Source organism: Halalkalicoccus paucihalophilus (genome assembly GCF_001593955.1).
Classification (GTDB): Archaea; Halobacteriota; Halobacteria; order Halobacteriales; family Halalkalicoccaceae; genus Halalkalicoccus; species Halalkalicoccus paucihalophilus.
Genome location: NZ_LTAZ01000013.1, coordinates 288358 through 346028, shown reverse-complemented (window position 1 = coordinate 346028; position 57671 = coordinate 288358). Strand labels below are relative to the sequence as shown.

Sequence of the window (57671 nt, the reverse complement as noted above, 5' to 3'; positions counted from 1 at the left end):
AATCTGGATCAAATCCCGGATTGAGTATTGAGACGGATTCTCTCTCTCTAATTAGACGAACCATTTCAGGGAGAACAGTCCGCTCCAGCCGACCAAGGGGGACTTTCCTCCAACGGCCGTCTGACATCAGACGCTTCAAACCGAGATCCGCTTTGTCGGACGCCACGAAGGCGGACGGGTAGTCAATTCTCGTAGCTTTCGCGTGATTGGCTCCGAACTTCTGCCTCTCCGCCTCATTAACTTGAGCGATGGCGATCTCTCCTGAACGTGCCTCGGGGATCTTAATCTGGTATCCTCCCGTGACTAACTTCGGATCTCCCTTAAACTGGCCATTTCTCACAATACCGACAACGTAGTCTCCCTTCCCCAGATTCGGACTGTCCATTGAGAGTCTCGCTTGGGTTTTTGAAGTCGATATTGTATCATGTGGTGGGTCTCTCTCGGGGCGATACCGGGGATCAACTACCCTCCCTTCGTTTTGATCCCACATTTCAACTAGCAACTCTTTGCCCGCAGCTTCTGGAGGTAGAAGTCCAAGATGTAGGTCTTCACCGTTTTCTCGTTTATGGACAGATTCTCCGTTATTGAAGATCCGATCAATTGAAACACGTGAGGTGGGGAGCCCTTTTTGAGTCATGTTCGCCCACCGTTAACCCGGATATCGGTAGAGCAATTGTCGGCCAAGCTTATCTCTTGGAGAAAGAGCGCCTGGCTGATGTTCTGCACCAAATGCAGCCGTATCAAGGGATCCACGATAGACGCTACCATCTATCAAAGACATTATCTGCTTAACAGACAAATTCTTACCGGCTAGGTTGTCTCAGTAGTTCAGTTGTTAGCAGGCGTTTTACTAGTGGCGAGTTCGGCATCCATGTGAGATAGAATCGATTCGCCGACAACCTCTGCCAAACGGGGCGGTACGGCGTTCCCGATCAACTGTCCAAGATTCTTTACACCGACATCATCCCAGTTTTGGTAGAAGTCGTAATCTTCCGGAAACGTTTGGAGAAGTGCTCCTTCAAGTATTGAGAGTGCCCTGTTCTGGTCAGTATCGTAGTGCCCGAAGCGCCCGCTGCCGTAATTGTAGAACTGCGTCGTGATTGTTGGTGCTGGCTCATCTGGTTTCATCCTACTGTACGGCGCTTTGTAGGATCGTCCGCTATCTCGCTTGTGGCAATCGGCGAGTAGGTGGTCTAATCCACATTCTTCCCAGATGCGCCAGTCCTCTCCTGGTTCCATGTTTCGAATCCGCTCCAGGTTCTTCTTGGAGAGCTTTCGGGAGCGGTGTAATCCGTGGGCATCATGAACTTCGCCCGCCACAATTGGGGGTAAGTGTCCGATGGTTTCTCTCACCGCCGGATACTCCTTTTCATCCGTGTAGAACGGATCTGGGAGGCGAATTGGGCCTTTCTGGGATGCCAAGAGCACCCACCGTTTTCGCTTCTGGGGAATACCGTATTCCGGACAGTATACGTTCTTGTTTTCGTCACTGTTAACGAAGTACCCCATCTCTTCTAGCGTCTCAACAAAGTCCTTGTAAACTTCGTCATGCCTGACTTGCAATACGTTCTCGGTCATGACGACGTCAGGTTCTACGTACTCTACAATTTTCCGTAGATCGTCTAACAACCCCCACTTTTCGTGGTCAGTTGTATTTTTTGATTTCGAGTGTCCCATCGTAGAATACGGTTGACATGGGGCACAGGCTGTGATAACGTTAAGATCACTGTTCCAAGGAAACAATCGAGCGATACGTTCGGGATTCTGAGACAGAGGTCGAATATCTGTTCGCCTGAACGAACTATTTGTGTTCTGTTCGTACGGATATTTGCTTTTCGGATTAATGTCGATACCCGTGCTGACGGAGATTCCCGCTTTTTCCAAACCATGAGTGAGACCGCCGGCACCACAGAATAAATCAACGGCAGTGACGTCCATGCTGGTCGTCTTTATTCTAACGATATATATAACGTGGTCTGATTCGACACCTATTACCAGATCATATACAAGATCGCAAAACACCTCTACGGAAACACTGATATAATTCGATCGGTGTTCTATACTTATCGTCTATATGCTCGACGTGATGGCGAACTCATGACCTGTGGTCCAGAGAGTCGGTAACCGAGAACTGCCGATTTGAATGCCACTATCGCCGTCTGTATAGTAGAAATCAGAACATACCAAAATGGAAGAAAGAAGACTAACCGAACAATGAATACAATAGTGGATCCTGAATGACGCAGGAACTGAGTAGCAGAACAAGAGGCGCACAGTGGTACTTTTTCAGCGGAGGTCCAGGAACTCCACGGTACGGTGATGACCCTACGAAACACGCCGTGGATCACGATACTGAGACGTTCGTTCGGGAAGTTCTTCAGAACTCTAATGATCAGAATATTGATGGTGACGACCCGGTAGAAGTCACCTTTCGGTTCGTGACATTAAGCGGAGAGGACCGTCGTGAGTTCCTTAACGCACTCCAGTGGGAGAGTGGACTCTCAGCGCGTATAGCTACCATCTCTAATTACGATCACAGTAGAGGGTACCAGCGGTTCTGTAAGAGGCTAGAAGATCCTGGCGCCGAACTACGGTTGCTCATTGTAGAAGATCGGAACACAACCGGGTTAACTGGTGAATGGGATGAAGATTCGAACTTCGCTGCACTTGTTCGGGACGAGTTGTACAGCAGTAAACAGGAAGATACAGCCGGAGGGTCTTACGGACTCGGAAAATCGGTTCTATGGACGTTTTCAAGCACATCTACCGTCGTTTTCAACTCACAACCCGTTGATACCAAAGACAACCAGCAACTAGGACCGAGGTTGATTGGCCGAACCAAACTCCCCACACATGAACAGGACGGAAGTACCTATCAAGGTGCAGGATGGCTATGTCAGACTGAAGAAACGGAGGAAGGTATCCGTCCAGAGTCGCTCTGGGGAGTGGAGGCCGAACACCTCGCAGAACGGTTGCATGTAGATCGTCCTGCAACCAGCGGAACCAGTGCAATGGTGATCGGATACCAGGATCCTACCCGCGACACTAGACCAAAACTGGAAGACCTGGCCAATGAGTTCCTTGAAGCGGCGGTGAAGTACTTCTGGCCCGCGATAACTCGAGGCGACCTACGTGTTTTTGTGGAGACCCCTGAGGAAGAGCAAGAAGCGGACGTCCATACCGTCTCAGCTATTCGTCCCTTTGTCGAATGTTATGAAGAACGACACATTGAAAATGGATCGCTTAACTCTCCAGGCGACGTGGCTGGTTTAGATGTCCCGATGAAGATACCCAGTAGGTCCGATGACCGAGAGACTCCAGATGGCTCCGTCAGGCTTGCAGCCCGGCTCGCCTCGCCGCTTGACGAAGATACCTACCTCAACCACGTCGCTCTGTTCAGAGGGGCCGGGATGGTGGTGAAGTACTACGACCAAAGCAGGGTAGCGTTCGGTGACCGGAACTTCTTCGGTGTCCTTGCGTGCGGTGAAGCGCGAGCAGACCGAACAATCAAGAGCGACGCAGAGATTGACCGTTTTCTCCGGTTCGCAGAGCCCCCCGAACATGACGAGTGGGAATCAACGGAAAACCTCCGTGATGAGTACCAACGTGGATTCAGGAAAGCTATTGACGAAATGTTCGATACCCTACGTGACGGACTCCGTCACCTCGTCGCTCGTAGTGGCCATACGAACAATACCCTGTCCAATAGAGTTCTAAAGCGGTTTCCAATCCACGGGAACGTCCAAAGACAGAATAGAGTGGACTCCCCTTCCAGAGTGTTTGAGATCAAGAGTTCCTCTTCATTCCAGGGAGACCATTGGGCCTTCACTGGGTATGTATCCCCGGAAGAGGAGTTCGAAAAGTGGACCGCAGAGGTCTCACTCACGGGGATCGGTGAAGACGGATCTAAACAAGACGAGGTACCGATTTCGTCGCTGACTGCGGATTCTGAGGCTGTCACAGTTCACGTGGATGATAGTGTTGCACGTATCGTCGCCGATGGAGACGCGCACAAAGTCAAATTCCATGGAAAGTCTTACGAGATCGGTAGTGGGGCGTTCTTCAGCGGTAACGTAGGAGAGACACAGCTTGAAATCAAGGCGGAGATGGAAACCCCTGCTGGTGACTGAAAATGGTCCAACTCTCTCAACGACATCGGAGGACAGCACTTCCGTTCCCGTACTCCAACGACGGTCTCGAATTTGACCTTGACACCTACACTCTTGACGATCAGGAGACGGGCTCCCTCAACCTTAAGGCAGGCCAGACGCGCGTTGACTTAACGGCTGACGGACCGATCGGTTTGTCGGAAGGCCACCAACCGTGGAATAAAGCGACGTTGTCTGGCCGTCTCGTAGTTCCTGACGACGTCGTTTTTACTGTCTTTCCGGAGGAAGAACGAGATGAACCCCCAGCTAAGTTGTACGTCGCGGTCCGGTGCCACAAAACCATATACCGAGGACGCTCTATGGTTTCAGAGGATCCAACTACGCCTGGAACCTACGACGTTGAGATTAACTTAGAGTGGTCAAATCTGCGAGGGAAAGTTGAGTTACGACCGTATCTAGTCCGTGCCGAACGCGGAAGTAGTGACGGTGACTACGCGACGAGATCAAACGTTAGGCTCGCAGACGGTAAGATATACACCATCCTCATTGACAGTTCCGAGCGAGAAGAGCGAGCGTTCATTGACGGTGAGGAAATGAGTTTTTCTCAGTCTGCTCACTTACCAGACGGAGAGAAGCTGTACTACCTGGACTTCCGTAACGAATCTCGCCCGAAGCTGTGGATCAACTCGGACAACCCTCGAATCACGGACGTTTTACAGCGTGACGGCTCCGTAGGAGCTGGGCCGAGAATGCGAGACGTCATACTGGACCAGATCAGCTACGGTATCTGGACGCAGCTTATTGTCCGGGCAGCTTGCGCAATAGATTACGAAGGTGAGGTAGACTACGAGTGGCAACGAACGGTGATCCAATCGTTCGGACGACAATTGTACGAAGTGGAGGACGTGACAGAAGCCGCGCTCCGATTGCGAGACGAGATTAAGGACAGTAAAAAGTTACCACACTTAATACAGCGTATCGACAATGAGTTGCAGGAATTCATTAATCCGCGATCTCAGCTGATCAACCTAATGGAGGAGGGCCTCCAAATCTAACATGAGCACGGAGTCATACGAACTGAAGAGGCTCACCGAGGACGGTCGAAGATTAATCGGCGACTCGTTCCTCCGAGGGGAGGACTTACTTAACGAAGACGACCTGTCCGAGTACGTTGAGCCTCTCCCAGGGAACCCAACTGCCGACCTGAGTGCGTTAGATACCGTCGTAGGCCGTGTAGTTCTCAAGCACTCTAAATACGATACGAGTATGGATGCAGCATTAGCGAGTAATGTCCACCAACACTTGGACATAACCCGTCGTGTCGCTGCCGATCCAGGGCTGTGGCACTGGTTAGCCGTTGTTCGGCACCCCGACTTCGTCCGCCATCGGTGGGAGTACCACTCAGAAGAAGCGATGCGAGAGAAGTTCCTTGGAGCAGGTACAGACCTCTACTCCAACGCTATCCACCGTCTCTGGTGGATAGCGGAACTCACTCACGAAAATGACGACTACAACCGGACCGACGCGGTGTTCTCCAACCAGACGATAGTCAACAAGGTATTCGATCGCTGGTTCGCCCGCTACCGACCCGCCGTCGTCGCATTGTGTGACGAGTTAGCCGACGAACCATCATGGGTCATTGACGAAACTACTCGACGTTTCAACCACGCGTTGACCAACGTTCAACTTGAAGGACTAAGCCAGTCTGATGCCCGAGAACTGGTCCAACAGATCCTCTCTGAAATCTACGAATCAAAGGAATAAATTCCTCGTCGTCACGTATTGACTCCCTTCTCGTGGTAGAAACAGTAGTTTGATGCGAAACAGGTCTCACAATTGTATTCACTTTTATCACATATCAGCGTTCCAAAATCCACAAGAGCTAAATTGTAGGCTCGGGCAATAGAGTTGTCTTTCGGAAGCATCCTTCTAATGAACTCCATACGATTAGCTTCATTTCCGAGGAATTGTCTCCGAATACACGTTGATACACGCGCTCAACATTGCGATCAAGGATCGATAGAGCCCGCTCACAGGCGGTACATAGCGTCGCGTTGGCTATGTAAGGTCCTAACACGCATCAGATCCACCATCTCTTGCGGCTCTTTCGGTAAATAGTCGTACTCCGCCGCTATCGGAGATAGGGCTTCGGCTCGCATACGCTGAAGATCAAGGATTTCAATTTTTTCTCGAAATATTCAATATTTGTCCATAAATAGAGCGAAGAGTAGAAATTCAATTAAGAAAGACTAGGTACACTCTTGCAACATCGTCCACAAGTATCTATGTCAGAAATAATTCATCAATAAATACCTCGTAAAGAATCTTCTTCTTATCCCTCCAGGAATATTCCCGTAAGTTGGCTTCCGCCCGGGATGAGAGACCTGAACGGAATCGGTCAGCTGTTTCCGGTAGTTTTTGGACCATAGCGAATAGTGGTTCCGCTCTTCGTTAAAATCGTACTACTGTTCTCATCCGTACACAGCACTATAGGAATATATCGCATTATCACTGAGTGTAATGTTCTGTTCGCAGATCAGAGCGAAGCCGTCCGGAATACATAACCGTGTGGTTCTGTTGAAACCCACTTCACGTCCTGCAGTTTCGTAGAGTGGCTAGTTTCCATTGCTTTGACCGAAAGTGGCACGTAGAGCGTCTCTTCCGACTGTCAGTAACAAATGATTTCAACAGAGACAGCCGTGTGATTGTGCGTTACAAACTTGAGTAATTACAGGAGTAGGGGGAATGGGTGATACCCCCCTTGTTAGACGGACGCATGGTCACTCATTTTCATACGAGTCAAGAGTTTCGTCTGATCCGGGAGTGCCCTCTACGTAATCGTAGATTGACTGGTTAGCTTCGGTACGTCGACGCTTGTTCATCTGCTCGTCATAATCAGAGTAATCCGGCCGTTCAGCATCTGCACCGTTCTCTGCTTCGTAAACTTTCAACCACTCACGACAAAGATAGTGAACGTAGGGAGCGGGGATGGCGTTCTTCGCTAGGTGCTCCTTTGGATAGCGGTCGGCACGATATCCCTTCACCGAAGCCCACCACTCCTTTGAACGCTCGGAGAAGAAGAACGGGGACGTCTCAACTTTATCTTCACTCCCCAACTGTTTCTGACGGGGCGGTTGTGGGACTCGGAACGTCATCTCAAACCCTCGTTCGTATGCTATTGGTAAGCCGAACATCTGTCCGCTGAGGACAACGGGGTCTTGAAGTGGTGCTTGGGGCTTATTCTCAATCACGTAGTGTTTACAGTACTTTTCGCCAATCTCACGCGCTTTTGGTATCTGGTCAGGGTGGTCTTCTGGATCTCCCGAAATGCTAGTCAGTGAGGCCCATCGCTTACACACAGGATGAAAGAACCCCAGGTCAAACACAGTATCTTCATTGAACGGAAGATGGTATGCGTCGGCTTGAATTGGTTCACTTTCGTTCGTGTCACGTGCGTTAATTCCTACTCTTACGACGTCTCCGTAGGTCACAAGAGCTTCACTCTCAACACCATAGTCTGCAAAGCAGTGAAGAATACGGATTTGATCTTGTTCTGAGTCGGACATAGCTTTACCTGCCCCCCTCCTGTAAGCTCAGAATAGAAAGGTCACATTTCCTTTCGGAAAGTACGAGAGACGAATTGGATATTCGGCGACTCTCAGCCATCATCTGTTGATTGGGAAGACCCCGAAATAAAGCTCGTTATCTCGGAAAGAGGTTGGACTGGTCCTATATATTAGTTGGACCGGTAAGTCACGGCCCGTACTCCTCTACCAAATTATCAGCTAGTGTCTGGATCATTGAATTACAACTTATCTATTCACTATCTTCTGTGTTCATCCCGCTTCGTCATAATCCTCCGGCGGCCACTAAGAAAGGCGCTCGTTACGTCGTTTCAGATACTCTTTAGCAGGAGATTGTCCAAGAATGTTGATCGTCTCTCAATCGTTCAATGTACGCTCAAGGTATGCCCCTCCATCTGAGAATTCGGGTCAAACAATCAAATCGTGAGTCTCTGATATAGTGAAAATCCCGAGGTCACAGGCCCAATGATGATTGTGACAGAGTAGCATTCCGTTGCCGGGGTCTTCTCTCAATTCTTCGAATTCGCTCCAATCTAAAATATGTCCTGCTTGGAGTAAACCGGGAGTGGAGATATCACAGAGGAGGCAGGCATCTTGATACTGTGAGCGTACAAGAGAGCGAAAGCCGCTTTGGCCTATTTGACTCTTCTGTTGTGTGTTTACCTCTCCGGTTTGAACACTACGATACTCTTCTGTCTCAACCGAATCCCTGTTAACCGATGCGAGTTGCTGTCTGGCGAGATTGGCTTCGTAAGCTAATTCATCGTCATTTCGATAATATTCCTCCCAAATTTCACGGCAATCTTCACTAACGTGAATTATTCCCTCTGTACTCTGTGGATATAGGTGTCGATAGGTGGCTAGTCGTAGAGCGAGTCCATCTGGGGTTCTACTGATGAATGAAGCTGCTTCCTGAACCAATGGATCGTCTTCGTCTTCGTCTTCCACGACTTCTGGTCGGTTAATGTACAAGTCTAGGGTTGCAAGATATTCATCACGTGTCCAGGTGTTTCTACTCATACTTTGAGACAGTATGCCGTAAACAAACAAACGTCCGCCAGTCACGTACTCCAGTCAATGATTCCGGTTGTCCTTTCCAGAAGAGAGAAGGACGATTTTAGGACTCCCGTCAGATAGGTAATTTCACCTCTCTCGCAAAATCAAAAACAGTATCAAATACCTCGGTAGCGACTTTGACGTTCTCTCCCCGGAGGAGGACACCCAACTCAAAGTTGTTTGAGAGGCTCGTGTCGGTCAAATTGGCGCTCCCAATGTAACAGACCTCACTATCGGCTATCGCGATCTTTGCGTGAGTTGCGTAAGCTTGGCGTCCAGTTTCGCCGTCTCTCTCGTAGAGATCACGGACCTTTAATCTGTGTCGATTCGGTGGATCTATTCCTTCGTAAACGGAGTTTAACGCAGATACGAGGTTCAAACTCGCTGAATTCGTTTCACGAGTCAGAATCTTCGTCTTGACACCACGATTCGCTAGGCTCGCAATGTCACCGACCACGGAAGGGTTCGGATCAAAGTACGGATTTGCGATCCGAACAAGGGAGTCGGCGCCAAAAAACAGCGTTCGGAGATCGTCAGAAAGAGGCCGAACATTGGTCAATACCTCGTCGGTAATTTCTGGAGGAAAAGTGGCGGTTAACTCTGCGTCAGGAGTTTGGCTCCGCCAACTCTTCGTTCTTGCCTCTTCTAGCGCGGCTCTCGCGATTCTCTGAGTCTCAAGTACTCTCGCTGCGGGCTCGCACTCAACCATGAACGAGTAGTCGGCGAACGATCGCCCTCTGCGCTTCTGATTCGCTACTCTGCTCAATACCAATCCCGTGAAGAGGGATTCCGCGTCGGATTTCGTCAGTTCGGCGTCCAGTGAACGATTGAGCTTCGCTCGATCTACCTCGATATTTTGTTCGGAACACCCAGTGAAGTAGTCCCGGAGAGCTAGGAGTAGTTTAGCGTCGCTCACACCCCGAGCGATCGTAAAATCCATTTCGGAGTCGAACCACTCATTACCGTGGGTCATCTATCTCTATACATCCCAGAATGGGGTGTGCTTGTCACCCCCGACGAGTAACTCTCTGTCGAGCGCTCCGTTATAGTACTCACACGTGAATTCGCTGACGTAAAGGCACGCGTGACAGGCAGCTCCTTCGTCGTCGTCAAGACACGCCGGGTCATAGATACACCGGGAGGCGTGGTCAACTGCGTTGTCAATCCAGGGGTGAATCCTGGTCTTAAACAACGTGAACATTCCACCGAGTGCGAAGTGTTCCATGCTCTGAGCGTAGAGGACGATCGCAGGGACAGTTGGGAGGAGCAATTCAGAAATGCTGTCGGTGCCGAGACCACACTGTTCACTCGCGGTACTCATTAAGGCGTGACTGCTGGAGTGGATCAGTCGATAGACAACGTCCGTCAGCTCATGCTCTATCGGCGTGAATGGATTCTGGGTTTGAGTGTTGTTGAAAGTATTCAGGAACCATCGCTTCAATTCTACGTCATCGTCGGTGTCCGGTGCCGATGTATCAGTGAGATAGTCGTTCTTGACGAGCCAATCAACGATGGCCGCTCTGTCAAGTTCAAGGACTATCGCCTCTGACGGTGAACGGTCTCCCCAGACGGTGAGAGCGTCAAGATTGTACGGATGGTCAAACGCCCGTAATGCCGTCTCACTGGCGTCCGGTGAATCGCGTGTGTAGCCGAACACGGTGTTCAACAGCGGGAAATTATCTACGACCCAAGCGTCGGACACGTGGATTCGGTCTAACTTCTCTCGGTACAGTTTCGCTTGCGGGTACTTCTCTACGAATTCGTTGTTATCCACGAACTCGGACAGTGCCCGTGGAGTAGGGTGGCGTTCTTCGACGCTCTCGCGCATTGAACCTCCTTCGTAGCCGCGTGTGGATCTCAGGAACGTGAACAGTTCGTGGGCGACTGCGGTGTAAGCTGCACCTGCATCGTTCTGCCCTCGCTCTGCCGGCAACTGGATACGGTCGCGGTTCTGGGCTACGACTGTCCCTCGACTTGGAGAGTTACCCATCGCAATCTGTAGCGCCTGTTTCTTGTTCTCCTCAACCCACTCTTCTCCGAACTGGTCGTACAGGTCTTCAAGGACTTCCTCTTCTGACTGCTCACTGCTCGCTATGTCCTCAAGAGTGACATCTTTCTTATCTAAATCAACGTCTCCGAGGTGCGCAGCCATCAGAATGCGAGTCCACTCCTCACCGTAGGGGATTTCGTCTTCTTGTACCCCGACGTGGGGAATATCAACGATGATCTCTCGCTGAGGGTAGAACACCGTCCCAGCGTTAGTCGGTTGTATGGATCGGACGATTTCATCACAACGGTCACAGTAAGCAGATAGGTCCCCAGTCCGCTGGTGGCATATTCCACACTCAAAGGACCACGTCCGCATGTCTTCCGGATTCCCCCGATTCAGACGGACGTCGTCATACCCGTGTGCGCCGCAACTTGATGGCTTCAGAGTGAAGATCTCCCCACAGTCGTGCGTCGCTATGAACGATAGTTGTTGGAGCTGACCGCCGCACCCACCCCGTGTACATCGTCCATTCGTATATTCGAACCCCTTAGCCGTGTCTCGATACTCAACGTGGTCACACCGTTTGCAGACCATCGTTGTTGGGAAGATCTCGCCGTAGACCTGCTGTGGGCGAAATACATCAATACGGGCTTCGTCTAGTTCGGACCAAGGCGGACTCTCACCGTTCCGGAAGCTTGACACTCGCCCCTCAACATGGTTCGCTATCCGTCGCTGATCAACGTCCATCTCTTGGTGGTGCCACTCATCTACCATCATAGTGATCCCATACCTAGCGTAGTCAAACAGGTCGCCAGGTACAAAATTTGCTAGCACCTGCGCTACACCGCGTTCCATTTCCGCGTTCTCGTGGCTCATGATTTCTCTGGGCTCTAATTGTCAGTTAACATCTTGAGAGCGACGGCCGATCCGGGGGTCGGGTAGACGGGTATCTGTTCGTCGATATCTCTGAGACTCCGCATGGGGCCTCTGTGATCTTCTTCTCGGTCAAGCAGGAACCCTATCCAGTCTTTCTTCGGGTTAAGCGGTTTCTTCATAGCACGAGTCCACAGTTCCTTAAAGTACTTCTTCAGTTTCTCCCGGTAGAGCTGCATCCCGGTCGTGTCGGCCCACTCGCGCTCATGATCCTCAGTGACGGCGTAACAACGTAGTACCATCTCCAGCATCTCTTCACGGTCAATATCGCCGTTCCGAGCCGCTTCCTGAAGTCCTTCGTGGAGGTACACACGGTCGTCATACTGGTCTTCCAGGAGTTCATCGTAGTACTGGATGATCAGGCCAGCAAATATCCCCGGTAATGTACACTCAACGGCGAATTCCGCCCACCGCTCCAACGGTGTCGCTTCCACTAGAAGGTCTTGATAACGGTGATAGTGATCAAAACGAGTGTAGTGGCTCCGATCTCGCGCCCGCATTGAGTCAAACAGGAGGAATACACTTCCAGTGTGGCGTCGGCCAACCCGTGAGTACGCTTGAATGTACTCGGCAGTATTCCGGGGCATCCCAAAGAATGAGATGAAGTTGAACTTATTGACGTCAACCCCGTGGGAGATCATTGAAGTGGCGATGACGATGTCGATTGGTCGGTCTGGGTCGTCAGATTCCAGCCGATCAAGGGCGTCTCTTACGATACTCATCGGCGTCTCTCCAGTCAGCGACACGGATGTAAGTGACTTGTAAGGCTCTCCGTAGGACTCTAACTGCCAGTTGATCATCGTTTTGACCGACCGCTGGAGCATGTCGCTGTTGCCCTTTGAGATGTTGTACGAGATCTGTGTCTCATACTGTGTCAAGAGGTCTTGGAGGAGGTTCTCCTGTTCATTGACTTTATCTGGTAGGTCAAGAGGCCCGCTCGTTGCATCAATAGAAAATAGAGCGTCGCGGAGCGAATCAAGGTCGGCACGGAACTTCTGGACAATCTGAGCGTACTCTTTGATCACTGTGTTGATTGCGAACGTCCGAGAGACACTCCGCGGTACAGCCCCGACCATCTGTCTGCCAAGCTGATGGGGGTCTTCATAGGCGTAAAACGACTGTTTCAAACGGGGACCTTGAGAGGGGAAGATTTTCGCGTCACGCCAGTAGAGAGACTGGACCTGCTCTTTCGCACCAGCTATCGTCGCTGTGGCGGCGACGTACTTGGGAGTCCAACCATTGTCCGTTACTTTGTCCATCCATTCTTGTAGGAACGTCTCGTAGTGTGAGTCGAACGCTCCGAATTCCTCCCGTAGCAGGTGTAACTCGTCCTGGATGAAGAGAGATGGAGGGTCAACTGGGTCTACGGATTCTAGCGACTCGCTATCACACTGTATGTCATCCGGGTAGTTCCAATCGTCACACAGGCATCTGTTCTCACCCGTATAGCCATGGTTGGGGCACCTGTGTTTTACTCGACCGAACAGTGTACGTGCTCGCCGTTGCATCCCCATGATCGCCATCTTGTCAATAGTACTCACGATAAACGTTGGCGCGTACCGGTATACCTCTTCATCCGTTATGTAGACGGGCAACTCGGCGGCCTCACCTCCCTGACGCTCTACCTCGGGACACTCCGAGTTCGTACACTGGTGGACAATCCGTAGACGTTGTTCGTCTCCCGTGACTTCAACGGAATCTTCTCCACAGTACGGACACTCGGAGACGATGAGCCAATCTTCTTGCTTCTCTTTATTGTCCCGTGCTTTCCGTGCGTTGTTCGCACCGTTTGAATCACCTTCTATCACCTTGTTCGGTGTGTTGTTCTTCCCAACGAAGTACCCGACACTGAACTCTTCTCCACTAAAGTTATCATCTTTTCGACGAATTGTCTCGGCCTGACAGAGCACGTTTGCGATTCGCTGCAACTGCTGGAGGGAGAGTAGTCTGAGGGGGAACTTTGTCCAAGCTGTCGTGCCGAAGTGCTTCCCGCGTAGACGGTCGTAGAAGGCCGTGAAAACGACGAGTCCGAGGTAGGCTTCCGTCTTCCCGCCACCAGTCGGGAAGTAAATCACGTCACCGATATCAAGATGATCTTTGATGTCTCGGTCGGGGTCTGCTTGGGCGACAATGTCCGGGATACTCATCACAATGAAGATAATCTGGAAGAGTCGCCACTCTGTGAACTCATCACCCATTTGAGAGAACGTTCGGTTCAGTGCCCTAAAGGCCCGCCCTACGTCTTCGTCTTCCTGGATCAGCTTGCGCCCTCGCTTAAAACGCTCACGCTCCGCAATGAACTCCTCTATCGCGTTATTGAAATCCTCGCCGGCCGCCTCTGATTTCTCCTTAAGCACTTCATCTCTCAGTTCGTCGTACTGTTCTGCAGCTCGTTCCATCTCGTCTGCGATCACTCCCAACACGTTGTTTGTGACCCCGTCAGCGAGAGCTTCAAAGGGTGCGGGGACAGTCTCGCGGGACCGGTACTTCGGTTGTTCGTGGATAGGAACCGTGGTAGTCTCGGCATAGCTCACCGTCTCTCCACCTCTAGAATTCACTGCACAGTTCTCGCCAACGGCGTAGATCTCTCCGTCATATTGGTACTTGTCACGAATCTCTTGGGACTCAAAGGGAAGGAGAGACGCGCCGTTAATATCGACAGAGACTCCAGCATCAAATAGGTACGTCTGCCACTCGGAGTCGCACTTGATGGCTTCGCTAAAGTCTTCACCGTGTGTGTTGACGAGTTGAACGGAAACCACGATAGTGCTCTCTTCCGGACGGCGACTGCAGGTGATTCTAACTGCAGCCCTCCACGGTGTAGGGACTGGCTCCCCAGAGAACACTTGATTGATGTACTCCTTAAACGAGGACTCGTCTTTTCGCGCTTCGGGTGGAACGTCTCCCTGTTCTCGGTATGTTGCGTCTGGGTCGGCTTCACGGAATGTTCGCTTGGCGTTTTCAAACTCTCTCCGAGCCTCCGCGAATGGTTCGTCTAAACTCTGTTTTATAGTTTGACCAGTCTCAGCAGCTTCCTTAAGATCCGAGCCCGTCAGCTCTATTGATGGGAAGGACGGTTCTAGTCGCTCATACACTCCGACCAAGCTCTGTGTACGAGCACCCTCAGCTTCGGTGCCGCCATCGGCACGAACGTCGGTCTCTTTCACCTCCTCTATCTCAATGTCTTCTGCCGCGTTTGCAAGTTCCCCGTGTTCAACTTGTTCCTTATATGTCGGATAACGTCGGTAAAAGACCTTCGCGTCTGGTGTTACGTCTACAACTGCGTCGTCTGCTACGTCCTCATTAAGACGAAATTTCAGACCAAGTGTAAACGGTGCGACCTTTGTGGCGATGTTCTGGAAGGTGTCGTCCTCAGCCTGAGCTTTCCGGTAGGGGTACTGACTGGCGAGAACACCGGCGAAGAACTGCTCCTGCGGGTCTATCCCAAAGACCCTCTGCTGTTTGTCACCACGCCCAGTGATACGGTTCGTGAGTCTCTCGGTGAAAACCTTGTTGACGGCTTGGTGCCGTCGATACGACGGATCATCTGATACTTTATACGCGCTATCCGGGGGACGAACGTACTCCGGATCGGTTTTCGGAGGTATTGAATCAAATCGAGGAGACACAACTCCGCGTTTCTCTCGTGGGGGCTTAAATATTCAGTTGTGGCTTTTTACGTTGGGAAAAGTCCCTTCAACGATCAGAGTGTTCTCAAAACTTAGTTAGAATTAAACTCATTATTTATCTGTTTTATATCCTTTACTACGTGCTGTTCTGCGGCCTCCCGTACATGCGTGGATTTACTAGTATTCATCTGCTCTCGGATCGCATCGTGGAGTTCGTGGCCCTGCTGGCGGTTTATCGTTCGGAGTCCTTCCATTGCAGCTTCAATTTCCTTCGCGTCGGCAGAGAGTCGGTCATATTTGAATGCACGACCAATGGCTTCAATATCTGAATACGATCTCGGTCCGATCGTCAGTGAGGGGTCCTTAACAAGATTAAGCGGTCCGTCTGCCTCCAGAACCGAGTTAAACCAAGTTTGGACAGTTGGCTTGGTACGTTCAAAATTATCATTCGACTGTTCCAGATTTTCAAATATCACTTCATGGATTTTCGAATCGGTGGCAATTTCAGTGGTGGATAGGTCTTCTTCAATACGACGCCAGATTTCCTGCAATGCTTCATACCAATCGGTAAGCCGATTAATTGCCTGGTCTGCATTGACTTCGTTTTCGTAGAGATTTCGAAGCTGCTCTCTCCATAGTTCTCTCTCTATCTCATCTGGAATCGTAACTATGGTATCTCCGGAAGTAAGTGCTTCCGGACTGACCCAATGGTACTCTACCTTGCTGTTGTTCGGCCGTCTACACAAGATTCGATCATAGTTCGTGAGTTTGATTTCTTTATCGAATTCAGTTTTAACAATGTAATGACGGATTTCTCTCTCGTACCGCCCCGACTCCTCACGGTACTCCCGACTTGAGACAGCTTCCATCGCGTCAGCGAGAATTTTAACCTTCGTTTTTAACCCTTGACCCGCTGAACTTGCAGGGTCCAGTGAACCGGACTTGTAGTGTTGAGAGTCGCCATCGGCCACCACGCTACCCCCTGTAGATTCCACGTTACTTGTCTCATCAACAGGCTCTTGTTCGGTGTCCCCTAATAGCTCGGGATACAGGTATGGAGAGGAGTTAGAGCCACCGACGACATCATTTAGGGTTTCAACGAACTCACGTGCGTGTCGTTCTACCATTGTTGCCCACGTCCGATCGTAGGTCAATATGAGCGTCTCAGAGACTCTTGGATGAATATAAAACGCAGCATTCTCTCTATGGAGGACTCCGAACACTACAAGTATGTCGTGAACGTCCATTCCTCTCGCCTCATCGGGAGAGACGACGGAAATAAAACCCGTGTCTAGTTCGTCTTGAGTGACTACTTCCTGTTTCAAGAGGGAATATTTGAGTATCTCTGCATGCTTCGGACTCTCGCTAAAGATTGCCAAGCGTTGATCGTTTTCTCTAGTATCACGGATGTATTCCTTCAGTTTGTCAAATAGAGGATTTTGTTCTCGGAGCCGCTGATCTATCTGCTGGAAGATCCGCACAGATCTGTTCAGTGGACGTACTGCTTGGAGATTCTCTACCGTTCCTGCTCTCTCCTCAATATCCCCAATTCTCTCGTTAATGAGCGGTGGAACGAACCATTCGCCCCTGTAGTAACGCTCTCGCACCCACTCGTCAAAGTCTTTACCTGGCACTGGAAGCCGTTCAAAGAACAGTTGACGAGAGAAGATCATCCCCCCTGCACCGCCATCATCAACGCCTCTCAGACTAGCCGACTCTTTAAACACTTGATCTAGTAGCGACGAGATATCTTTGGCCTTAACGTGGTCTATTCTTATTGACGCTGCATCCGCTAACGACCGGATATCGTCTTCACCGAGTGACCACTTCTTTTGAGTATTGATACATTTCGTCAAGCTAGATAAGGTAAAGTCGGCGGGGGCAGATTCGGAGAGATACGATTCCCGATTGAAATTAGATCGTTGTAGAACGGTATCAATTGTGTTGAGGCCGGGAACAGTTGATATTGAATCTAATCCTAGAGGCGGACCGTATCTCGGGCGGCCATCTCTCTCATTTTTCACATAGTAACTATATGCATTAACGAATGTTGCTTGTGGGTGTTTTTCCTCAACATCTCGTAGTCTCTCCTGTAGATCCTCTTTCGTTCTGGATGTCAAATTCAACAAAATGACGTCGAGATCACTAACGTATTCTAAATCGTGTAGCTCCTTACAGAGGATGAAGCGCCCAGGTCCGTCCCCTCTGGAATCGTTTTTCACTTCCTTATCCCAGACGTAGGCGTGAGGGACAATATTGGGAATTGGTACTGCGTTAACTACTTCGCCCGCAACATTTGAGAGCGCAAATTTATTTAATTCATCTCTAATCTCACCTTTCATTCCCCAGTGTGCTCTTGAACCAGGAGAATATATCCCAATCTGTCTCTTGGCCTTAGTATCACTCAGTACTAGTGCTATTGCAAGGAGAACTACATCCCTCGGTTCATAGTAGGGAAATACGACAGGGACATTTTCGTCCCTATTTACAGTCATTACCGTCTCCTTCACGGTACCCATCCTTATTTTACTAAGATCAAGATCAGCCCAAAATCCATCTCGCGTGCGTTGTTTAAGGTGGGTCCTTCCTCTATCGCCTTTGAATAGACTCACCTCTGATTCAGCTAACTGAAATTTCCTATCAGAAGATGTCAAACGGTCTCGCTCTCTCTTTAATAATTCGTCTATTGCTTTTGAAGCTGCTTTGCCAACCTTATCGTTCCCTTCCGCCAGAGTCATCAACGGATCTGGTGGTGGATAAAAATCTATTGTAGAAACGGCTTCTACTGCCGCGATGACGATATCTCGTTCTTCTTCTTTTAGAGCGCATATCGTGGCTTTAGCAAGATCCGCCGGAACCGCAGGACCATGTCTACCGAGAATTGATACAATCTTCAAACCTTCTAAAGTGCTATCAGATCCATTAGCAGTAATCTCTTGTATCAATTTATCAGACCTGTTAAGTACGACAATCGGAGTACACTCTGCAACTCTTGACAGTATACGCCAAGCGACATATTGATCGCTAGAATCGCCATCTAAGAGTTTGAATGCCTCTTCTCCGATCACCTTTGCGAAGTCCTTGTTTTCCTTCGAAATTTCCACAATTACGGATAGGAGTTGTTTTTCATTCCTGTCTTCCGTTCGTAGTAGGTTTAAGAGTTGGTTTCGAACATATTCTAACGTTTGAGAATCAGGTTCTAAGACATCAGCTGAATACAATTCGGAAAACGAAACAATAGTTTCCGTAGTGGTAATATTTTCATCATTGCTAAGAAAATCCAGAACGATAGTACATGCGTCTTTAATTGCCTCCTCATATGAACTAACAACTAATTCTAGTTCGTATGAAATATCATCTCTGGTAAGTTTTCGGACAGCTTCTGGAGTAGCACTCCGTCCTAACAACCGGTACCCAAGTGAACGGTGTTCCGAACCACCGTAATTAAGGAACGCATTAATATCTCTTGGATGGATATCAAAGCGTGCTTCTGAGGCGTCCGTCCCTTCTAAAATGTACTGCAGAATTTCCGTACCCCAATTCACCTTGGTATTGCTTGAGAGATCCTCCTCAGCACTGTTCCGTAATTCATTGTTCACTTCTTTGGCGACTGAGGGGACAGCTACCACAGCTTCGCTAGGATGTTCTTGGGCTAACCGTTTTAGCTGCTTAAGAATCTGGAATTTATTGTACGCTCCAGTCTCGGTATCAAGAGCGTAGACTATGTCATTAATCCAAGCTGTAGCCAGAGATTGAGGTAGAGGATTAATTTTCGAGATTAAATTAATTGCGTTAACTCTGTGTCTCTCAGTCCGGAGTGCTTTACCGATAGCCTCTATTTTCTCCTCATCCATTTACCGTAGGACCCCCTGGGATGTTGAGCCCCATTTATATAGAATTGGCTAAACCCTTGTGCCGTCCCCATTACTTCCATAATATCTGTTGATTAAGTTCATTTTGGGTTAGAACTATATATTGAGGAGGTTGAAAACCCTCAAACCTCGCGATCTCCTTCAAATATTCTATCTCTCATATCACTTCATTAGTTATTAGCATGATACAGTTTCGGTTACCTATACTCAATCTTGTATACTATTGATTCACGCCTAAAGGTAGCGTGAACGATTACTTACAGAGATTATTACAATCAAAGTTAAATCGAGACGATCTTCAGTACAGGGTTTGGCTATCAGATTACGGGGGTCAGCATTCGCAGAGACAACGCCGATCAACGCTATAAACTCCTCTTCGCAAAAGGGAATGGGCTATAGATGGCAACGTACGCCAAGGCCAGTCCAAGTACATCGGTGAAGGCCTATCAGGCGATCAAAGCGCTTCATCGCTGGGGAACAACTCACTGGCCGTAGAGACATCGGTCCCTATCTACTTCTTCTATAAGGACGCGACTGACCAGGGCTGGGAGTACCAAGGACCCGTCGCTGTCCATGACTACCAAATCGAAGAACACAACGGACGAGACGTGTTCGTCTTTGAGATGAAACACAGTGACGGCCAAAGCAACGCGGTATATTCACTTCCTGGTGGCGTTACAGCCTACATCAACATACTAGAGCGAATGCTGCTCTATATCGAATCAAACAAGTCGACCTACGACGAACTGCTTGAGTGGTTTTTACCACGTTCAACCTTTCTGGAGAAGCATACGTCAAACGCGACATCTCGCTAGTAAAGAAACTCGGCTTCATTGATCGTACCGACGGGCACTACCAAGTGGCTGAAAGCGGACACGCCTATCTCGAAACTCAAGACGAGGCGGTTGTCTACCAAGTATTGAACCATCAGTTGATCGGTATCGAGTTTCTCCTCCGAGAACTCTTCAGCGGCCCCAAATCAGCCGATGAACTCAATGAGGCGATCCTTGAGACATTCAACGAACTACAATAGGAGAAACCTCACCAAACGAAGTTCCGTCTGAACTGGTTGCGAAGCCTTGGCGCCGTTACGTTCCAAGACTCGCAGTACCGGATAACTCGTAAGGGTCGTCAGTATCTAGACAAACCAGCAATGCCCGCTCTCTATCTGATCCCCGTTAGCGAATCATGGCGTCCACAGTTCAACCGAACCGTCAACACACCAATCACGCTCAATACGGACGATGTCCCAGAGCAACTCGCAGGCTACGATTCATTGCGAGTCTGGGGTACCACCGAGACCGATTCACCGAAGAAACAAGCTCATATGGACCGCCTCGAATCGGGCGACTGGATCCTGTTCTATCATAGCGGTGAGTTCATCGCGACAGGCAGCGTTGGACGCATATTTGAGAGTTCCACGGTCGGCGAGTGGCTCTGGGACAACCCTGAAAGTAGCTTCATTTTCACCATCGAGAACTACGAGGACACTGCACCGAGTATCGAGCACGTCTGGGATATCCTCGAATATGACGGCCGCCAGGTGGTCAATGGCTTCGAACGTGTCCGGGACGATCGCGTCCAGCGAGTACTCACAGAGTATGGCTCACTCGAAACAGCACTGTTCGATGCCGATAGAACCCAAATAGAGCGCGAAAAATCCGCGCTTGAAGCCGCCCTTGAGTCCGAACCACAGCTCACAGAAAACACAGCCGACTACACGACAATCCGCCAACGAACACGCGACCGAGCCTTTCGTGAACTCGTTGTTGAGGCTTACGATGAAACCTGCGCTGTCTGTGGTGCAAGTCGTCACTCACCGGATGGAACACCGGAGGTCGAAGCCGCACACATCTACTCACGAAGTGAGAACGGTCGTGACGATGTTCGAAATGGCATCGCACTCTGTCGATTACACCATTGGGCATTCGATACGGGCTGGATCGAGATCACAACCGACTATACGGTCAGCGTCTTCATCAACCCGGATCGCGAGGAATACCACGAATTCGAGCAGCTGGATGGACAGCAGATACGCCGACCTAATAGTCAAATACCCCATCCAGACTATATAGCAGCCAGGCGACAATTATAAGCAATTCCGACTCGAGACGTTTGTGAAGGTCTCGCGATGCCATTCAATGAGTTCGTCAGTCGCTGGCTAGTGGCTATCAGCGAAATTGAGTAGCGAATTTAGTGTCGTAACGTAGTGTGTCCCACCACCGAACATTGGAACAATGCTTTTGAGTCGAGTTTCCGTCATGGCATACCCTTCATGATCGTCACTGCAACACCATCAAGCCGTTCGAAAGCAGACGCGTTATGCGTAAAGCTGGTAGTCCTCGAATTTGAAGGTTTGATCGTAGAGAGGATACTAGGATATACCATCGCTCACAAACGATCCCTCAGGAATTGACTCGATCCGCCCAGTATCCGCATTCAAAATCACCTCACTATCTGAGTTCGCTTCTGGAAATAGCCATGAGCAAATTTGATTAATTCTTCCTCTAACGTAGAGTCATAAGAATCGGATCGAAAATGGAAAATTTCGTTTCGGATACGACCGACCTCCTTGAGAAGACGACGAACGAAATCACCGTCGTTCTCAGTTTCCTGAAAATACTCCTCAAATCGAGACCAATTCGGAGGAATAAATTGGATATAATGCCCGAAACTACACTCATCGATTCCATCAGGTGTCCTAATATCTTTGTCATTGAAGAAATTATGTAGTTCTTCTTCTAAATGATCAGAAAGCGCGTCTTGGATAAGCATACGAATTGACCGTTCAATGTCCTCGATCAGTAGAAAGGGCTCAATAGACTCGCGTAAATAATGGAGGAGGTCATAGTTCGTTAAAATCTCGAAAGAAGCATCCTCTGATGATTGAACGAGAACATACGGATCTTCGCTCAATAGATCGAAAAGGACAATGAGATCCTCATCGGTCTCAACGATTGGATTAGTGTCTTCAACGGCAATTCCCACTCGACGATCTGAAAGGTTCTCACTGGTCCCTAATTCTTGCAAGATCTACCCAGTGGCCGAAGCTCAAGACAGCGCTCAGTGGTGGTGTTATGTTGATTCCAGTTTTCGGAGTTCCTCACAAATGCACACTCGATTGGCCTACCTATTAGGGCTAACATCAACTGTTAGTGAGGCGTTCTCGATTCATTTTGTCGTTCATCCATCGAAGGCTCACCTTCCCATCTGACGGTATGATTGCTTCGAGTGACGACCGGTGGTGTATCAGCCATAGATGAGTGATTGTTTAGTGGCGATCATCGTTGACTATTGGATTGACTCGATCACGGTCATTCGACTATAGTTTCAGTAGAGCGATTTCTCGAAGAGTTTACTAATCCGGTGGCGGTCGCGCAAAAAGCGGAATACTAGCTACTCCAGTCGAGATCAGGCGACCAAAGCGTTCGTCTGCTCCTCCTCGTCTCCCGATTCATCCGAAGCTGCGTCGAGTTCGATTGTCATTCCATCATCGTCTGGGATGTTGATGACGGAAATCGTAGTCGACTCGTATTCATCGGCCTCGACGAGGACATCGTAGCACACACTCGGCGAAATCACGCTGGTCTCGATCACGCCATCGGCGTTCGACTCACCAGTGATGTACGCGTCGCCACTCGAGAAGTACCAATCGCAGACACCGCTGATCTCCGCGCCCTCAATGGGATCGCCGGTCTCAGCGTCGACGACGTTCACTGTGAACTCGTCGTATTCGCCCTGAAGTTCGATCTCCGTGTATCCGGGAACGTCGGTCGGCATCAGAACCGAGGCGTGTTCATCGGCATGGATGGTATACATGCCCGGGGCGAGTTCGAACGTTACCGAGCCGTTGGTGGCGTTCTTGGTCCATTCCTCGCGCGTATCGTCGTTCCTGACGGTGACCGGGATGTCTTCTTGAGTGTAGACCGTGAAGTCGTACGTCTCAGGCTCCGGTTCGGGCTCCTCTTGCGCACCGATCACGAAGCGCTCGGTCTGTACCGATTGGTTCACCGGAAGGCCGCGCGTGTCGTCGCGAACGGTGATCTCGTACTCGACGGCTTTCGCGATGGTCGATTCGGTAGTGACGTTGACCGTCCCGTCCTCGCCAGTTAGGTACTCAGTCGTCTCGCCGTTGACCGTTGCGGTCACGGGTTCGTCCGCGATCGGGTTTCCGTCCGCGTCGACTACCTCAACGGTCACGGTGTAGGTGTAGCTTGGTGGCAGAGGCTCCTCTCCGCCCTCACTGTCGTCTGTATCGTCGCTGTCGTCACTATCATCATCGTCGCCCGTGTTGTCAGTCGAGTCGTTATCGTCGGTCGAATCACTGTCGTTGGACGACGATTCATCGGTACTGGTGTTCTCATCGGCAGATCCACTAGAGTCGTCGGGCGATCCGCTATCGCAGGGATCTGTCTCTGATGAGTCTCCACAGGGGTTGCTTGCCGAACTCGTTGAGGCGTCTGTGTCGGAGTTAGAACTGGACTCAGATGAGGACTCAGATGTGGATTCCGACGCAGATTCTGACGCAGAATCGCTGTCTGAGGTTTCGTGTTCGGCCTCACTGTCAGTGTCGGCACTGCTGTTGGTGCCCTCCGCACTGTCCTGTTCGTCTTCGAGGTCGTCGCTTTGGTCTGGCGAGTCGGTACCGGTGTCGTCTGCTGGCTCGCCGGCCCCGAAGCCGGCGCAGCCGGCCATGATGACGGAGACGCAGACCAGTAGGGTGATTATCGTGTGGTTCTGTAGCTGTTGGCGTTGTACGGTCATGTTGGCCTCACTCCATGTGATATGACTGAGATATCGCGCTATACGATCTTAACCTTTGCAGATCGAAAACAAGTGTCAGCAAACGACTCAGTTCGGATATCGAGGAGAGTGGACTGGCTGTCATCTTCCGAATAGCCTATCTGGAAATAGGCTATTTCAGAATGGGTTATTGTACGCTACGTCGTGGGCCGCCACTGTTACTCCGAGGGAAGGTGGTCGTTGGCCCGGATCCAGTAAGGTGGCCCATAGACCAGCGCTCTTATGAATCTCCATCTCTGTATTAATAATATGCTGAGCGAAACTGGTAGTTCCTCACTGCTCGGGGACCAGAGAGAAGTTACCCTAGTCGGCGGAGTGAGTACCATTGTGCTCATCGCTACCTCTGGACTCGCGTGGGGAGGGGGACACCAGAAGCTATTGGGGATCGCCTGGATCGCCTTTTTAGGCATGGCAGTCGCCGGCTGGCTCGGTGAGCGTGCCCCCCACGGGAACGCGAGTGCGCTCGTATGGGGATATGGCCTCGCAAGTGGAGCAATGATAACAAGCGCTGCCGTCTTTTTGCTCCCGCAGGCAATGAACCAGCATGCGACCTATGGAGGATTCGGTGTTGCCCTCGGCCTGTTCGCTGGGTTCGGCGCTCACACACTTGGCCATCGACTCGCACACATAGACATCCCGCTGGACCGCACGCTCGCAGAATTGACGGTCCACGCTCTTGCAGCCGGTGCCATTATCGGCATCATCTATGGCAACATGCCAAGACTAGGGCCGTTGCTGGGGCTCGCTATTGTTTCGCATAAGGGACCGGCGGGATATGCGGCAGTACATCGCTATAGCCAACAGGACGGCGACTGGTGGGCAATCCTCCTCCCGGCGGCGGGGGTTGGGGTCGCTGCAATGGTCACCTCGTTTCTTGCGCTTCCTACTTCCGCTTCGATTCGTGGCGTTGTCTTTGGCTTCGCTACTGGCGTCTTTCTCCATGTCGCAATGGACTTCTTACCGGAATGTGAACTCGGCAGTGAAGTCCATGAGTCACTCGCCTACAAGGGTGACGCGCATGCAATACTCGATCGAATGCGTATACATGCTGTCGCCAGTACCGCTATTGGTGGACTAGTAGTGTTCTTTGCGTGGCTCATCGTTGCCTGACGAGAGTACTAGTGACTCTATTAGGAGCTTTCCCCGAGCCGGTTGGTGACACTCAACGCCAACCACAAAGTCCGTGCATCGATGCCATTCGATGAGCTCATCAGTTGTTGGTTGGTGGCTGTTGATAAAATTGAGGAGGAAATTCAGCGTCGTAACGTAGTATGTCCCACCACCGAACATCGGGACGATGCTTTTGAGTCGAGTTTTCATCATAGCATACTATTCCTGATCATGACTGCAACACCTGTCCGTCTCCTTTACACAGAACGTTTCCTACCCTATACCCTGCAATTGGGAATATCCCGTATAGACAAAGACTTATTCCGACTCCCCTCTTAGAGCCATCTATGAAGGAGCCACGCCAAGACCTGAAAGCCACCGACGACGAGCGTGCCACCGCTCCTGATTTCGACGCCTTGGTGAGCCCTGAGAAACTCGTACGTGGCAACCGAACACGCGATGACTTCCTCGATACCGTTCTCGAGTTAGAGAGTCCGGCAACCATCGACGAGGTTGCTGATCGTGCCGACCACGGACGCGATGCTGCCAAGGAGTACCTGGACTGGTTCGAACGGATGGGCATCGTTACCCGCATTACTGACTCGCCAGTCACCTACGAACGGAACCAAGAGTATCTGACTTGGCGACAGGTACACCACCTCCGCGAGCAGTACACTACCGACGATCTACTCGGCTTTCTACAGACCGAAACGGAACACGACCGGACCTATAGAGAGAAATTCGATGCCGAATCGCCGGAAGCAGTATCGATCTCGGCGCATGCAGCCAATATTGACCGGTCGATCGAATCGGTATGGGAAACACTCTCAACGTGGAAGACAACACGTCGACGGATCACACTTCTCGAGCGGGCCTTAGCCAGTGATTCCGCGACCTAGGCACCACCTTTTCGGACACGCGAGCCGAAGATAGGGGTGACATGAGCGTGAAAGACAAACTCCGTCGACTCATTGGTCTCGTAGAGGGCCACGAAGACAAGGTGGCCGAGCAAGTCGGCAAACGTACCAGTATGGACAAAAAGCAGGCCAAGGATCGTATTCATAAAATTCAGGAAAAGGTTAATGAAGACTCGAACACCGACGACAGAGACCGAAACCAGAAGTGACGACAGCCAAACTGGCTCCACAGACGGTAGATGCTTTCAGACGAACTCTACTCTAGTTGGGTTGAAGCGTTCTTATTGACGTGCTGATGTTCGTCGAACTGTGAATGTTTCAGACGAGCCCTTGTTGAATGGACAACACCAGAACGGCTCAAGAAGGTAATGTAGTGGAAGCTGAACGCCCAACGCGGACGATGAGATCAGTAATCGAGTGGATGTCCGAGGTCCCTGCAGCGTTCGTCAAGTGAATAAGCGAAGCAGCCTTCCTCGTCGACGATCCGAAACCCCAGGTCGTCTACAACGTCTAAGTAACTCTGATTTCCCCAACAGCCTTTCATTTTAACCTCACCGAAGTGTCTCTGTTGGGGAAGCCAAACATAACCAGGCGTAACGCGTATCTCGACCTCAAGGACGAGATAACCCGCAGCGCCGTACCATAACGACGCGTGGATCACGACCGAGTCCGTGTTTTGACTGTTTGAGCGAGAGTGGTAACTAGTTCAGCGCATCAAAAAGCGGCTCAATGAAGACCTGCTGTGTGAATGGCTCGGGTCACTCCGCTCGACGGAACCGTCTTCGCGAAGGACGCGGGACCGATTACGGAGAGGTTTCTCAATCAGATCATCGTCATCAATTGCTCCCCGGAGTGGGCGGACGATCGTCTCAATCTCTTAGGAGAGCTGTGGTGTGGTTTTCTCCGTGGTGCTGGTTTCGAATTCCTCAGCGACAAACCCACTCTATGTAGGGGTTAGCAGATTAGGACATGAAATCCGGTTACGTCGTTATGCTCCACTTGTCTCATCCATGAGTGAGTAACGATTCAGTGTCACTGTCACCCCCGAAGCAGAACAACGGACCTACAGTAATTAGCACCTACCCCGTAGAAGCAACCACATCCAATCTGAAACCAATGAATGACTCACTAAACGACCGGCTTGAGGGCACGCTGCCGATTACTACTGCAGACGAAGCGGCCAGCGTCATTGACGATGGCATGACGGTCGCAATTAGTGGCTTCGGAAGCGTTGGGTATCCAAAAGTGGTCCCTCCAGCGCTAGATGGCCATGAATCGCTAACGATCCTTAGCGCTGGAAGCGTTGGCGGCGAAATCGATGAGACGTTAGTTAACTCAGAAACAATCAACCGACGGGCTCACTTCCAGTCCCGGCCGGCAATCCGAGATGCGATCAATGCAGGTGAGATTGCATTTTTTGACCGCCATGTCTCACAGTTCGGTGACGAATTACGCTTTGGTGGTGGTTTTAATGTTGACGTTGCGATCATCGAAGCCGTATCTGCAGGAGAGAATTGGTTTATCGCCTCTACATCGATTGGTCACGCCCCATCGATCGTCCAGGCAGCCGATCGACTCATTTTGGAAGTAAACCATGCCCAACCGATTGCTCTCAAAACGATTCACGATGTCTATGAGCGGGCGTCGCCACCTCATCGAGAGCCGATTCCAATCGACGGACCGACCGATCGAATCGGTGACGCTCGGATCGAGTTCGATCCCGACGCACTCGAGGCGGTCGTTGAGACCGATACGGCAGACGATCCGTACACGTTCCGCACTCCAACACCCATTGACCAAGCAATCGCTGCTAATCTGGGATCATTTCTCGAATCAGAGATTCAGTCGAATTCGATGTTTTCGTCGGCAGTTTCGCTACAGTTTGGCGTTGGTAGCCTAGGGAACGCACTCATGGGTGCTCTGACTGAGATCGAGTTCGGTGATCGCACGGTCGTCTATTTCGGCGAAGTCTTCCAAGACGGGCTATTAGACATGCTCGATTCAGGGCAACTGGCTGGAGCAAGTGCAACATCGCTTGCGCTTTCACAAACAGGCCAGAAGCGCTTCTTCGATGCAATCGATCAGTATGCCACGGACGTTGTCTTGCGTCCGGCTGATATCTCGAACAATCCCATATTGATAGAACGCTTCGGCGTTGTTGGTGTCAACAGCGCCATTGAAGTCGACTGCTATGGGAATGCAAATGCAACGCATATTGGCGGAACACATATGATCAACGGCATCGGTGGCGGTGGCGACTTTGTCCGAAATTCGCGACTGTCGATCATTGCCCTCCCATCGACAGCTGCTGACGGCGCTGTCTCTCGGGTCGTCCCGATGACACCGCATGTCGATCATACGGAACATGATGTTTCGGTTGTCGTTACTGAACACGGTGTCGCAGATCTCCGTGGGTGTTCTCCGCGTGAGCGCGCTACGAAAATAATCTCGATCGCTGACCCCTCGTTTCAAAACGATCTTGAGGCCTATCGACATCGTGCTGTGAACGCTAATGGACAAACACCACATGATCTGGAGACCGTTTTTGACTGGCACATCGACTGGGGCAAATAGGTCTCTGCTGCGAGCCGAATTCAATAATATCTCAATATGTATTGAGGGAAATCTTTATTTTTAATCAGTCAGATTTACGTACCGGTGTGAGACAATGAATGTCATACAGGTCCTCACGTTAACGACAATTGGGTACTTTCTGTTTGTCACTTTCTGGATTCTCAAGATGGAAGACTACCTACAAACACGCGCAAAACAGCAATACGAGAACGAGCAGACGAGAGGTGAGGTCTAATGGCGGATGTCGGCAGCACGGTCGCGACATGGGGATGGGGATTTTTGGCGGTATATGTAGCGTTAATTCTGGGACTCGGGTATTTGGGGTACCAGCGAACTCATACTCAAGACGACTATGCTACTGCTCGCGGTGGTTTTGGTTTTCTTGCACTGGCACTCGCATACGCAGCGACCGTTGCCAGCGGCTCGACATTCATGGGGATTCCAGGCATGGCCTACGGGATGGGCTTTAAGGCTGGCTACTACGCTATGATCTACCCCATTGGTATCTACATCGGGATGCTATTCGTCGCTCGAATCACGAAAAAAGTTGGCGACCGGTTCGGCTCACAATCAATTCCGGACTTTCTCGGCGACCGATATCAGAGTCCACTATTGCGAGTACTAGCGGCACTAGTCGCCCTCTTCTTGCTGTTTTACATTATGTCCCAAATCACCGCTGCCGGCTGGATGTTCGAAACGATTCTCGGTCTAGATTATGGAATCGGTATCTGGGTTGCCGGGGCGTTGCTCTTGTTGTACCTGACCGCCGGTGGTTCCCACGCCGATATCCTCACGGACGCAGTCCAAGGGGCGATCATGATCGGCGTGACGCTCCTGATCGTATTCATGTTCGCGACTGGCTGGGGTGTCGAGGGCGGTATGAGTGGAGTCAACGCTGCGCTTCCAAGTGACATGGGCTGGAATTCCCATACCGATCCTGAAAACCCAACGTTCGCCAACTGGTGGGTGATCTTCCTGCTATTTATCGCTCACATCGGCTTCACCGCACAGCCGCATCTGGGCAACAAATTCTTCGCAATCAAGGGCACTGAGTATATGAAGAAGTTTATGACGGTCTCCGCGGTCGTCGGGATCGCGTTGCCGCTTATGTTTCTCGGCGGCGTGCTCGGTCGCGCACAGGGCATACAAATCGACAATCCTGACGCTATCATTCCAATGCTGTTCGTTGAAAATCTACCAGCGGTGCTCGCCGCCTTCCTTGGCGTCGCAATCCTGAGCGCGATTATCTCGACAGCTGACGGCCTAATCATTGCTATCTCACAGATCTTCGCCAACGACCTTTACCGCAAAACGTACGTGCCGTGGAAGGGCGGCGACCCCACCGATGAGCGAGTCAATCAGCGAGCACTGTGGATTTCTCGACTCTCAACGGTCTTTGTGACAATCGCTGCTGTCATCGCCGTAATGACCCCGCCGCAATATCTGTCGATTCTCCTTTGGGTCGGTATTGGCGGTATCATTGCGGCTTACAGCGGTCCATATCTGGTCGGCACATTCCGCGAGGAGACATCGAAGACGGCTGCCATCATTGCATTCGTCGTCGCTTTCGGCGTCTACTTTGTGATCCATCTCGGTCCGCAGTTCGGGCTCTACGAGGGGTGGTATCCCTACAACGAAAACCCATTCGCATCCTCTGGAATCGGCTTCATCATTTCCTGCGTGCTGACCTACGTGATTAGTAAGTTCACTGAGCCGCTACCTACTAGCCATCTCAACAAGGTGTTCCGTCCCGAGCGGGTTTCTCCCGACGGAAGCCCTAGCGACGACTGACGGAACTAAGTAGCCGTCGGGACCACTCCTCGACTGATGGAGATTCGGACGATCGATCCAAAACTTGACGCCGAGTCAGCGACCGCTCGTAAGGATCGCATCACGCTCAGCGCGTTTCTGATTGGGCAGCTGCGCTCGCTGCTCGGTCGCGACGAACAGCCACGTAACGTCTCGCTGGTGTACTACCCGGATTATATCGCTTACACCACTGTCGAGCTCCACCGGTACATTCGAAACGACCGAATAGAGAAGTTCCTCGTCGGAGTCGACGCTGTTACCGGACGTGTCGGCGAGGTCGATGTCGACCTCCCTGAGCGTCGGTCAGTCGATGTCGTTCCAAGTGACGTGATCAAGCCCGAGTTATCGGTTGCCGACGCCGAAGACGAATGGCAGGAATGGCTCTTCCCCTACCTTGATCGTAGGTTCCGACCCATCAAGCGACCAGATACCGCCCTCGATAAGCTTGAGCTCGTCTTTGTTCCTTACTGGCTAATCGACTATGGAACTCTCAACAACAGTTACGTGGTCAGTGGGTTGACAAAGCAGATTGAGGAGGTCACCTCGATCACAGCGATCGAGGATCACTATCGAGATGTTGAGGGCAAATCTTAATTTACGTTCCCCCAGAAACATTGAGAAAGGATGACTACCACAGAGAAGCACGATCTCCTGATCGATGGGGAGTTCATTCCCGCCACGTCCGGTGAACGGTTTGTGACGTTAAACCCGGCGACCGAAGAGCCGATCACCGAGGTTGCCGCCGCAGATAAGGAGGACATAGACCGGGCAGTCGAGAGCGCCCACGAGGCATATCCAAAATGGCGTTCGACCGCGCCAGAGGAACGCGGTCGGCTGTTGACCGCACTTGCAGCGCGCATCCGAGAGGAAACAGACTACCTCGCTGAACTCGAAACCCGTGACAACGGCAAGCCTATTTCGCAGGCCCGAAGCGACGTCGAGGGGTGCGCCCGTTACTTCGAGTATTACGCTGGGATCGCCGATAAGATCCACGGTGACTCAATCCCACTGACCGACAAATACGTCGACTATACCGTTCGTGAGCCGCTCGGGGTTACCGGCCAAATTATCCCCTGGAACTTCCCCGTGAATCTCGTCGGCCGGACAATTGCGCCGGCGCTAGCTGCCGGTAACGTCGCTGTCGCAAAGCCCGCCGAACAGACGCCTCTCTCAGCACTCAAGATAGGTGAGTTCGCTCTTGAGGTAGGAATCCCTCCGGGGGTGCTAAATGTCGTACCCGGGTTCGGCGCCACAGCCGGTGCATCACTAGCTGGTCATCCTGATGTCAATGCGATTAGTTTCACGGGGTCCGTCGTCACCGGTCGACAGGTCGCGAAGCTCGGGGCGGACAACGTTACGCCGGTTCATCTTGAACTCGGTGGGAAGAGTCCAAATGTTGTTTTCCCTGATGCCGACCTCGATCACGCCCTTGACGAGACAATCACGGCGATCTTCGCGACTAACGCCGGACAGGTCTGTTCAGCAGGCTCGCGACTGCTCGTCCACGAGTCGATCCACAGTGAATTCGTGGACCGGCTGGCAACACGTGCTTCTGAGCTGACGGTCGGACCTGGCCTCGAGGATCCCGACGTCGGGCCGCTCGTTTCTTCGGATCAACATCGAAAGGTCCGCGAGTACGTCGAAATCGGTCGTGAGGAAGTCGGTGACCCAATCGTTGGCGGTAAGACACCTGATCACGATGGCTACTTTGTCGAGCCGACAATATTCGACGACGTCGATAACAGCGATCGCATCGCACAGGAGGAAATATTCGGCCCAGTGCTGTCAGTGATCGAGTTCAGTGACGAGCGCGAGGCGTTCGAACTCGCCAACGACGTTGACTACGGGCTGGTCGCGGGTATCTTCACGTCTGACGTCGGTCGTGCTCACCGCTTCGCTCACGAGATGGAGGCTGGACAAGTGTATATAAACGAGTGGTTTGCTGGCGGCGTTGAGACGCCCTTCGGCGGCTATAAACAGAGTGGCTTTGGCCGTGAGAAGGGGCTAGAAGCAATTGAATCGTACACTCAGGTGAAGAACGTTTGTGCCCGAATCGAGCTGGAATGAGCGATCCGGAAGAAGTGTCGATCGAGATTACTGATCGCGCTCGTCGCGTGCTGACGGAAATCGAACGCGAGCGGGAGAGCAACGTAGCGCTCGTACTCAACGACGGCTGCTGTGATGGAATGGGGCCTGTCGCTGTTGAGGCCGATACAGTCGGCGTTAGCGACGTTCTCATCGGCGAGACCAGGGACATCAAGGTGTATGCCCCCTTAATTCGCGAAAACGCCCGTACCGGCTACGAGTTGGCAATCGACGTGGTCGAATCTGAGGGTGTGGGATCGTTCTCGCTTGAGGTGTCGCTTGGTTATCGGTTGACCGTTGTGGAACGACGCCAGTAACCTAGTCACTCCTTGTGCTCATGTGGCGGTACTAGTGCTGCTCGTGTGATCTCTCGGCTATCAGACTTCGCAAGTGCCTCGTCGACGTCCATTAGATCGAACTCAGCATCAATCAGATCTTCATAGGGGTACTGCTCGGCATTGTCCGCCAGAAAGGTAAGCGCCTTATGGAGATACCAAGGATTGTATCGAACGACGGCGGTGATATCAATCGACTTTCGGGTAAGTGTTCCGGGATCAAACTCCGCAACGTGTCCAGGATTAACGTTGCCCATTTCTAGATAGCGCCCGCCGTCCCGAAGCAGATAGATCCCCTCGGCGAATGCTTCGGGCACACCTGCGACTTCAACGGCAACATCGGCGCCGATTCCGTCAGTGAGCTCACGCACCCGCTCTGCGCGGGCGTCAACGGTATCATGTTCCCGGAAGTCAATCACGTGATCGACACCAAACTCCTTCGCGCGTTCGATGCGGCCGTCAACACCCTCGACGACGATCGTCTCTGCACCTTGCTCGTTGGCTACCGCAATAGCGTTGAGTCCTAATCCGCCTGCTCCTTGTACTAGAACAACATCACCATATTCGACACCGGTCTCGTCCAAACCAAACATCACCTGTGAAAGCGCGCAGTTTGCGCCTGCAGCAATCTTCTTATCGAGTCCCTCAGGTATCTTGTAGAAGTACTGGTTGGGATGGATATAGTAGTGGGTCGCGAACGTCCCGTGGAAGTGGGGTGGTTCCTCTGGCGGTTTCGACCAGTACCGATACGCGTTCTGACAGAGGTGGAACTCTCCGTTAAGACACGAGGAGCACTTCTGACAGGTAATGTAGTAGACTGGTGCAACAATATCGCCTTCTTCAATGGGTTGGCCAGCATAGTCGGTTTCGACACCATCACCAAGTTCACTCACACGACAGAGCACCTCGTGGCCGAGAACACCTTCTTTCACCTCGGGATGATGGCCACGCCAGATATGCAGTTCTGAACCGCAAACGTTCGCACGAACGACCTCAGTCACAACTGCGCCAGGTTCCGGCTCCGGGACCTCATATTGCTTCGTTTCTAGCGTTTCAGGCTCGTTTAGGTGAATCAGGCTACCTGTAGGACGTGATGCCATACCATGGATGTGTGAATGCGCTCGCATAAAGATATTGTCCACAACGACTGGATTTTGTCGGTCATACTATTTTAATTGATTTTCTATATTTCCGATTGTGGAGGTCTAAATAGATGTCACAATGGAGGCGACAAGGAATCAAACGCAGAACGAGGTATCGAACCACCTAGCTGGCAACGATGGAAAACGCCACGAGCTCAAAGAAGGCGACCAATTCGAACTCACGATCGAGAAAGCGTAGGGAGCGGAATCCAAGTACGTTCAATCTCCGGACTGTCGAGACGGCGCCCCACCAACAGTATCGAGATACGTACGATACGGCCGTTGGTAAGGGACGTATGACCAACAGAAGGTAGTCGCTTCTCCAAAAAGAGTATATCTTGTGCAACACCTTACATTCAAAGACGTTTTGTTGCACAAGGCTAAATGGTACTCCGCTTTCGTTACTGATAGAGCCGACAAGGGAGACGAACAGAGACGCGATACTGGTTCAGGGTCTTCACTTCATGCATAGCCGAGATCCTTTAGACGTGCTTGGACTGCAGCAGAAACACTTCTAGAGCGATGATGATTCGTTGGCACTGATAGTGATGATTTAAGCTTCTGTAATAGAGCGTACGGATCCTTAGCCCCTGCTGTACCGGTCTCCGTCCACCCATCGAGAGTCTCATACCCGTAGTAATTTCCGTCCATAGCGAGGCCGGTTAGTGGTTGATCATACGACTGAATTACTTCATCTGCATACCCCGCGTTTTTCATCATCTCAAGCCGGGCCGATCGGAGCCCCTCGTATTCGACGAGACACGGTCGGTCGTCTATACTTCCGAGTAGATCTCGTCCACTGGAGGGTCCATTTATCTCCAATAACGTCAGGATCGTTTGGTGTACATCAAGAAGATTGACCGTCTTTGTACAACTCCCGGATAATCCATTTCCGGAGATGACCATTGGTACGTGGGTCAGCTCTGGATAGACGCCATGGAGGTGACGCCAGCTTCCGTGTTCACCGAAAAGCTCTCCATGATCGCTGAGCGTGATGACATACTCAAAGCGGTGGTTCAATTCAGTGAAGATCTGTCGGTAGCGATCCGAGAGATATCGTACTGCATCATTGTACGCACTTCGAATGAGATCTCCATCTGGTTCGTCAGTCGTTACGGTCGCAGCCACTTCATCATATGAAGGATCCGAAGTAGTCCGATATTGTACTGGCGGTAAATAAGGGGCGTGTGCTTCCATGAGGTTCACGAAGAGAAAGTCCGTGTTCATGTACTGTCCTCTATGAAGCGCATCCAATAGCGTTGTAGCTCCGTCGTCGTGACTATGATTTTTGAATGCGGGCAAAAATGAACTTTCAGACAGCCGCCTAAACAGCCCAGCTGCAATCGAGGGAGTGATTCGGTAATGACCACCCGAAGCGTGTTGCAGAAGTGAAATATATTGTTGGAGTCCGGAGTGGCCGTTTTGCAGGAGCTCTCGCCACCCACTGAGTCCCTTGCTATTAGTGTTTACACGCCAAGTCCCATCAAACGAATCGAAGCCACGATCGAATTCAAAGACCGGCGATGCCATGAGGTTTGCACTGAATGCACGCGTAGTGTAGCCTACCTCAGAGGCGATTTCAGCAAGGGTTGGTTCAGGGCAATCAAGTCCTTCTGCTTTCGCGTTGACCCCGATCTCACTTGCATATTTTCCGGTGAACAACGAAGCGTGTGCGGGCATTGTCCACTTAGCAGTTGACCATGCGTGCTCGAATCGTCGACCAGGAAGCCACTCAAAATATCGATCAAATGCATCCTTCCGTAGCGTATCAAGGACAACAAGTGCAACACTACTCATCTAAGTGACTTTCTCCGGGATAGTTGATAACTATTTATCCTAATCAAGGCTGATGCCGTAAGCACGGCTCTATCCCACCTGGTGGGATGTTGAGACTACATTGGGTTTAGCGGGGCCGTGATGCGTGATTCCGGGCGGATTTGTGAGTAGAAGCTGCTTCGGATCCCCTCTCGAGGATCTTCTCGTGTCGTACTACCAACTAGACCGGTGGATCTCCGAGATTCCCGATAGCGTTGCCACTTAGGAATTCGCACTGGCCCTGGACAGATACCTCCTTATCCGATTCCAGTCACCTTTTTCAGTAGCGTGAGCGTATTGTTTCAGTACGAATACCCGAAAGAGTGTGTCCATTCGGTACCGTGTGAAGGCCGTGTAGCAGTCGTGTATATCGAAGATGAAATAGACCAGCGGAAATGAGTAAATGAACTGGTCTATCGAGTCGTGTTCGTCGTGGTCAAACCAAATTTCCGACACGACGCGTACGTCCGATTCCAGCCCAGCGAGCGAGGTTCGATCGTACAGTGGTGTCAAGTCGTACACGGGCCACTCAGCGTGCGAATGCTGAGCGATACGTCGAAAGACAGCTCCCCGAGCATCACGAGCCAACGCCACGCTCAGAAGTCCTCGGTGAAGACTCTCACCTCGCCTTCGTTGGTAATCCCGACATCAATATGATATCGTTATTTCTCTCGGTACCGGCCGAAGATATCCTTGCTCGGATGAACCATCCGACCGTCATAGATTCGGCGACCACGTCGCTTCTGTCGGCGTCGATTAGCACAGTCGTCGCCACCCTGTTCGGCTTGCCGCTCGCGTACTGGCTCGCACGCACTGACGGAGCTGTAACGAAGATAGTCCTCGTAGTCGTGGTCCTCCCGTTGGTACTCCCCCCAACGGTCGTCGGAATAGTGTTGCTCACTGTCTTCGGTCCCAGCTCGCCGCTCGGTGAAGCCGCGATTGCTGCTGGGTTCCCACTCACACGGTCGCTCGCCGGAGTAGTACTGGCTCAGACATTCGTCGCGTCGCCGTTCGTGGTCGTGACAGCAAAAGCGGCGTTCGAGAGCGTCGACCAGACGCTCGAATACGCCTCTCGCTCGCTCGGAAAGAGTCGATGGACGACCGCTCGCCATGTGACGCTACCTCTAGCTGGCCCGGGGATTCTCGCCGGCGTGACGCTTGCCTTCGCACGAGCGATCGGTGAGTTCGGCGCGACGATGATGCTGGCGTACTATCCACGGACGATGCCGGTCCAGATCTGGGTCGCCTTTATCGAACTCGGCCTGGATAACGCCTACCCAGTGGCGATACTGTTGGTACTGATTGCCTCCACGGCGCTGGTAGTTCTCAACACCGTCGCCTCGAACCCATGGGAATGACACTTGAACTCTCTCGACTGCGCAAAGCCTACGGCCAGTTCGACTTCGGCCCGGTGGACCTGACAGTCGAGGATGACGTGCTTGCCGTTCTGGGACCGTCCGGCAGCGGAAAGACGACGCTCCTCCCGCTGATCGCCGGGATCACCAGCCCCGATTCGGGATCGATTCAGCTCGATGGGCGAGAACTGGTTGGCTTACCACTCGAAGATCGACACGTGGGGATGGTCTTCCAGGAAGGAGCGCTCTTCCCACACATGACCGCCCGGAAGAACATCGAATACGCGGCCACAGCCAGCGAGCGCGTCGATGAGCTTGCGACGCTTCTCGAATTAGAGGACGTGCTCGATAGAAAGCCTCCGACCCTCTCCGGTGGAGAACGACAACGAGTGGCCCTTGCACGAACGCTGGCGACTGACCCGGACGTACTCCTCCTCGATGAGCCGTTGTCGAGTCTCGACGCGCCGATCCGGAAACGACTTCGGGACGAACTGCACAGCCTGTTCGAATCGCTTGAAAGCCCGATTCTATACGTCACGCACGATCAGCGGACGGCGACGTCACTCGGTGATCGAATCGCTCTCGTTCGAGACGGTGACCTCGAACAAGTGGGCTCGCCGTCGACTGTGCTCACCCGACCGACGAGCCGATTCGTCGCCCGTTTTACCGGTAACGAGAACCTCTTTGAGGGGACAGTGACCGACCGAACAGAAGACGGGGCGACGGTTCTGCTCGGTGATATCCAGTTCGAAACGACCGCATCGGATATCCATACGTCGACAGTGACAGTCTGTATTCATCCATCGCGGGTAGAGATCGAAGCCCCCTACGTTGCCGACGGTGACCGAACGGCAAATACCGTCACGGAAACGGTTGCTCGTTGGTTGAATGAGGGGAGCGAGTATCGGATCGATATCGAGATTGAAGCGGGATCGATCACTCTCACGGCGAACGTTCGTCCGCCGACGTTCGAACGGCTTGCGCTTGAGAACGGCTCAGAAGTCCAAGTGCTGATCCCGAAAGAGTCGATACATCTGATCCCAGAACGTGAATAGTTTCGAGCCAAATACTCACTGATTCGCGCCTGGTTAGGCATTCGTAGAGAGAACCATATGCATTGAGAACACCAGTCTCAACTTCTGAATCAGCTGGAGTACGCAGACGAACACGACATCAAGCACATAATCATGGGAAGCCACGGCCGCGAGGGCGTCTCGCGGCTCGTCCTCGTAAGTCTCGCAGAGAGCGTGATGCGACAAGCACCGATACCAGTGACGATTGTCCGATAGATCTGTGCGCCTCATACCGTCGGTCTGTTCAGGAAGGGGCCGTCTTTCTCGGAGCTATCTCACCGCTATTCTATTGGATGAGGGGGCAGGCAGCGGTCACGGCCGGGTAATAGGCTGAATGCACTACTAAGTCCTCACGTTGCAATTACACTAGATATGACGACTCCGGAGGATATCGAACGCTACCGTCGCAATCGCCAGGACGAAATCGACAGTGCGACGGTCTACACGGCGATGGTTGACGCCGAATCGCAACCACAGGTCGCAGAAGTCTACCGCCGGCTGGCCGACACGGAGCGAACCCATGCAGACTTCTGGACTGAGAAGATTCGAGAGGCCGGTTCCGATCCGGGAGAAGCCAATCCATCTCGGAGAGCCAGAGTACTGGCGTGGCTCGCTCGTCGATTCGGGCCGGGGCTGGTACTATCTTCAATGCAAGCCGGAGAGGCCATCGGTGGGAGTGACTATGTGACCCAACCGGAGGTCACGGGAACCGGGATGGCCGCCGACGAACGGTCACACGATCGTCTCCTGACGGTTATCGCGGAAACGCCTGGCCAGGGGGCACGGGGAGAGGTCCTCGCCCAGCTCGAAGGCCGCCACCGGGCGACTAGCGGCAACGCACTCCGTGCCGCTGTTCTCGGCGCGAACGACGGTCTGGTCTCCAACCTGAGTCTCGTGATGGGCGTCGCCGGCGCGGCACTAGATTCGACGGCGATTCTAATTACGGGTCTCGCCGGGCTCCTCGCTGGGTCGGGGTCGATGGCGATGGGCGAGTGGCTTTCCGTCCAGAGTTCTCGAGAACTGTATCAACGCCAGATCGGCATTGAGGCCGAAGAACTCGCCGAGGTTCCCGAAGAAGAGGCAGAAGAACTGGCGCTCATCTACGAGGCGAAAGGGCTCTCAAAAGAACGTGCCAGAGAGATTGCCGAACAGTTGATTGCCGACGAGGAGATGGCACTGGACACGCTCGCTCGTGAGGAATTAGGTATCAACCCCGAAGAGCTGGGCGGTTCAGCATGGGAAGCGGCCGCGACATCGTTCGTGCTCTTCGCGCTCGGAGCCATCGTCCCCGTCCTCCCGTACTTCGTGTTGAGCGGACTGGTTGCCGTCGGCGTGAGTCTCGTGCTGAGTGCAATCGCGCTGTTCGTCATCGGCGCCGGCATCACGCTTCTCACGGGACGGTCCGTGCTCTTTTCTGGATTGCGTCAGGTCGGGATTGGACTCGCTGCCGCGATCCTGACCTACGGTGTCGGGAGCCTGATTGGGGTGACGCTCGTTGGCTGACGACGGGTTTCGACGCGGGTGGTCGGAGAAGGCACGGCATCTAGGAAGCAGGCGCTTACCCGCTCAAACCAGCTAGCAGGAATATCCCATTCGAGTGCGTACGTCCGCTATGGAATTCGTTCGTGGTATCGAGGTCGCCGATAGAGTGTATCGATTCGGGACGCGCCGAATCAACTGGTACATCGTCGAGAAGGACGATGCGCTTACCGTCGTCGACACTGGCCTCTCCGGTCATTGGAACCTCTTGGTCGAAGGTGCCGAGGCGCTCGGACACATGGTATCCGACGTTGCGGCGATTCTCATCACCCACGGTGACCTCGACCATCTCGGCTTCGAGTAGCCGCTGACGCGCCAGTGTGGATCCACCCGGCCGATGTGCAGCGGGCGAACACGGTGTCCCGGTCGCTCCCACCGCTCGACATCCTGAAGGTACTCTGGAAGCCCCCGTCGTTCGCGTACTTCGTCGAAGTCGTCCGTTCAGGGGTCGGGTCAGTACCAGAACTCACGGCGTTCGAGATCTTCGAGGACGGCGACGAACTCGACGTCCATGGGCATCCAACGGTCATCCATGTCCCCGGTCATACGGCCGGACCCTCCGCGTTCTATCTCCCCGATTGAGATGTGCTCTTCTGCGGTGACGCCCTGATGACGTACAACGTGCGAACTGGCCGCCACACCGAACCAGCGCTGTTGCCACCAATACACTACGACGCCGAGAAGGCGCGGTCGTCGATACGGAGATTGGATTCCTGTGGCGAGGCCGTATTGTTGTCCGGACACGGTGAGCCTTGGGAGGGCCACATGAGGAACGTCGGGTAACAGCTGGCTCGGCGGGCCAATAACAAAGTCCGTTCACCGCGAAGTCTACTGAGAACACGAGAGGGGGGCTCGGAAGAATTCCCGCGCGCTCCAACACCAGTCCGATGAATCCAATCGAGAGAGGAAAGATCACGCTCGACGTGTGGCGGGCCAGAAGAGCAATCCGTGTAGAGATAGAGGCTCGGCAGCGACGACGGCTCGCTGAGATGCTCTCGTTTGCCCGGCGACAGTCACGGTTCTATAAGCGACACTACGCCGACGTCCCCGAGGTCAGTACCGACCTCACACAGTACCCGCCGGTGACGAAGCCGATGCTCATGAAGCACTTCGACGACGTCGTCACGGACACGGCGATTACCAAAGCCGAGATCGACGCGTTCGTGGCTGACGAGACGAAGATCGGCGAGCGCTTCCTCGGCACGTATCCGGTTTGGACCACGTCTGGGACGACAGGTGAACCGGGGGTGTTCGTCCAGGATGAGACCGCATGGACCATTGCAGACGTGCTGGGTGATCGGTGGATCGTGCCCGCAATGGTCAGCGTTTCGCCACTCTCCAGACTCTTCACGCAGAATCTCCGTACTGCACTCGTTGCCGTTTCTGGCGGACACTTCGCCGGTGCGGCCGGCCTCGAGATGATGCGCAGAGAATCCGCGCTCGGAGCACGGCGTCTCCGGCTCTTCTCTCCGAAACGTCCGATCGGCGACCTGGTTTCGGACTTGAACCAGTATCAACCTGCCATCCTCGGTGGCTACTCGACCGTCCTCGTCGAACTGGCGCGAGCCCAGCAGGACGGTCGTCTCGACATCAGCCCGGCACTCGTGACCCCGACGGCAGAACCCATCTCAGAGGCCCAAAAGCGAATCCTCAAACGGGCCTTCGATTGTGTTGTCCGAGAACTCTATGGGGCGACGGAATTCATCCCGATTGCCGTCGAGTGCGAACGCGGAAATCTCCACGCCAATACCGACTGGGTCGTGGTCGAACCGGTCGACGAGGACTATCAGCGGGTCGAACCTGGGACGCCGTCGGATACCGTCCTCATCACGAGCCTCTCGAATCGAGTGCAACCGCTCGTTCGGTACGATCTCGGGGATAGCATCACGATGTACGAAGAACGGTGTCCATGCGGGAGCGCATTCCCCATCATGGAGGTCGACGGACGGCAAGGAGACGTCCTCCAGTTCGAAACCGACGAGGGAGAGGAGGTCCCGATTTTCCCACTCGCACTCTCAAGCGTTGTCGAAGAAGTTCCGGGTATCCATCGAACCCAGATTATCCGCACAGCCCCCACAACACTTCAGGTCCGCTTTGATGTCACCCCTGCTGCAACCGAGGAGGAGGTCTGGAAACATATCGAGCGGGAACTCCAGTCGTTCCTTCGTACTCACGGGATTAACCACATAACCATCGAAGCAGTATCCGAACCTCCACAACGAGAGGAACGAAGTGGGAAGTTCCGGCACGTCTGGTCAGAATTAAAGAAGTAACTCACTCCGTTCAGTCGCCGTCTTGGGCATTCGATGTTGCTGAGTGAGTCAATGAGGAAATCATGCTCAACCACGAAGAGATTCGAGGACCGTATGCATTGAGAATCTCAGGCTCAACTTTTGCACTTGGTGCATTTGCCCTGTCGACAGCTATGACGGCGGCAGTGGCCGGTTCTACAGTAAAGAGTGCAAACGAGATATACTAGCAAGAACAAATCACGTAGGAACCTCTCCGTCTGGTATGAAGACTGACTGAGTCTCAGCGAAAAATCCACTGCCAGACGAAAAGATATCAATCAACACAAACAATGTTATAATTCACTGCAAGTACTCTTCAACAATATGCTCGCACTAATGGGGACGCCAGGAATCCAAGTCGGACCTGGACTCACATTTGAGTGTCTCATCGAAGGCCACGATCGAGCACGACCCCGGGACCGCAGAGCAAGAGAACGGGGTCAGGGGGGACGCCCGATGAAATGCTTATGTGAGGTCTGCAATCGCCCGGGTAACTGTGGGCGCCGTCGCTGTGAGAAGTATGCTGACGGGCGTAGACTGATCACTCAGACGGGAGCGAGCAACTGACAATGGACAACGACTCTACTGACCGTGATTCAGAACCCTTCGGCGCGCGGCCGGGCGACTTTGAGCGCTCGGGTCCCTCACGGGAGGCCATCTCTGAGAACCTCGACGACGAAGACGACGACTGGACCAGCGAGATCGGGATCGCGCTGGCTCTCATTGGTGTCATCCTCCTGATTGCTGGCTTGTTGTTCGCTGGCCTCGGTGGTTTCGGGGCTAGTGACGGCACTGGGGATGAAGGTGGGGCTGAACCCGCGACCAACACGACGAGCGCTTCGGAAGACCTTGAGGATGTCCAGGAAAGCGACGACGAGAGCGATACGGAGCCAGCGTCGCCTGAGAACGATACGGACGGCGCGGAGGGTGGCGAAGATCCGGGTGAACCCAACAACGAGACCGAACCGAACGAAACGGGGCCCCAGAACGAGACCGACAACACTGAACCAGGTAACGGAACTGGAAACGAGACCAACAACACTGAATCGGGCAACGAAACTGGAAACGAGACGAACGGACCCGAGCCACAGAATGAGACAGAGCCGGGCAACGCCATCAACGAAACTGAACCAGGCAACGAACCTGAGCCACAAAACGAGACCAACCAAACTGGAAATGGGACCAACCAACCTGAACTGGGATTAGGTATGATCACTATGATCTAGGTCATCGATCAGGCTGGTGTTCCTGTTGAGAGGAGCCGGTAACGGTGATCGCGTTGTCGGTCGTTTTCCAATCGAATCTCCAGCACTGTGCCAATAATGTCGAACGTCACTGAGAATATTACCTAGCCGAACAGTTCCTGAGTAAGGTCTCATCCGTATGGGATGAGACAACCGTCATGAGTGGAAATCCCACAGAGGAGGCGACATTGGCGAGGTGCGATGGTGAACAATGGAGAATTCGTTGCTCGTCTGTGGCCATCTCGAGAAGAGGCCGAAAAACGGAATCACAGCATACGGCGTTTTTGTGCTCAGAGGATGGCTGTCGGCCTCATCTAGGCCGACTTGCGGGCGATCGCCGAGCCCAATTTCACCGGTCGGCTACTCTCGATTGGGTTTCGGAAGGCGCCGCTTTGCTAGTTCCATTGGATCCTCATTAGTGAACGGCCGAAGCGAGACTGTGAAAGCCATCGTTTCGGGCTGAACCTGGTACTCAGGCAATGGGGTAGTCGGTGTCCCACCGACACCAGTCACTGCATGATCGAGGTTGAATCCGATCGATCCGCGCTCTTCGAGTTCGTACTGGTGATTCGCCTCATCTAGATTTGCGTACTGCTCGAGACTGACGTGCATCTCAGGATGTCCACTGGCCGCGATACCGACGCCATCGTCGTTCGAAACGGCAGCCCAGCGGGTCTCAGCCTTATTTCCGTTGTCCTGCGGTGGGAGATAGGGGACGTACTGCTCAGCGACCGACCCCGAGTATCGACCGACGCGTACGCCCCACTTGCGGTCAGGCATCGTCTCCTGGGGGCCGCGACCGTACCACTCGAACTCGCCGAACGATTCGGGCAGTTCAAGCTGGACGCCTACCTTGGGTAACCAGTCGCTGATCGCGCTCTGGAGTCGGTCATTGGGATCGGATTCGACATTAAGGACGATCTCGCCGGTCCCGAAGACCGCGTAGGTGTACCGCGTCGCGAATCCAGGCCCGTAGCCTTCGCCCTCAGCCTCCTCGAATTCATCAAGGTCGTACCACAGTACCGCGTTCTCCGGCGGTTCGTCGAATTCCGTCGCGAGTTCCTCATCATTGAGCGCAATGTCGTAGACGGCCACCGAATCGATCGTCGTTTCGGTGTAGCGGTCCTGATCAGCGTTCTGGCCGATCCGGACCGGCGCGCTGCTTGAGTCGATGTTTCCGACCGAATGGCTCTCGGTGGCCAACCGTTCGCCGTTGAGGTACAGCCGGAATTCGTCGTCAGCACAGACGCCTGCGAGTGTGTGCCACCCTTCACGAGCCTCGTTGGGGATCGGCGCCTGCATTGAGACCCAACCATCATCGTAGACGAAAAACTCGAAGGCATCGCCGCCAGCGGTCTTCAGCGCGTATTGGTAGTCACCCTTGGCGACCAACGGACCGTGCTCAGCGTCGTCGATTCCTTGGAAGGTGACCTCAAGGGTGAATCCCGGCTCGGTGAAATCGAGGGCATCGGGCGTACCGACCTCAATGTAGTCGTCCTCTCCATCCAGCGCAACCGCGCTGCCGGAAGCGCCCTCAACGATCTCAGGACCGCCTCGGAGTACGCCGTCAGCCTCCGTTGAAGACCCATCAGGTGTGACAAGCCCCTCGTCTTCGGCGGTTCCCTCTGCGAAGCCTTCGACAGTGACGCGAGCAAGTGCGTCCTCCGGTTGATCGACATCGATCGACTCGACAACGTGGTTCAGATCGTTGAGCCCGGCATCGTACCAATCGGGCGCCTGTGCGCCGCCCCATTCCTGAAGTTCGTTCATGATCGGCGCACGCCAGGCGTTCAGCAGCGGGCCCCGATCAAGCAACTCGGTTCCATTGTACTCCATTGAAGCGAGCGTCCCGAGCCCCGTGTCGAAGACATACTCAAAGCCCTCACCGCCGACCGTGATCCTCTCGTCGGATTCCGAGATCGACAGCGCTGGCATGTCCTCTGTACTCTCGGTTTCCGGATCGGGGACGTCGAACGGTACCGCAAACTGCTCGAAGGCGACCTCGTGGCCGGCGTCGGCATAATCGGTCGCCTCGGTGAGACAAGCCGAGATATCGAGCCAATACTCGACGCCTGCCTCGAGGTCGGGTTCTTCGAAGGGGACGGTGACAGAGTAGGTCTCGCCTGGCGGGACGTCGAGATCGAGCTCGCCCGACTCGACAGTTTCGTCGTCGGCGGTCAGCTCCCACGTCACGTCCAACTCGTCGAGGTCGGTAAACCCGAAGTAATTTGTAACATAGATCTCGCCGTTCTCGACCGCGCGCGCAGCGAAACCGACAGGCTGGTGGCTCTTCTTGAGTTCCCACATCTCGGGCTGTGGGGTGCGATCCGACCAGAGGGTACCGTTGAGACAGAATGCCCCATCGGGCCCTTCGAGATGATAGAACTGAAACGGTTCGCCGTCCTCGGTCTTGTCGTTCAGGTCTTGGTTTACCCAATCCCAGATCCACCCACCCTGTAGACTCTTATCGCGCGCGAGCTCGGCGAAGTCGTACGACAGCGTCGCGTCTCTTGGCGAAGAATACTCATCTCCATCGGGGACGACGTCGTAGAGGGCCACCGAATCGAGCGTGACGCCCGTCTCGTTATCGGTATTGGGATCGCCGGCGATCCACAAGTCACTACTGGCCTCAAGGGTATCGCCCGAATGATCCTCAGCACCCGCCTGCTCGTCGTTGACGTATAATCGCAGTTCGTCACCCGTGTAGACGCCCACAAGGGTGTGCCAGCCATCTCCGATCGGCACAGACGCCGAGACTGACACGTCGCCGACTGAGAACTCAATCTCGCCGTCGGAGACCGCCAGCGCGTAGCCATCGGCGACAACGAGCGGAGTCCCATCAGTTATCTCCCGGGCGACAATTTCAACGGTAAAGCCCGATTCGGAAGACGCGATTTCCTCGACGCCGAGGACCTCGATGTGATCCTCGCCGTGGAAAACGATCTGGCCGTCGCCAGTGACCTCTGGATTGCCGATGAGGACGCCGTCGTTTTCACCCGCACCGTCGCGTGCCTGGCGGACTGGGGGCTGGATATACTCGGACCACATCTTGTGAATTAGCCCGAGACTGTTGCCCATCGCGTGGTTATACTCACCCATCATTACGGGCCGCAGGCCATCGCCAAGCCCGGACCCGTCGCCCTCGCTCACCATCCCATCGGGCATGGGATAGCGCGGCCCGAGCATGTCGCTATAGTCGATGGTCCAGCCGCCGCCGTTAGGCTGGTGGTAGAGCTGGCGGGTGGTATCGACTCCGCGAGGCTCGAGGTCGAGCTCCTCGCCAACACGATCTGCGTCGTCGGCCCCTGAAAGGTGGTGAGCCTCGAAAGTATCGGGGATTCTGTCTGCGTTCTCCTCGCCGAGATTGTAGGCAGCCATCGCGAGGTGTGGTGGACCCGTACCGGCCTCGTTGCCCGTCGAGTAGACGAACACGGAGGCGTGATTCTTGTCGCGCTGAACCATGCGTCGCCACCGGGCAAGGATCTGCTCGTCGAATATGTCGACGTTGGCGGCCATCTGTTCCCACCAGTGAGTCTCGACGTTGATTTCGTCTTGAACGTAGATCCCGTACTCGTCGGCTAATCGGTAGAACGACGGATCATTGGGGTAGTGAGAGGTCCGCACAGAGTTGACGTTGAACCGTTTCATGACCTCGAAGTCCGTCCGCAAGGTCTCGATTGGGACGTACCGACCGTAATCGGGGTCGGTTTCGTGGCGGTTCACCCCCCGGATGTTCATCGGCTCACCGTTAACGTGCCACGCGGAACTCAGCTCGCCGCGCTCGCCTTCATATGCTCGGAATCCGACCTTCTCAAGCAGTACTTCGCTGGGATCGTCCTTGTTTTCAGACGTGCCAATTGGTACGAGTTCCAGAACCAGTGTGTACAGTGTTGGGTCCTCTGCAGACCACTTCTCCGGGTTGCTTACCTCGGTTTCGAGCGAAACGTGGGCTCCATCAGCGTCAATTCTGGCTAATCCAGACAGCGTTGCGACCTCTCGACCAACTGACCCACTTTTCGACGAACTGCGACTGGAGGCTTTGGATGGGCTTCTACCCGCGTCACCTGCAGGTGGCCCACGACCTGAGAAATCATTAGACCGATTGTGGCCCGGTCTGTCGTCCGGTGGGCCGCGTCCGGGCGTTTCCTCGGGTGGACCGCGTCGGGGTCCATCTGAATCAGGCGCATAAAGACATCCTCGAAGCTCGTATTCACCGGTTTCCTCGCTGTTGTTCGTGAGTTCGGCGTCAACTCGCAGCGTTGCGTCCTCGTACTCGTCGTCAAGGTCAGTCCGAACAAAGAAATCGCGCACATGAACCGCCGGCGTTGAGTACAGAGAGACGCTCCGGAAGATCCCTGAGTAACGGAACATGTCCTGGGTTTCGATCGCTTCGCCGTCCGAGAAGCGATATACTTGTAGAGTAACGTCGTGTGTCCCACCAGGTGTGACGTATTCAGTGACGTCAAATTCGCCAGGCGTCATCGACCCTTGATGGTAGCCAACGTATTGGCCATCGATCCAGACGAAATACGCCTGTTTCACGCCGGCAAAATGGAGGAATGTCTGGCGACCGTCCCACTCGGCAGGTATATCGAACGAGCGACGGTAGACACCAACTGGGTTATTTTCTAGAGGAACCTCCTCAACGGGGTTCGCGTCGGAAGGGGGATCGTAGTGGTTCCACGTCAAGTCGGTATTGATGTACAGCCGTTGGCCGAACCCTTGGGTCTGCCAACTGCTCGGCACGGCGATTTCATCCCAGTCGATATCATCGTGAGAATCTGGAACCGACGCATAGTTCTCATACCGTTTGAATCGCCAGTCTCCGTCGAGTAACTGGAAATAAGGAGAGTGATTGAATCGCGTCTCTAAGCATTCGTAGGGAGAATCCGAGTCGATGGCCTGATCGGTTGATTCGAATGGGACAGTCGTCGTAACGTGTGGCGGTTCGTGGTTTTCCTCAAAGACTGCTGGATCGTCAATGTACGACGAGAGCGTTCCCTCGTCGATCCTACCCGGAGGGAGAGTAGATAGAGTATTCGGCGATCCTACGGCGGCTCCAATGGTACTCCCGGTAGCTACTGTTGCCAGACCGGTCACCTGCAGGAATCGCCGCCGAGAGGTCGAGAATCGGTGCTCTACTGGTCCGTCCTCTGTCGAATCATCCGTTCCACTCATATTTTTGTCTTGTTTCCGCATATAATTATGAGTCTGTTAACATTTGATGGTGTTAATATTTCCATACAACATTAAAATTCTTATGAGACTACTTAATAATAATGTACAAGGAATGGTATGCCTGAAAGAGCACTTCACTACTTGATGCATCGACTGGCTACCACCGTAGATAAACTGGTAGGGGTATCGAGCGCTACAGACAGATGGAGACGTTGCTGAACGACTATTCTACCTCTCTGGCAGCTGTCGGAGACACTGTACTGAATACAGTCCTCTCCAAACATCACCTATGTCACGATATGATAACCAAATCAACGAGAACCGATTCGCGACTATCGCTGTCGGCGCAGCCGAGGACATAACGCATTCCAGCCACGGTAGCACGAGTGACGTCGTCGCGCCCATCCATCTCTCAACCACCTTCGAATGGGCCGGCACGGGCGCTGCTAACGAGCACGAATACTCGCGTGAGAGCAATCCGACACGGGCAGCTCTCGAAAAGCAGGTAGCTCGCCTCGAAGGTGGTGAGCATGGGCTGGCGTTTGCCTCGGGGATGGCCGCTATCTCGACGACAATGCTATCGCTGGTACCGCCAGGAGGCCACCTCGTTTCGTCGGACGCTATCTATGGCGGGACTGAGAAACTGCTCACGAAGCTGGTCGCCGGACACCTCGGCGTCAATGTCGAGTTCGTCGACACCCGCGAGACAGAAAACATCGCCAAGGCAGTCGATTCGAATACCGACTTGATCTGGGTAGAGACACCGACGAACCCGCTGATGCGGCTGTGTGATATCCGTTCGATAGCCGACATCGCCACCGACCACAGTGTCCCATTGGGGGTCGACAACACCTTCGCAAGCCCGTATTTCCAATCGCCGCTCGAACTGGGCGCCGACATCGCCGTCCATAGTACCACCAAGTACCTCAATGGACACTCAGATTCGATCGGTGGGGCCGTCATCACCGACGATGATGATATCTTCGAGCAACTGGCGTTTGCCCAGCAGGTTGGACTCGGAAACGTGCTCTCGCCGTTTGACTGCTATCTCGTCGCGCGGGGCATTAAGACGCTGCCAGCACGGATGAAGCATCATCAGAAGAATGCGATAGCGGTCGCTCGCCTCCTCGAAGACCATGACCGAATCAGCCGCGTCCATTATCCAGGCCTCGAGAGTCACCCGCAACACGACCTCGCAGCCGAGCAAATGTCGGGGTATAGCGGGATGCTTTCCTTCGAGTTCGACGGCTCGCTCACCGAAATCGAAGCGTTCGTTAAGGGGCTTACAGTGTTCACCCCTGGGACCAGTCTGGGTGGCGTCGAGAGCCTCGTTGAGGTACCCTCATTAATGCGCCCCGATGAGGGCAGCCACGAATCAGCCACTACAGACATTCCCGAAACCTTGGTCCGTCTATCAGTTGGCATCGAAGATGTCGACGATCTCTGCGAGGACCTTCTGTCGGCGCTCCCGTAGACATACAACTCCCTTCCTCTCGACTATCCCGATTCGTAAGCGAGGACACGAATCGTCCCCAAACGAACGAGTATGAATTAGTCGAGTGGCTCGATGACGTCTCCGGAGCGAATCAGTCCGTCTTCAAGAATATCCGCTCGGAGCCCGCCTCGATGAACGAGCGCCTGCAGTACGCCGTCCTGCGTGATGCGCTGAAGGTGGTTGCACGGTTCACACAGTCGATTTCCTCGACAGACGGCGTCACCGACGCGGAATCGTTGTCCAACGAGATGATTGAGTGCAACGTCACGGGTTTCGATATTCCGTCGATGTTCACCCGGTGCGAGTTCGATTCCCGCTTCACGTTCGATTGCAGTCACAGCCTCCTGCTCGATCAATGTGAGGTCGTACCCCTCGTGACGTTCCTCATCTGGTTCCCACTCGACAAAGGTTCCCGTCTCGATTTCGCTGAAGTAGCGATCACCTCGGAGTCCCTGTCCAGCGATCGCTTCAACCTCGGTCTGTTCATCCATTTCGGCTTTAGCCGCAGGTGCAACAAAAACCCGTCCGATGGTGCCACTCCCAGTCATGCGTGGTATGCCGTCTAATAGGATATAAACGCTCGGCTGTAGGTAGTGTTGGCAAGGTAACCCTATTAGAAACAGTAGATAGAGACAACGCCCCAAGGAAATAGGAAACTATTCCAGAGAGCAAGAACTATATCTCCTGCTACGCAAGATCAACTATGTCTAATACAGAATCTGGCGATTCTCCACCTTCGTTCGAGGATCCATTTCGCGGTGATGACGTCGAACAACGCATCTACGGGACGATCCTCCAAACACGGGAGCCGACGACAGCAAGTGACATCGCCACGCGAGTCGAATGTGATCCAAAAACCGCCCGGAAATATTTAGGCTGGTTTACCGACCTCGGTATCGTTACGCGCTACGACGGCCACCCAACCACGTACGAGCGCAACGATGCCTACTTCGAGTGGCGCCGCATCAACCAGCTTGCAGCCGAACATTCCGTGGACACACTCCAGAAGCGAGTCCGCGAGCTAACGGAGCGTATCGACGAGTATGAGGAAACATACGACGCCACAACACCAGCGGCCGTCGACGCTGTCGCCGCCGGAGAGAAGCATGGGGACCGAACGATCGACGATATCTATAGTGATTTCGGCGACTGGACGACCGCTCGCGAAGAGCGCAAGCGCTACGAACGCGCCCGCCAGCAACGTGCCAGTACTGAAACCGAACAGGCCTCTGGATAATCGTCTCTAAATGGTCCCGCCGAGAGGAAATAGCGGAAGCCCCGCTCCGATTGACCGTCCGATTCTCGAGTTTCTGCAGACGCGGCTCCAAGCCACGGACCAGGTTGCCCGCGCGACAATCACAGATTCAAGCGGGCATCTCGAACTCCAAGTCATTTTTACCGCGACCTATTACCCCGCAATCGTCAACAACGCACAGTTGGCCGTTCGCTGGTATACGAACGACGACTTCAAAATCCATTACCGAGAGGTCCATTCAAACCACGCATGGGAGTGTCGGTGGGATCGCCATCCGAACCCTCACAATACACGGGATCATTTCCATCCACCTCCGTCTGCCGCAACACCTGGTGGTGACAGATCCTGGCCAGCCGATTATCGCGACGTACTGGCGCTGGTCCTGACGGAGATCGAAGAGCGAATCACAGCCCTCTGGAACGAGTGAACTACCCCACCCTACGCGCTTCGCGCGTTGAGGGTGGGGCTTCCCCGTCGCTTCGCTCACTCCGTTGAGGAACGGGTATTGCAACTATCAAAGATAAACTGTTCAAGCCGCTCAGAGATGCTCGCCCGACTGCCCAGCCCACGAAGTATGGAAGCGGTCGATGCGTACTTTGAAGGTGTGAAACGCAGACTCCCGGCCCTGAGGCCGTAGCCGGGAGCAGGAGGGGGGCGTCCCTCCCATGGAATAGTAGACACGGATATATGTTAATTACTAGGAACGTAACAACTGCTCTCGGGATTCCCTTTTCCATCTGGTTTGATTGCTACTCCATAAGCGTTTATCGTTAACATTGAATGCAAAGAGTATATATTTCCTTGTAGGCTATTAGTATATGCACAGGCGTGGATAATCTTACTACTTCAAAATTCCATCAAAGATGCTATAATTCGGCTATTTGGTGTGTTCTGGAGAAGGGTATACACGCCTGAGCACTGCAGTGGAGTGCAGGAGTCAACTATGGCCTCAGTCCTACACTCTCATTTGGGCGTGGACCCTATCGAACAATAGCATACTGCTAACTATTAAATCTATCATGATATGGCGTATTCTCGACCATTAATAGCCCTTCGCTCCCTTCACCTTGTGCAACAATCCTTTGTGGTCCGGAGATTGTTGCACAAGACAGACAGTGTACATCTTGTATAGAGACATAGTAATTAATACAGTTGGGGTGCTACGAGTTACTGCGGCCAAATGACTGCCGGCCGATCGGCACTACCGGACATCCCCCCTCCCGTTCATAATGAGCTTCTCCAACTCGGAGAGGTTTTCGAAGGACGAAGTAATGGCGAATCGGACATAAAAACGTGTGTCATCATGGAGACCACAAGACTGCATCGGGGTCAGTGTGAGAACCTGACCCCGAATCGAGCAGTCTATGTGTGATTACAAACGGGGTAGAGTAGCCACCCTTGGCCAAGTCTTTGGGATTACACGATCCCAATAAGAAGCAGTCGATGTCACCTACAAACGGAGTAGCATAGCGATATCGATGACCTCACCGCGGGTCACAGCAGTCTAGCGCACAAGAATAGTACTGAACGACCGTTCACTGTGACGATAGTATTGCATTAAGAGCTGCTCCTAATAACAAGAAGATACTAGCCACATAGAACCAGAGTAAGAGGAGAAAGGCTGTACCGAGTGCACCGTACAATGCAGATTTACTCGAAATCGCAGTGTACACCCGAAATCCTTCTTGCAAAAGAAGCCAACTAATTGCTGCCAATGCTACTCCCGGGAAAATACTTCGTAAAGAGACAGACAGTGGTGGAAGAAGATAATATATCGGATAAAACAGGACAAACAGAAGTACAAACATAATCATCCAACGAGGCACGATCGGTAATTGAACGAAAACGCTTGTTACAGTAATCGCTGTGATCATACAGCCGATAGAAAGAATTGTAATAATCCCGTTTCGGAGCTGGGTATACAGGGGAATAGATTTGTGATCGTCGTAAATTTCCACAAAGGCGATATTGAGTCCACGGAAGACCGATAATGAACTCCACAATAAGCCGATAATTCCAAGCACTCCAATTGAACTCCCTGTTTGGCTGTTCAATGTCTCTTTTAATGTCTCCGTAGCAGCTGGTGAGAGAATATCCTCTACGATTCCAATAACCCTCGTTGCAAATGCCTCTTCACCGATAGCGGTTCCGAGAACGAGAATAAGAATTAGCACTGGAATCACGGAGAGGAATGCATAAAATGCAATACTTGCAGCCAGAAATGTGAGATGTTTCTTTCGAGCAGTAGTAAGAAGTGTTTGCCCAAGGGTGTACAGACTCATATTCACCAAAGTCAATTGCCGCTCTTGTAAGTATAGAGGAATCTGCAGTTTTCAGAATCGCCAACTCGCTATTTGCAGAAAAATCTCCTTAGACACCCGTAAACGAACCCTCCTCACCATCATGCAATTACTTACCATTGTTTGACCGACCGGTCTGGTCCGTTACTCAAACTTGCCAGCACTCTGCCAGCGGATCGATCTGCCACTCCTCTCGGGGTGGCTTTTGGGCCGAACAGAATTCGACGATATCACCGGGAACAAGCACCCTATTTTCCAACAGACTCGAATCGCAGTACGCCGGCGGTCACTCTACTGCTGGCGCTCTGGTTTCACCCGCTACCAACTCAAGTACACTACATTGAACCTCAGTATTAATACAAAGAAAATAAGAATATAGGAAGATGGTTAATACTGATCGTCATGGAAAGAAACTGAGAAAAGACACTAGCAACGGAAGGAAAATTGTAGACGAAGCCGAGGAATCCAATCACCTTCCGATTACTCGACGCTCGGTGCTGCAAGGTGCAGCCGCCCTTGGACCAGTTGCAGGTATAGCTAGCATAGACGAGTTTAGTAGACCAGCAGCGGCTACAAGCGACAATCGTGAGCCGGTATCGATAGCCAGTCCAGACGAGAGTATTGAGGCAACCGTTGAACTAGGTCCTTCGACTGATCTCAATGATGACCTTCCATCCGGACAAATCGCATCGCTCACAGTGGACTACGACGAAACGACAGTGATCGAGCCTTCACCATTGGGTATTACAACCTATATGGGACAATTCGTTACTAGTCTCTCTTTGGAAAATCAGCACGTTGAGACAGTAACACAAGAATACGAGACCATTGGTGGTGATGAATCGGGTCCACAAACACTTCACGCTCGTATTGGTCTGCTCACGTTCGGATCGCCGAACGGCGTTATGCAACTCGAGTTAGCTGTATCAAATGAAGGCGTCGCATACCGATACCATCTCCCGGGGGAGGGCCATGTACTCGTTGATAAGGAAGTGAGTGCATTTCAAATCCCAGAAGGATCAACAGCTTGGCTTCATGAATTTGCAAACAATTACGAAGGGCTCTGGGAAGAGAAGGATGTAGAATCTGCAGGGGGCAACTTTGCCTTCCCATGCTTATTCGAAGTAGATGACGAGACATACACCCTTGTTACCGAAGCAAACGTAAACGGGAGCTATTGTGCATCGCATCTCGCAGCCTATGCGCCACCTGAAAACGGTGAGTCCGAACCACGACCAGGCATCAAGGACGATCAGGACGAAATCGTACCTGGTAATGAGGAATTTGACTATGATGAGAACTCAACGTTGTTCGAGCTTCGATTCGCCGGGACGTATGGGCTTCCACAAGTCGTCGATACAACCCTTCCATTAGCGACGCCATGGCGAGTTGCTATCGTTGGCGACCTCCCGACCGTAGTCGAATCTGACCTCGTCGCGGCACTCAGTGATCCTTCCGAGGTCGAAGATACCTCGTGGATCAAGCCGGGTATCGTAAACTGGTCGTGGTGGTCGGACGGCGATAGTCCGCGTGATTTTGAAACACAAAAAGAGTACGTCGACTATGCTGCAGAACAGGGGTGGGAGTACACACTTGTCGATCGTGGCTGGCGCCGCGAATGGATGCCTGACTTGGTTGAGTACGCGAACGAACGCGACGTCGGTATTATCGCGTGGATGGTCTGGTACGATCTTGATACAGAGACAAAACGGGAACGGCTTCTCTCACAACTGAAATCGTGGGGTGTGAGCGGTATCAAGATCGATTATATGAACGCTGATCGTCAGGATCGAATGCAGTGGTATGACGATATTCTTGAAGCGACGGCGAAGCACGAACTGTTGGTGAATTTTCACGGCTCGACGCTTCCAAAAGGACGACGGCGCACGTGGCCACATCTATTGACATCGGAAGCGGTGCGCGGGGCTGAATCGTACGGGTGGGAAGAGATGCCGCCAAGTCATAACCTCATTCTCCCCTATACGCGGAACGTCGTTGGTCCGATGGATTATACGCCGGTTACGCTCTCATCTCGATATGAGGATGCCGAACGTGCCGCTGAGACGACACGTGGTCATGAACTCGCTCTCTCAGTCGTATTTCAGTCAGATCTTCAGCATCTAGCCGATAGTGTAGAGAGTTATCGTAGTTACCCAGTCGCCGAGCAGTTCTTGAGCGAAGTCGCTGCTGTCTGGGATGAGACAATCTTCATTGATGGGTATCCTGGTGAAGAGATTACAGTGGCTCGCTGTGATGGTACGCAGTGGTTCATTGGGCATATCTCTGCTGGAGATCGCCACACTACAAAGATCCCACTTTCATTCCTTCCGGATGATCAGCAGTATAATATCATTATTAGCAGCGACACCCCTAGTACCTCTTCACTCCACTCACGAACTCAGGTCAGCACGGCTGACGCAACGATCTCAGTCTCAGTACCTGAGAATGGTGGTTTTGTAGCTCAGTTATCCCCTCGCGACTGATGGGTATCGCCTAGGAACGTACAGTGATCCGGATTTTTATGTCTGTGTCTACAGATAAGCAAGGCGAGTGCCTCGGGGCTTGACCCCGTGGCGGTTTACGGGCCCTCTGCGAGCCATCTTCAGACCGAAGTCTTCGACCGTGCGAAAACATATGCTACCAACGATATCGAGAGTGCTCTTTTCATAGAAGGCAGCAATGCACAACGTGATATTCACCGCAAAAAAGGATTAAATCCGAAAAATAAATTACCCTACTCGACTCGATCCGGGTTCACTCGTGCTCGTGGTGCCTGCCAGAGCCTTCATCCAACAGCGATGACAAGGATGCCAACTAGCGGCTGTCACCAATCGTTGCACCAACGAACGCACCAATGCTGGCGCCTGTCCGTGCTGCGTTTCGACTGACCAACCCACCAATGGCAGCCCCACTAGCTGCACCAATCGCTGCATATTTCGCGCGGTTCACCCGACCCTTGGCGTTCACATTCATCAACTCCTGTTGAGCAGCAACGGGATAAAACTAGACGGTACGAAGACCGCTACGAGACGTTTGACGCCCGACAGACAGCGAGGCAGCTATCACGACTCAAGGAATCCTCTGAGAGTGCACTCACAACCGTCTGTACCCAAACCTCGACGATCTCATCAAACGCGGATTCGCCAAAAAACATAGCACATAATACAAAACGGAATACCGAGTATCAAATCGATATTTATTAGTATAATGGTACCACTTGCCACAGTATGCGATGCATATTATCCGGTCCGAATAGGGGAACACTAGAGATTATTGAACATAATTTCAATAATGTGGGAAATACATGTAGTATAGAGGTGGTGGCAGAATGATTTTCGGTCTTGATTGGTCTACAGTAGTACTTCTCTTCGGTTGGATCCCGTTTTGGTGGGCTATTGCCATCCTTACTCTCTATCGGATGAACCAAAACGACAAGCGGAATCGACAACGGGCTCAATCGGCACTCAATAAAGATACTGGAGGACGTCAATAATGGTACAGTGGACGCTCGTCGCTCCATTTATCCTGTATTTGCTTGGTCTCCTTGGCTTTGGGATCATTGCCAGTCGCTATATGAATGATCTGAGTGACTACTTGCTTGGTGGACGGACGATCGGAGGTGGCGTCACGGCGCTTACTCTCCAAGCAACATCCATGAGTGGCTTTATGTTCATGGGTGGACCCGCATTAGCGTTCCAACAAGGGCTCTGGGCACTCTGGTATGCTGTCGGAGACTTCGGTGGAGGTCTTGTGAATCTCGCTGTATTGGGCCGAAACCTTCGGCGGGTTACCGAGGCAATGGGTTCACTAACACCGATCGAATGGCTTGAAGATCGATACCCACATCCGAGTATTCGTATTGCTGGTGCAAGTATCTCGATTGTGTTCTTAGCTGCCTACGTATTCGCTCAGTTCATCGCCGCTGGCAAAGCTATTGAGGTGATCAGTGGGTTGCCCTTCTTGTACGGACTCATGATTGGTGCTGGGATCATCATTCTCTATACGTTTGTTGGTGGCTACCTTGCCGTTGCGTGGACGGATGCATTCCAAGCGATTGTAATGGCAGTCGGAATCAATATCATTCTTATCGCAGGTCTCTTCGAGATTGGCGGCCCCACAGCATTGTTCACCAGTATTGCCGCAATAGATCCCACGTATCTTTCGATTTGGGGACAAGG

The 57671-nt window shown here is 52.7% G+C and carries 42 protein-coding genes and 2 pseudogenes (2 of these 44 only partly in view); 27 read left to right on the top strand and 17 right to left on the bottom strand.

Annotated elements, in window-relative coordinates; translation table 11 throughout:
• Together HAPAU_RS16850 and HAPAU_RS16845 are read right to left on the bottom strand one after the other, a co-directional pair.
• A protein-coding gene (locus tag HAPAU_RS16850; protein ID WP_157078527.1) for a DUF5797 family protein crosses the window boundary here: on the bottom strand, positions 1–637 show its beginning. 1697 nt of this gene lie to the left of the window's left edge; only the first 637 of its 2334 coding nucleotides appear in the window; its start codon is at positions 635–637; its stop codon lies off the left edge, out of view.
• Positions 638–828: 191 nt separating this feature from the next.
• Complete coding sequence (locus HAPAU_RS16845) at positions 829–1938, bottom strand: DNA cytosine methyltransferase (protein WP_066385223.1); 1110 nt, start codon at positions 1936–1938, stop codon at positions 829–831.
• Between the two features lie 299 nt (positions 1939–2237).
• On the opposite strand from HAPAU_RS16845, the gene HAPAU_RS16840 reads away from it, so the two are divergent.
• From HAPAU_RS16840 to HAPAU_RS16830, 3 genes are all read left to right on the top strand, one after another.
• The gene (locus tag HAPAU_RS16840) at positions 2238–4130 is read left to right on the top strand and encodes a hypothetical protein (RefSeq protein ID WP_066385084.1); all 1893 of its coding nucleotides are present in this window, start codon (positions 2238–2240) and stop codon (positions 4128–4130) included.
• 338 nt (positions 4131–4468) lie between these two features.
• Positions 4469–5164: a hypothetical protein gene (locus tag HAPAU_RS16835; protein ID WP_245634200.1), complete on the top strand. Its 696-nt coding sequence runs from the start codon at positions 4469–4471 to the stop codon at positions 5162–5164.
• Position 5165: 1 nt separating this feature from the next.
• Positions 5166–5873, top strand: coding sequence for a DUF6339 family protein (locus HAPAU_RS16830; RefSeq protein WP_066385080.1), 708 nt, complete (start codon positions 5166–5168; stop codon positions 5871–5873).
• A gap of 1016 nt (positions 5874–6889) precedes the next feature.
• On the opposite strand, the gene HAPAU_RS16825 is transcribed toward HAPAU_RS16830, so the two are convergent.
• From HAPAU_RS16825 to HAPAU_RS21195, 6 genes are all read right to left on the bottom strand, one after another.
• Complete coding sequence (locus HAPAU_RS16825) at positions 6890–7675, bottom strand: hypothetical protein (protein WP_066385078.1); 786 nt, start codon at positions 7673–7675, stop codon at positions 6890–6892.
• Positions 7676–8101: 426 nt separating this feature from the next.
• The gene (locus tag HAPAU_RS20300) at positions 8102–8713 is read right to left on the bottom strand and encodes an HNH endonuclease signature motif containing protein (protein WP_084383850.1); all 612 of its coding nucleotides are present in this window, start codon (positions 8711–8713) and stop codon (positions 8102–8104) included.
• Positions 8714–8822: 109 nt separating this feature from the next.
• The gene (locus HAPAU_RS16820) at positions 8823–9665 is read right to left on the bottom strand and encodes a phospholipase D-like domain-containing protein (protein ID WP_169802679.1); all 843 of its coding nucleotides are present in this window, start codon (positions 9663–9665) and stop codon (positions 8823–8825) included.
• Between the two features lie 63 nt (positions 9666–9728).
• A complete protein-coding gene (locus tag HAPAU_RS16815) occupies positions 9729–11615 on the bottom strand; it encodes a DUF1998 domain-containing protein (RefSeq protein WP_066385075.1) in 1887 nt (628 codons plus the stop codon).
• Positions 11616–11629: 14 nt separating this feature from the next.
• Complete coding sequence (locus tag HAPAU_RS16810) at positions 11630–15301, bottom strand: helicase-related protein (protein ID WP_066385074.1); 3672 nt, start codon at positions 15299–15301, stop codon at positions 11630–11632.
• 92 nt (positions 15302–15393) lie between these two features.
• The gene (locus tag HAPAU_RS21195) at positions 15394–19155 is read right to left on the bottom strand and encodes a hypothetical protein (protein WP_157078526.1); all 3762 of its coding nucleotides are present in this window, start codon (positions 19153–19155) and stop codon (positions 15394–15396) included.
• A gap of 772 nt (positions 19156–19927) precedes the next feature.
• On the opposite strand from HAPAU_RS21195, the gene HAPAU_RS16800 reads away from it, so the two are divergent.
• Together HAPAU_RS16800 and HAPAU_RS16795 are read left to right on the top strand one after the other, a co-directional pair.
• On the top strand, positions 19928–20206 hold the full coding sequence (locus HAPAU_RS16800) for a hypothetical protein (protein ID WP_066385072.1): 279 nt from the start codon (positions 19928–19930) through the stop codon (positions 20204–20206).
• Positions 20207–20500: 294 nt separating this feature from the next.
• The gene (locus HAPAU_RS16795; protein WP_245634199.1) at positions 20501–21268 is read left to right on the top strand and encodes an HNH endonuclease; all 768 of its coding nucleotides are present in this window, start codon (positions 20501–20503) and stop codon (positions 21266–21268) included.
• 350 nt (positions 21269–21618) lie between these two features.
• Here HAPAU_RS16795 and HAPAU_RS16790 read toward each other — a convergent pair whose 3' ends face one another.
• Together HAPAU_RS16790 and HAPAU_RS22470 are read right to left on the bottom strand one after the other, a co-directional pair.
• Positions 21619–22161 (bottom strand): hypothetical protein, encoded by a 543-nt coding sequence (locus HAPAU_RS16790; RefSeq protein ID WP_066385071.1) that lies wholly within the window; start codon positions 22159–22161, stop codon positions 21619–21621.
• A gap of 423 nt (positions 22162–22584) precedes the next feature.
• The gene (locus tag HAPAU_RS22470; protein ID WP_245634198.1) at positions 22585–23373 is read right to left on the bottom strand and encodes a hypothetical protein; all 789 of its coding nucleotides are present in this window, start codon (positions 23371–23373) and stop codon (positions 22585–22587) included.
• 348 nt (positions 23374–23721) lie between these two features.
• On the opposite strand from HAPAU_RS22470, the gene HAPAU_RS22465 reads away from it, so the two are divergent.
• The 9 genes from HAPAU_RS22465 to HAPAU_RS16740 all read left to right on the top strand — a co-directional run bounded on the left by HAPAU_RS22465 (position 23722) and on the right by HAPAU_RS16740 (position 32788).
• Entirely contained in the window at positions 23722–23892 is a 171-nt protein-coding gene (locus HAPAU_RS22465; RefSeq protein WP_245634197.1) for a hypothetical protein, read from the top strand.
• 333 nt (positions 23893–24225) lie between these two features.
• On the top strand, positions 24226–25086 hold the full coding sequence (locus HAPAU_RS16780) for a zinc transporter (protein ID WP_066385220.1): 861 nt from the start codon (positions 24226–24228) through the stop codon (positions 25084–25086).
• Positions 25087–25433: 347 nt separating this feature from the next.
• Positions 25434–25985: a DUF7342 family protein gene (locus HAPAU_RS16775; RefSeq protein ID WP_066385067.1), complete on the top strand. Its 552-nt coding sequence runs from the start codon at positions 25434–25436 to the stop codon at positions 25983–25985.
• 41 nt (positions 25986–26026) lie between these two features.
• Positions 26027–26212, top strand: a complete 186-nt coding sequence (locus tag HAPAU_RS16770; protein WP_066385066.1) for a hypothetical protein — start codon at positions 26027–26029, stop codon at positions 26210–26212.
• A gap of 907 nt (positions 26213–27119) precedes the next feature.
• A complete protein-coding gene (locus HAPAU_RS16760) occupies positions 27120–28577 on the top strand; it encodes an acetyl-CoA hydrolase/transferase C-terminal domain-containing protein (RefSeq protein ID WP_066385064.1) in 1458 nt (485 codons plus the stop codon).
• 234 nt (positions 28578–28811) lie between these two features.
• Positions 28812–30368 carry a sodium:solute symporter family protein gene (locus HAPAU_RS16755; protein WP_066385063.1) on the top strand — a complete coding sequence of 519 codons (1557 nt, stop codon included), beginning with the start codon at positions 28812–28814 and terminating at the stop codon, positions 30366–30368.
• Between the two features lie 36 nt (positions 30369–30404).
• Positions 30405–30980: a hypothetical protein gene (locus HAPAU_RS16750; protein ID WP_066385062.1), complete on the top strand. Its 576-nt coding sequence runs from the start codon at positions 30405–30407 to the stop codon at positions 30978–30980.
• Positions 30981–31010: 30 nt separating this feature from the next.
• Positions 31011–32453, top strand: a complete 1443-nt coding sequence (locus HAPAU_RS16745) for an aldehyde dehydrogenase family protein (protein WP_066385060.1) — start codon at positions 31011–31013, stop codon at positions 32451–32453.
• Positions 32450–32788: a DUF779 domain-containing protein gene (locus HAPAU_RS16740; RefSeq protein WP_066385059.1), complete on the top strand. Its 339-nt coding sequence runs from the start codon at positions 32450–32452 to the stop codon at positions 32786–32788. Before HAPAU_RS16745 ends, HAPAU_RS16740 begins: the two co-directional genes overlap by 4 nt.
• A gap of 5 nt (positions 32789–32793) precedes the next feature.
• On the opposite strand, the gene HAPAU_RS16735 is transcribed toward HAPAU_RS16740, so the two are convergent.
• The gene (locus tag HAPAU_RS16735) at positions 32794–33906 is read right to left on the bottom strand and encodes a zinc-binding dehydrogenase (RefSeq protein WP_066385219.1); all 1113 of its coding nucleotides are present in this window, start codon (positions 33904–33906) and stop codon (positions 32794–32796) included.
• A 504-nt stretch (positions 33907–34410) separates the two neighbouring features.
• The gene (locus tag HAPAU_RS20285) at positions 34411–35745 is read right to left on the bottom strand and encodes a sulfatase-like hydrolase/transferase (protein ID WP_084383847.1); all 1335 of its coding nucleotides are present in this window, start codon (positions 35743–35745) and stop codon (positions 34411–34413) included.
• A 671-nt stretch (positions 35746–36416) separates the two neighbouring features.
• Here HAPAU_RS20285 and HAPAU_RS16720 point away from each other — a divergent pair.
• From HAPAU_RS16720 to HAPAU_RS16685, 8 genes and pseudogenes are all read left to right on the top strand, one after another.
• Positions 36417–37121, top strand: coding sequence for an ABC transporter permease (locus tag HAPAU_RS16720; protein ID WP_066385054.1), 705 nt, complete (start codon positions 36417–36419; stop codon positions 37119–37121).
• Complete coding sequence (locus tag HAPAU_RS16715) at positions 37118–38173, top strand: ABC transporter ATP-binding protein (protein WP_066385052.1); 1056 nt, start codon at positions 37118–37120, stop codon at positions 38171–38173. The genes HAPAU_RS16720 and HAPAU_RS16715 overlap by 4 nt, the downstream gene beginning before the upstream one ends.
• Before the next feature lie 93 nt (positions 38174–38266).
• Positions 38267–38407 (top strand): annotated as a pseudogene (locus tag HAPAU_RS20280) (universal stress protein); the annotation flags it as partial.
• Positions 38408–38563: 156 nt separating this feature from the next.
• The gene (locus HAPAU_RS16705; protein ID WP_066385050.1) at positions 38564–39694 is read left to right on the top strand and encodes a VIT1/CCC1 transporter family protein; all 1131 of its coding nucleotides are present in this window, start codon (positions 38564–38566) and stop codon (positions 39692–39694) included.
• Between the two features lie 109 nt (positions 39695–39803).
• Positions 39804–40034: an MBL fold metallo-hydrolase gene (locus HAPAU_RS16700; RefSeq protein ID WP_066385049.1), complete on the top strand. Its 231-nt coding sequence runs from the start codon at positions 39804–39806 to the stop codon at positions 40032–40034.
• Between the two features lie 53 nt (positions 40035–40087).
• Entirely contained in the window at positions 40088–40312 is a 225-nt protein-coding gene (locus HAPAU_RS16695; RefSeq protein WP_157078525.1) for a hypothetical protein, read from the top strand.
• A 407-nt stretch (positions 40313–40719) separates the two neighbouring features.
• A complete protein-coding gene (locus HAPAU_RS16690) occupies positions 40720–42003 on the top strand; it encodes a phenylacetate--CoA ligase family protein (protein WP_066385046.1) in 1284 nt (427 codons plus the stop codon).
• Between the two features lie 587 nt (positions 42004–42590).
• Positions 42591–43247, top strand: coding sequence for a hypothetical protein (locus HAPAU_RS16685; RefSeq protein WP_066385044.1), 657 nt, complete (start codon positions 42591–42593; stop codon positions 43245–43247).
• 378 nt (positions 43248–43625) lie between these two features.
• Here HAPAU_RS16685 and HAPAU_RS16680 read toward each other — a convergent pair whose 3' ends face one another.
• Positions 43626–48443 (bottom strand): beta-galactosidase small subunit-related protein, encoded by a 4818-nt coding sequence (locus HAPAU_RS16680; RefSeq protein ID WP_084383845.1) that lies wholly within the window; start codon positions 48441–48443, stop codon positions 43626–43628.
• A gap of 289 nt (positions 48444–48732) precedes the next feature.
• Between HAPAU_RS16680 and HAPAU_RS16675 the strand changes: the two genes are divergently transcribed.
• Complete coding sequence (locus tag HAPAU_RS16675; RefSeq protein WP_066385039.1) at positions 48733–49917, top strand: trans-sulfuration enzyme family protein; 1185 nt, start codon at positions 48733–48735, stop codon at positions 49915–49917.
• Positions 49918–49994: 77 nt separating this feature from the next.
• Here HAPAU_RS16675 and HAPAU_RS16670 read toward each other — a convergent pair whose 3' ends face one another.
• The gene (locus HAPAU_RS16670) at positions 49995–50486 is read right to left on the bottom strand and encodes an MOSC domain-containing protein (protein ID WP_066385038.1); all 492 of its coding nucleotides are present in this window, start codon (positions 50484–50486) and stop codon (positions 49995–49997) included.
• 155 nt (positions 50487–50641) lie between these two features.
• Between HAPAU_RS16670 and HAPAU_RS16665 the strand changes: the two genes are divergently transcribed.
• Positions 50642–51175 carry a DUF7342 family protein gene (locus HAPAU_RS16665; RefSeq protein ID WP_066385037.1) on the top strand — a complete coding sequence of 178 codons (534 nt, stop codon included), beginning with the start codon at positions 50642–50644 and terminating at the stop codon, positions 51173–51175.
• Between the two features lie 10 nt (positions 51176–51185).
• Positions 51186–51620 carry a hypothetical protein gene (locus tag HAPAU_RS23080; RefSeq protein WP_084383844.1) on the top strand — a complete coding sequence of 145 codons (435 nt, stop codon included), beginning with the start codon at positions 51186–51188 and terminating at the stop codon, positions 51618–51620.
• Positions 51621–51712: 92 nt separating this feature from the next.
• Here HAPAU_RS23080 and HAPAU_RS22460 read toward each other — a convergent pair.
• Together HAPAU_RS22460 and HAPAU_RS20270 are read right to left on the bottom strand one after the other, a co-directional pair.
• Positions 51713–51812: pseudogene (locus HAPAU_RS22460) on the bottom strand (IS6 family transposase); the annotation flags it as partial.
• A 916-nt stretch (positions 51813–52728) separates the two neighbouring features.
• Positions 52729–53475 carry a YihY/virulence factor BrkB family protein gene (locus HAPAU_RS20270; protein ID WP_084383843.1) on the bottom strand — a complete coding sequence of 249 codons (747 nt, stop codon included), beginning with the start codon at positions 53473–53475 and terminating at the stop codon, positions 52729–52731.
• Between the two features lie 401 nt (positions 53476–53876).
• Between HAPAU_RS20270 and HAPAU_RS16660 the strand changes: the two genes are divergently transcribed.
• Positions 53877–55976, top strand: coding sequence for a glycoside hydrolase family 97 protein (locus HAPAU_RS16660; RefSeq protein ID WP_084383842.1), 2100 nt, complete (start codon positions 53877–53879; stop codon positions 55974–55976).
• 331 nt (positions 55977–56307) lie between these two features.
• Here HAPAU_RS16660 and HAPAU_RS20265 read toward each other — a convergent pair whose 3' ends face one another.
• Positions 56308–56466 carry a YMGG-like glycine zipper-containing protein gene (locus HAPAU_RS20265; protein WP_084383841.1) on the bottom strand — a complete coding sequence of 53 codons (159 nt, stop codon included), beginning with the start codon at positions 56464–56466 and terminating at the stop codon, positions 56308–56310.
• Positions 56467–56985: 519 nt separating this feature from the next.
• Here HAPAU_RS20265 and HAPAU_RS16655 point away from each other — a divergent pair.
• Positions 56986–57671 carry the start of a sodium/proline symporter gene (locus HAPAU_RS16655; RefSeq protein ID WP_066385036.1) on the top strand. Its footprint extends 913 nt past the window's final position, so 686 of the gene's 1599 nt are visible here — the first part of the coding sequence; it begins with the start codon at positions 56986–56988; its stop codon lies beyond the right edge, outside the window.

Coding starts and splice junctions, on each gene's coding strand:
- HAPAU_RS16845 (WP_066385223.1), bottom strand. CDS start 1,938: ATGGACGTCACTGCCGTTGATTTATTCTGTGGTGCCGGCGGTCTCACT.
- HAPAU_RS16840 (WP_066385084.1), top strand. CDS start 2,238: ATGACGCAGGAACTGAGTAGCAGAACAAGAGGCGCACAGTGGTACTTT.
- HAPAU_RS16835 (WP_245634200.1), top strand. CDS start 4,469: ATGGTTTCAGAGGATCCAACTACGCCTGGAACCTACGACGTTGAGATT.
- HAPAU_RS16830 (WP_066385080.1), top strand. CDS start 5,166: ATGAGCACGGAGTCATACGAACTGAAGAGGCTCACCGAGGACGGTCGA.
- HAPAU_RS16825 (WP_066385078.1), bottom strand. CDS start 7,675: ATGTCCGACTCAGAACAAGATCAAATCCGTATTCTTCACTGCTTTGCA.
- HAPAU_RS20300 (WP_084383850.1), bottom strand. CDS start 8,713: ATGAGTAGAAACACCTGGACACGTGATGAATATCTTGCAACCCTAGAC.
- HAPAU_RS16815 (WP_066385075.1), bottom strand. CDS start 11,615: ATGAGCCACGAGAACGCGGAAATGGAACGCGGTGTAGCGCAGGTGCTA.
- HAPAU_RS21195 (WP_157078526.1), bottom strand. CDS start 19,155: ATGGATGAGGAGAAAATAGAGGCTATCGGTAAAGCACTCCGGACTGAG.
- HAPAU_RS16795 (WP_245634199.1), top strand. CDS start 20,501: ATGGACCGCCTCGAATCGGGCGACTGGATCCTGTTCTATCATAGCGGT.
- HAPAU_RS16780 (WP_066385220.1), top strand. CDS start 24,226: ATGCTGAGCGAAACTGGTAGTTCCTCACTGCTCGGGGACCAGAGAGAA.
- HAPAU_RS16775 (WP_066385067.1), top strand. CDS start 25,434: ATGAAGGAGCCACGCCAAGACCTGAAAGCCACCGACGACGAGCGTGCC.
- HAPAU_RS16770 (WP_066385066.1), top strand. CDS start 26,027: ATGAGCGTGAAAGACAAACTCCGTCGACTCATTGGTCTCGTAGAGGGC.
- HAPAU_RS16760 (WP_066385064.1), top strand. CDS start 27,120: ATGAATGACTCACTAAACGACCGGCTTGAGGGCACGCTGCCGATTACT.
- HAPAU_RS16755 (WP_066385063.1), top strand. CDS start 28,812: ATGGCGGATGTCGGCAGCACGGTCGCGACATGGGGATGGGGATTTTTG.
- HAPAU_RS16750 (WP_066385062.1), top strand. CDS start 30,405: ATGGAGATTCGGACGATCGATCCAAAACTTGACGCCGAGTCAGCGACC.
- HAPAU_RS16745 (WP_066385060.1), top strand. CDS start 31,011: ATGACTACCACAGAGAAGCACGATCTCCTGATCGATGGGGAGTTCATT.
- HAPAU_RS16740 (WP_066385059.1), top strand. CDS start 32,450: ATGAGCGATCCGGAAGAAGTGTCGATCGAGATTACTGATCGCGCTCGT.
- HAPAU_RS16735 (WP_066385219.1), bottom strand. CDS start 33,906: ATGGCATCACGTCCTACAGGTAGCCTGATTCACCTAAACGAGCCTGAA.
- HAPAU_RS20285 (WP_084383847.1), bottom strand. CDS start 35,745: ATGAGTAGTGTTGCACTTGTTGTCCTTGATACGCTACGGAAGGATGCA.
- HAPAU_RS16720 (WP_066385054.1), top strand. CDS start 36,417: ATGATATCGTTATTTCTCTCGGTACCGGCCGAAGATATCCTTGCTCGG.
- HAPAU_RS16715 (WP_066385052.1), top strand. CDS start 37,118: ATGACACTTGAACTCTCTCGACTGCGCAAAGCCTACGGCCAGTTCGAC.
- HAPAU_RS16705 (WP_066385050.1), top strand. CDS start 38,564: ATGACGACTCCGGAGGATATCGAACGCTACCGTCGCAATCGCCAGGAC.
- HAPAU_RS16700 (WP_066385049.1), top strand. CDS start 39,804: ATGGAATTCGTTCGTGGTATCGAGGTCGCCGATAGAGTGTATCGATTC.
- HAPAU_RS16690 (WP_066385046.1), top strand. CDS start 40,720: ATGCTCTCGTTTGCCCGGCGACAGTCACGGTTCTATAAGCGACACTAC.
- HAPAU_RS16685 (WP_066385044.1), top strand. CDS start 42,591: ATGGACAACGACTCTACTGACCGTGATTCAGAACCCTTCGGCGCGCGG.
- HAPAU_RS16680 (WP_084383845.1), bottom strand. CDS start 48,443: ATGAGTGGAACGGATGATTCGACAGAGGACGGACCAGTAGAGCACCGA.
- HAPAU_RS16675 (WP_066385039.1), top strand. CDS start 48,733: ATGTCACGATATGATAACCAAATCAACGAGAACCGATTCGCGACTATC.
- HAPAU_RS16670 (WP_066385038.1), bottom strand. CDS start 50,486: ATGACTGGGAGTGGCACCATCGGACGGGTTTTTGTTGCACCTGCGGCT.
- HAPAU_RS16665 (WP_066385037.1), top strand. CDS start 50,642: ATGTCTAATACAGAATCTGGCGATTCTCCACCTTCGTTCGAGGATCCA.
- HAPAU_RS23080 (WP_084383844.1), top strand. CDS start 51,186: ATGGTCCCGCCGAGAGGAAATAGCGGAAGCCCCGCTCCGATTGACCGT.
- HAPAU_RS20270 (WP_084383843.1), bottom strand. CDS start 53,475: ATGAGTCTGTACACCCTTGGGCAAACACTTCTTACTACTGCTCGAAAG.
- HAPAU_RS16660 (WP_084383842.1), top strand. CDS start 53,877: ATGGTTAATACTGATCGTCATGGAAAGAAACTGAGAAAAGACACTAGC.
- HAPAU_RS20265 (WP_084383841.1), bottom strand. CDS start 56,466: ATGAATGTGAACGCCAAGGGTCGGGTGAACCGCGCGAAATATGCAGCG.